The sequence below is a fragment of the Luteococcus sediminum genome (genome assembly GCF_054783495.1).
Genome location: NZ_BAAGQL010000001.1, coordinates 57672 through 113916 on the forward strand (window position 1 = coordinate 57672; position 56245 = coordinate 113916).

Annotated in this window: 54 protein-coding genes and 1 tRNA gene (2 of these 55 only partly in view); 29 read left to right on the plus strand and 26 right to left on the minus strand. The window is 66.6% G+C overall.

Annotated features, from left to right (window positions below; translation table 11 throughout):
* From ACYVKA_RS00235 to ACYVKA_RS00260, 6 genes are all read right to left on the minus strand, one after another.
* On the minus strand, positions 1 to 913 hold the 5' portion of the coding sequence (locus ACYVKA_RS00235) for an RNA-binding domain-containing protein (RefSeq protein ID WP_460702001.1). It extends 827 nt beyond the left edge of the window; only the first 913 of its 1740 coding nucleotides appear in the window; it begins with the start codon at positions 911 to 913; the stop codon falls past the left edge of the window.
* A gap of 8 nt (positions 914 to 921) precedes the next feature.
* Positions 922 to 2919, minus strand: coding sequence for a site-specific DNA-methyltransferase (locus tag ACYVKA_RS00240; protein ID WP_460702002.1), 1998 nt, complete (start codon positions 2917 to 2919; stop codon positions 922 to 924).
* 27 nt (positions 2920 to 2946) lie between these two features.
* Positions 2947 to 4824 (minus strand): site-specific DNA-methyltransferase, encoded by a 1878-nt coding sequence (locus tag ACYVKA_RS00245; protein ID WP_460702004.1) that lies wholly within the window; start codon positions 4822 to 4824, stop codon positions 2947 to 2949.
* Positions 4825 to 4842: 18 nt separating this feature from the next.
* Positions 4843 to 5508 (minus strand): DUF4391 domain-containing protein, encoded by a 666-nt coding sequence (locus ACYVKA_RS00250; RefSeq protein WP_460702006.1) that lies wholly within the window; start codon positions 5506 to 5508, stop codon positions 4843 to 4845.
* The gene (locus tag ACYVKA_RS00255; protein ID WP_460702008.1) at positions 5501 to 8773 is read right to left on the minus strand and encodes a helicase-related protein; all 3273 of its coding nucleotides are present in this window, start codon (positions 8771 to 8773) and stop codon (positions 5501 to 5503) included. The genes ACYVKA_RS00250 and ACYVKA_RS00255 overlap by 8 nt, the downstream gene beginning before the upstream one ends.
* 636 nt (positions 8774 to 9409) lie before the next feature.
* Complete coding sequence (locus ACYVKA_RS00260; protein ID WP_460702010.1) at positions 9410 to 10549, minus strand: SIR2 family protein; 1140 nt, start codon at positions 10547 to 10549, stop codon at positions 9410 to 9412.
* A 248-nt stretch (positions 10550 to 10797) separates the two neighbouring features.
* Here ACYVKA_RS00260 and ACYVKA_RS00265 point away from each other — a divergent pair, with 248 nt between their 5' ends.
* From ACYVKA_RS00265 to ACYVKA_RS00275, 3 genes are all read left to right on the plus strand, one after another.
* Positions 10798 to 11181, plus strand: a complete 384-nt coding sequence (locus tag ACYVKA_RS00265) for a helix-turn-helix domain-containing protein (RefSeq protein WP_460702011.1) — start codon at positions 10798 to 10800, stop codon at positions 11179 to 11181.
* A gap of 127 nt (positions 11182 to 11308) precedes the next feature.
* A complete protein-coding gene (locus tag ACYVKA_RS00270) occupies positions 11309 to 11968 on the plus strand; it encodes an excisionase family DNA-binding protein (protein ID WP_460702013.1) in 660 nt (219 codons plus the stop codon).
* On the plus strand, positions 11959 to 12690 hold the full coding sequence (locus tag ACYVKA_RS00275) for a hypothetical protein (protein ID WP_460702015.1): 732 nt from the start codon (positions 11959 to 11961) through the stop codon (positions 12688 to 12690). The genes ACYVKA_RS00270 and ACYVKA_RS00275 overlap by 10 nt, the downstream gene beginning before the upstream one ends.
* Before the next feature lie 636 nt (positions 12691 to 13326).
* On the opposite strand, the gene ACYVKA_RS00280 is transcribed toward ACYVKA_RS00275, so the two are convergent.
* The 7 genes from ACYVKA_RS00280 to ACYVKA_RS00310 form a co-directional block, all read right to left on the minus strand.
* Complete coding sequence (locus ACYVKA_RS00280; RefSeq protein ID WP_460702017.1) at positions 13327 to 13464, minus strand: hypothetical protein; 138 nt, start codon at positions 13462 to 13464, stop codon at positions 13327 to 13329.
* A 73-nt stretch (positions 13465 to 13537) separates the two neighbouring features.
* The gene (locus ACYVKA_RS00285; protein WP_460702019.1) at positions 13538 to 13969 is read right to left on the minus strand and encodes a hypothetical protein; all 432 of its coding nucleotides are present in this window, start codon (positions 13967 to 13969) and stop codon (positions 13538 to 13540) included.
* Positions 13962 to 14186 carry a hypothetical protein gene (locus ACYVKA_RS00290; RefSeq protein WP_460702021.1) on the minus strand — a complete coding sequence of 75 codons (225 nt, stop codon included), beginning with the start codon at positions 14184 to 14186 and terminating at the stop codon, positions 13962 to 13964. Before ACYVKA_RS00290 ends, ACYVKA_RS00285 begins: the two co-directional genes overlap by 8 nt.
* Positions 14187 to 14431: 245 nt before the next feature.
* Complete coding sequence (locus tag ACYVKA_RS00295; protein WP_460702023.1) at positions 14432 to 14674, minus strand: hypothetical protein; 243 nt, start codon at positions 14672 to 14674, stop codon at positions 14432 to 14434.
* Positions 14675 to 14682: 8 nt separating this feature from the next.
* Positions 14683 to 15336: a hypothetical protein gene (locus ACYVKA_RS00300; RefSeq protein ID WP_460702025.1), complete on the minus strand. Its 654-nt coding sequence runs from the start codon at positions 15334 to 15336 to the stop codon at positions 14683 to 14685.
* Between the two features lie 516 nt (positions 15337 to 15852).
* Positions 15853 to 16731 carry a nucleotidyl transferase AbiEii/AbiGii toxin family protein gene (locus ACYVKA_RS00305; protein WP_460702027.1) on the minus strand — a complete coding sequence of 293 codons (879 nt, stop codon included), beginning with the start codon at positions 16729 to 16731 and terminating at the stop codon, positions 15853 to 15855.
* Positions 16728 to 17354: a type IV toxin-antitoxin system AbiEi family antitoxin domain-containing protein gene (locus tag ACYVKA_RS00310; protein ID WP_343885430.1), complete on the minus strand. Its 627-nt coding sequence runs from the start codon at positions 17352 to 17354 to the stop codon at positions 16728 to 16730. The genes ACYVKA_RS00305 and ACYVKA_RS00310 overlap by 4 nt, the downstream gene beginning before the upstream one ends.
* Before the next feature lie 139 nt (positions 17355 to 17493).
* Between ACYVKA_RS00310 and ACYVKA_RS00315 the strand changes: the two genes are divergently transcribed.
* The 3 genes from ACYVKA_RS00315 to ACYVKA_RS00325 all read left to right on the plus strand — a co-directional run bounded on the left by ACYVKA_RS00315 (position 17494) and on the right by ACYVKA_RS00325 (position 19471).
* Entirely contained in the window at positions 17494 to 18720 is a 1227-nt protein-coding gene (locus ACYVKA_RS00315) for a hypothetical protein (RefSeq protein WP_460702029.1), read from the plus strand.
* A 113-nt stretch (positions 18721 to 18833) separates the two neighbouring features.
* Positions 18834 to 19151: a nucleotidyltransferase family protein gene (locus tag ACYVKA_RS00320; RefSeq protein ID WP_343873359.1), complete on the plus strand. Its 318-nt coding sequence runs from the start codon at positions 18834 to 18836 to the stop codon at positions 19149 to 19151.
* Positions 19148 to 19471, plus strand: a complete 324-nt coding sequence (locus ACYVKA_RS00325; protein WP_460702030.1) for a HepT-like ribonuclease domain-containing protein — start codon at positions 19148 to 19150, stop codon at positions 19469 to 19471. The genes ACYVKA_RS00320 and ACYVKA_RS00325 overlap by 4 nt, the downstream gene beginning before the upstream one ends.
* A gap of 378 nt (positions 19472 to 19849) precedes the next feature.
* Here ACYVKA_RS00325 and ACYVKA_RS00330 read toward each other — a convergent pair whose 3' ends face one another.
* Positions 19850 to 20713 carry a LysR family transcriptional regulator gene (locus ACYVKA_RS00330; protein WP_460702032.1) on the minus strand — a complete coding sequence of 288 codons (864 nt, stop codon included), beginning with the start codon at positions 20711 to 20713 and terminating at the stop codon, positions 19850 to 19852.
* 79 nt (positions 20714 to 20792) lie between these two features.
* On the opposite strand from ACYVKA_RS00330, the gene ACYVKA_RS00335 reads away from it, so the two are divergent.
* From ACYVKA_RS00335 to ACYVKA_RS00345, 3 genes are read left to right on the plus strand one after another with little or no spacing between them, the layout of a single operon-like run.
* A complete protein-coding gene (locus ACYVKA_RS00335; protein WP_460702034.1) occupies positions 20793 to 21119 on the plus strand; it encodes a hypothetical protein in 327 nt (108 codons plus the stop codon).
* The gene (locus ACYVKA_RS00340; protein ID WP_460702036.1) at positions 21098 to 21442 is read left to right on the plus strand and encodes an EamA family transporter; all 345 of its coding nucleotides are present in this window, start codon (positions 21098 to 21100) and stop codon (positions 21440 to 21442) included. Before ACYVKA_RS00335 ends, ACYVKA_RS00340 begins: the two co-directional genes overlap by 22 nt.
* On the plus strand, positions 21426 to 22772 hold the full coding sequence (locus ACYVKA_RS00345; RefSeq protein WP_460702038.1) for an MFS transporter: 1347 nt from the start codon (positions 21426 to 21428) through the stop codon (positions 22770 to 22772). The genes ACYVKA_RS00340 and ACYVKA_RS00345 overlap by 17 nt, the downstream gene beginning before the upstream one ends.
* A 45-nt stretch (positions 22773 to 22817) precedes the next feature.
* Here the strand turns inward: ACYVKA_RS00345 and ACYVKA_RS00350 are convergent, their stop codons facing one another.
* Positions 22818 to 23582, minus strand: a complete 765-nt coding sequence (locus ACYVKA_RS00350; protein ID WP_460702040.1) for a MerR family transcriptional regulator — start codon at positions 23580 to 23582, stop codon at positions 22818 to 22820.
* Positions 23583 to 23598: 16 nt separating this feature from the next.
* Complete coding sequence (locus ACYVKA_RS00355; protein WP_460702042.1) at positions 23599 to 24504, minus strand: DUF2268 domain-containing putative Zn-dependent protease; 906 nt, start codon at positions 24502 to 24504, stop codon at positions 23599 to 23601.
* Positions 24505 to 24646: 142 nt separating this feature from the next.
* On the opposite strand from ACYVKA_RS00355, the gene ACYVKA_RS00360 reads away from it, so the two are divergent.
* Positions 24647 to 25084: a GNAT family N-acetyltransferase gene (locus tag ACYVKA_RS00360; protein WP_460702044.1), complete on the plus strand. Its 438-nt coding sequence runs from the start codon at positions 24647 to 24649 to the stop codon at positions 25082 to 25084.
* Between the two features lie 229 nt (positions 25085 to 25313).
* Positions 25314 to 25742 (plus strand): GNAT family N-acetyltransferase, encoded by a 429-nt coding sequence (locus ACYVKA_RS00365; RefSeq protein WP_460702047.1) that lies wholly within the window; start codon positions 25314 to 25316, stop codon positions 25740 to 25742.
* On the opposite strand, the gene ACYVKA_RS00370 is transcribed toward ACYVKA_RS00365, so the two are convergent.
* Positions 25710 to 26054 carry a TraR/DksA family transcriptional regulator gene (locus ACYVKA_RS00370; RefSeq protein WP_460702049.1) on the minus strand — a complete coding sequence of 115 codons (345 nt, stop codon included), beginning with the start codon at positions 26052 to 26054 and terminating at the stop codon, positions 25710 to 25712. The genes ACYVKA_RS00365 and ACYVKA_RS00370 overlap by 33 nt on opposite strands.
* 688 nt (positions 26055 to 26742) lie before the next feature.
* Between ACYVKA_RS00370 and mgtE the strand changes: the two genes are divergently transcribed.
* Together mgtE and ACYVKA_RS00380 are read left to right on the plus strand one after the other, a co-directional pair.
* Entirely contained in the window at positions 26743 to 28092 is a 1350-nt protein-coding gene (gene mgtE, locus ACYVKA_RS00375) for a magnesium transporter (RefSeq protein ID WP_460702051.1), read from the plus strand.
* A gap of 9 nt (positions 28093 to 28101) precedes the next feature.
* Positions 28102 to 29019 (plus strand): DMT family transporter, encoded by a 918-nt coding sequence (locus ACYVKA_RS00380; RefSeq protein ID WP_460702053.1) that lies wholly within the window; start codon positions 28102 to 28104, stop codon positions 29017 to 29019.
* Between the two features lie 49 nt (positions 29020 to 29068).
* Here ACYVKA_RS00380 and zupT read toward each other — a convergent pair whose 3' ends face one another.
* A complete protein-coding gene (gene zupT / locus ACYVKA_RS00385; protein ID WP_460702055.1) occupies positions 29069 to 29866 on the minus strand; it encodes a zinc transporter ZupT in 798 nt (265 codons plus the stop codon).
* Between the two features lie 104 nt (positions 29867 to 29970).
* Here zupT and ACYVKA_RS00390 point away from each other — a divergent pair, with 104 nt between their 5' ends.
* From ACYVKA_RS00390 to ACYVKA_RS00445, 12 genes are all read left to right on the plus strand, one after another.
* Complete coding sequence (locus ACYVKA_RS00390; protein ID WP_394276389.1) at positions 29971 to 30840, plus strand: SDR family oxidoreductase; 870 nt, start codon at positions 29971 to 29973, stop codon at positions 30838 to 30840.
* Positions 30841 to 30883: 43 nt separating this feature from the next.
* On the plus strand, positions 30884 to 31891 hold the full coding sequence (locus ACYVKA_RS00395; RefSeq protein ID WP_460702057.1) for an acrylyl-CoA reductase family protein: 1008 nt from the start codon (positions 30884 to 30886) through the stop codon (positions 31889 to 31891).
* A gap of 89 nt (positions 31892 to 31980) precedes the next feature.
* A tRNA-Gly gene (locus ACYVKA_RS00400) sits at positions 31981 to 32054 on the plus strand.
* Between the two features lie 133 nt (positions 32055 to 32187).
* The gene (locus ACYVKA_RS00405; protein WP_460702059.1) at positions 32188 to 33621 is read left to right on the plus strand and encodes an MFS transporter; all 1434 of its coding nucleotides are present in this window, start codon (positions 32188 to 32190) and stop codon (positions 33619 to 33621) included.
* 43 nt (positions 33622 to 33664) lie between these two features.
* Positions 33665 to 35128, plus strand: a complete 1464-nt coding sequence (locus ACYVKA_RS00410) for an amidohydrolase (RefSeq protein WP_460702061.1) — start codon at positions 33665 to 33667, stop codon at positions 35126 to 35128.
* Between the two features lie 152 nt (positions 35129 to 35280).
* Complete coding sequence (tig, locus tag ACYVKA_RS00415; RefSeq protein ID WP_460702063.1) at positions 35281 to 36894, plus strand: trigger factor; 1614 nt, start codon at positions 35281 to 35283, stop codon at positions 36892 to 36894.
* Between the two features lie 127 nt (positions 36895 to 37021).
* The gene (locus ACYVKA_RS00420) at positions 37022 to 38311 is read left to right on the plus strand and encodes an AI-2E family transporter (RefSeq protein WP_460702065.1); all 1290 of its coding nucleotides are present in this window, start codon (positions 37022 to 37024) and stop codon (positions 38309 to 38311) included.
* A gap of 106 nt (positions 38312 to 38417) precedes the next feature.
* A complete protein-coding gene (locus tag ACYVKA_RS00425) occupies positions 38418 to 39014 on the plus strand; it encodes an ATP-dependent Clp protease proteolytic subunit (RefSeq protein WP_394276398.1) in 597 nt (198 codons plus the stop codon).
* An 8-nt stretch (positions 39015 to 39022) separates the two neighbouring features.
* Positions 39023 to 39700: an ATP-dependent Clp protease proteolytic subunit gene (locus tag ACYVKA_RS00430; protein WP_394276392.1), complete on the plus strand. Its 678-nt coding sequence runs from the start codon at positions 39023 to 39025 to the stop codon at positions 39698 to 39700.
* Between the two features lie 93 nt (positions 39701 to 39793).
* On the plus strand, positions 39794 to 41089 hold the full coding sequence (gene clpX / locus ACYVKA_RS00435; protein WP_394276393.1) for an ATP-dependent Clp protease ATP-binding subunit ClpX: 1296 nt from the start codon (positions 39794 to 39796) through the stop codon (positions 41087 to 41089).
* A gap of 100 nt (positions 41090 to 41189) precedes the next feature.
* Positions 41190 to 42110: an NAD(P)-dependent oxidoreductase gene (locus ACYVKA_RS00440; protein ID WP_460702067.1), complete on the plus strand. Its 921-nt coding sequence runs from the start codon at positions 41190 to 41192 to the stop codon at positions 42108 to 42110.
* Positions 42111 to 42181: 71 nt separating this feature from the next.
* On the plus strand, positions 42182 to 45364 hold the full coding sequence (locus ACYVKA_RS00445; RefSeq protein ID WP_460702069.1) for an efflux RND transporter permease subunit: 3183 nt from the start codon (positions 42182 to 42184) through the stop codon (positions 45362 to 45364).
* 118 nt (positions 45365 to 45482) lie between these two features.
* Here ACYVKA_RS00445 and ACYVKA_RS00450 read toward each other — a convergent pair whose 3' ends face one another.
* Both ACYVKA_RS00450 and ACYVKA_RS00455 read right to left on the minus strand, forming a co-directional pair.
* Positions 45483 to 45920: a GtrA family protein gene (locus ACYVKA_RS00450; protein ID WP_460702072.1), complete on the minus strand. Its 438-nt coding sequence runs from the start codon at positions 45918 to 45920 to the stop codon at positions 45483 to 45485.
* Positions 45921 to 46046: 126 nt separating this feature from the next.
* On the minus strand, positions 46047 to 46904 hold the full coding sequence (locus tag ACYVKA_RS00455; RefSeq protein ID WP_460702074.1) for a DUF2382 domain-containing protein: 858 nt from the start codon (positions 46902 to 46904) through the stop codon (positions 46047 to 46049).
* 331 nt (positions 46905 to 47235) lie between these two features.
* On the opposite strand from ACYVKA_RS00455, the gene ACYVKA_RS00460 reads away from it, so the two are divergent.
* A complete protein-coding gene (locus tag ACYVKA_RS00460; protein ID WP_460702076.1) occupies positions 47236 to 47805 on the plus strand; it encodes a hypothetical protein in 570 nt (189 codons plus the stop codon).
* 33 nt (positions 47806 to 47838) lie between these two features.
* On the opposite strand, the gene ACYVKA_RS00465 is transcribed toward ACYVKA_RS00460, so the two are convergent.
* Positions 47839 to 48147: a hypothetical protein gene (locus ACYVKA_RS00465; RefSeq protein WP_394275559.1), complete on the minus strand. Its 309-nt coding sequence runs from the start codon at positions 48145 to 48147 to the stop codon at positions 47839 to 47841.
* Positions 48147 to 48749: a sigma-70 family RNA polymerase sigma factor gene (locus ACYVKA_RS00470; protein WP_460702078.1), complete on the minus strand. Its 603-nt coding sequence runs from the start codon at positions 48747 to 48749 to the stop codon at positions 48147 to 48149. The genes ACYVKA_RS00465 and ACYVKA_RS00470 overlap by 1 nt, the downstream gene beginning before the upstream one ends.
* Positions 48750 to 48796: 47 nt before the next feature.
* Here ACYVKA_RS00470 and ACYVKA_RS00475 point away from each other — a divergent pair, with 47 nt between their 5' ends.
* Positions 48797 to 49096: a zf-HC2 domain-containing protein gene (locus tag ACYVKA_RS00475; RefSeq protein WP_394275557.1), complete on the plus strand. Its 300-nt coding sequence runs from the start codon at positions 48797 to 48799 to the stop codon at positions 49094 to 49096.
* A gap of 34 nt (positions 49097 to 49130) precedes the next feature.
* Here ACYVKA_RS00475 and ACYVKA_RS00480 read toward each other — a convergent pair whose 3' ends face one another.
* Both ACYVKA_RS00480 and valS read right to left on the minus strand, forming a co-directional pair.
* Positions 49131 to 49928 carry an HAD-IIB family hydrolase gene (locus tag ACYVKA_RS00480; protein ID WP_460702080.1) on the minus strand — a complete coding sequence of 266 codons (798 nt, stop codon included), beginning with the start codon at positions 49926 to 49928 and terminating at the stop codon, positions 49131 to 49133.
* Between the two features lie 31 nt (positions 49929 to 49959).
* Entirely contained in the window at positions 49960 to 52620 is a 2661-nt protein-coding gene (gene valS / locus ACYVKA_RS00485) for a valine--tRNA ligase (protein WP_460702082.1), read from the minus strand.
* Between the two features lie 170 nt (positions 52621 to 52790).
* Here valS and ACYVKA_RS00490 point away from each other — a divergent pair, with 170 nt between their 5' ends.
* Together ACYVKA_RS00490 and ACYVKA_RS00495 are read left to right on the plus strand one after the other, a co-directional pair.
* A complete protein-coding gene (locus ACYVKA_RS00490; protein WP_460702084.1) occupies positions 52791 to 53636 on the plus strand; it encodes a DUF929 family protein in 846 nt (281 codons plus the stop codon).
* Positions 53633 to 54100 (plus strand): vitamin K epoxide reductase family protein, encoded by a 468-nt coding sequence (locus ACYVKA_RS00495; RefSeq protein WP_460702085.1) that lies wholly within the window; start codon positions 53633 to 53635, stop codon positions 54098 to 54100. Before ACYVKA_RS00490 ends, ACYVKA_RS00495 begins: the two co-directional genes overlap by 4 nt.
* 830 nt (positions 54101 to 54930) lie before the next feature.
* Here ACYVKA_RS00495 and ACYVKA_RS00500 read toward each other — a convergent pair.
* The gene (locus tag ACYVKA_RS00500; RefSeq protein WP_460702316.1) at positions 54931 to 55461 is read right to left on the minus strand and encodes a DsbA family protein; all 531 of its coding nucleotides are present in this window, start codon (positions 55459 to 55461) and stop codon (positions 54931 to 54933) included.
* 396 nt (positions 55462 to 55857) lie between these two features.
* Positions 55858 to 56245, minus strand: partial view of a hypothetical protein gene (locus tag ACYVKA_RS00505; protein ID WP_460702087.1) — the end only. 461 nt of this gene lie beyond the right edge of the window; the window shows 388 of its 849 coding nt (coding positions 462-849); its start codon lies beyond the right edge, outside the window — the gene reads right to left on this strand; the stop codon is at positions 55858 to 55860.

Here is a 56245-nt window from a genome sequence, read left to right on the forward strand (position 1 = left end):
CGATGCAGTTGTAGAGCGCTTCGAGCAGGCTGCGTTCGTCGTACTTGCTGATCTCTCGATAGATCAACTCATCTGGCGGAAGGAGCCGGAGCTGCACGTTGCGGATGCGATTCGCGAGCGCCGTGGTGTTCAGCAGGAACGGCAGTCTGAAGTGCTCGTTCGCCCGCTGCTCGCCAACGAGCTTCCAGGTCATCTGGGCAGGGTGCGGAGTCAACAGGTGCGTTGAGGTGTCGGCACCGAGCAGAACGAGCGCGGCTCGCGTGATCTGACCACCGCGGGTCAACCTCGCCTTGGCCAAGAACGTCGCGTCATCCCATGAGTCGATGTCAGCGGCAGGGATACGAGAGGCGTAGCGCTCGGCGAACCCCTGACGTGCGCGTGCGATCGCCGCTGGATCGAGGTGAGCGAGCGTGGCGTCAGGAACCACGACCGCCGACCAGTCAGCGCCGATGGTCTGCCGCCGAATCTCGTCCAACTTGTCGAGCGAGAGCGGCACCAGGCTCTCACCGGCACGGGCGCGGTAGTCACCCTTCCACGAGATCGGGATGCCGCGAGGCGCAGCCGGCACCTCCAGAAGCACCACGCGCTTGCCCGAGTGCATGACCTCGTAGACCTCACGGACAGTCAGCCCTTGGTCGATCGACTGATGGATGTGGTGCTTCAACGTCTGGCGCTGCTGCACCTCGATGAGATGCGTCGTTCCGACAACCTGCCGAGCGTTCGAGACCCCGAAGACAAGCCACCCCGACGCGAGTCCACGCAGGTTCGCCTCGTTGCTCAGCGCCGAGACGTACTCACCTGTCTTGTCCGCAGAGAACTGCCGCGCAGCCTCCTTGAACTCGACAACCTCGTTCTCCCAACCGGCCGACAGCCGGTCGAGGAGCTCGGTGAGTTCGTCGTTCGTAAGGGTCATGTCGTTCCTCAGATAGCCCTTACCTCAGTCGCGGGCGACACCTCACGGAACACCTGCTCGGCGTTGATACGTGCAGCGTCGGTGGCGAAGCCTGAATCCAGGAAGACAGCCCGTAGAGGCTGCCGCCTCGCGACCTCACTGATGATGGTCGGATTGATGTCCCCGGAGAAGCAGGCGACGAGGGCTCCCTCGGCCACCGAAAGGATTTCACGGCCATCAACTTGTTCGACGACGACGGGTTCGCTCAGGTCCAAAGCCCAGTCGATCAGCACTTGGAACAGCAGGTCGTACGTGTCGCGGTCCAGCCGGACGCTGTTGATCGCCCCGGACAGCATGTCTTGCGAGAGGCTGTCGGGGACTGCCAGGGTGTCGATCAAGTTCGAGGTGTCCACTCGCAGCACGCGGAATCCGCTATCCGCCAGCAGGTCGCCCGCATACCTCTCGTGCGCGAGTCGCATTCGCTGCTTGGTGATCTCAGCAACGGTCGCCGGACGCCCGAGGCGCTTGAGATGCCGGATCGCGTTCGTGGTGATCTGCTTCGCAGCTCCCTTCGCCGTCTTCAGCGACTCGTTCAAGTCCTCAGCAACTTGGATCCCGATGAAACGACATGACATCGACTCAGTGCTGTTGAGTTCCAGAACGGCCTGCATGGCCGACCCGGAACCAGCGAACATGTCGAGCACGATTTCATCGCCAGACACGCCGACTGCGCGATAGATGTCCCGGAGCAGAAGCTCGTCCTTGGGGTTCGTGAAGACCTTCTCGCCGAACAGCGTGGCAAGTCGCTTCGAGGCCGCGCGACCGTCGACGTAGCGGATGCTCGTGAGGCTCTGGTACTCGGTGTTTGCGAGATAGGTCTTGTTGTTGGGGACTGTTGTCTCATCGGGGCCGAAGTGGACGCGCCCGTCAGCTATGCGCTCGCGCATAGCTGACTCGGGGTATCGCCAGCCGGTGGACGGCATCTTGACCGTTCTCCCCGTTACCGGATGGCTGACCTCATAGACGTACTGCCCGTCATTCGGCCCTGCGATGTTGTCTGGGAAGTAGACGCCTCGCGCGTCCATCCAAGTGTAGTGCTTGCTAGCCGAAACCGGGTCGCTCGCAGGGAACTGCTTGAACCACGCTTTTGCCTCGGCGTTGATAGCAGCCCAGTCGTCGCCGTGCTTCCTCCGGAACCCGTCGAAGGCTGCATATATCTTGTCGAGACCCTCCTTCTTCTCAACCCAGTCACCGGCGTTGGCCTGACGGTTCTTCACGAAGAAGACGATGTACTCGTGCTGGATTGAGACGTAGGCCTGATCGTTCTTGCTGCTGTTCTTCAGCACGATCTCTCCGACGTACGATGCGTCGCCTAGCACCTCCTCGCCCAAACGGACGAGACTGGCGTGCTCGTTCTCATCGATCGACACGACAAGCACGCCATCGTCGGTCAGTAGGTTCCTTGCCAACTTGAGGCGCGGATACATCATGCTCAGCCAGTCAGAGTGGAAGCGACCGTTCGCCTCAGAGTTCGCAACCAGGCGCTCCCCGCTCTTCAGGCTCTGACCTGAGCGGGCGAGGTACTCGGCGCTCGACTCGGCGAAGTCATCGTCGTAGACGAAGTCGTTCCCCGTGTTGTACGGCGGGTCGATGTAGATCAGCTTGACCTTGCCGAGGTAAGACTCCTGAAGCAGCTTGAGCGCCTCCAGGTTGTCGCCTTCGATGAAGAGGTTCTTCGTTGTGTCGAAGTCCACCGATTCCTCACGCACCGGACGCAGTGTCTTGGCGATCGGTGTGTTGGCGGCGAAGGCGGCCGCACGCTTGCCAGGCCAGTCGAGGCGGTACCGCTCCTGCGGCCCGTCAACGACGTGGTCGGAGAGTTCTTGTCGGAGAAGATCAAAGTCAACAGCGAGGGTCACGTTGCCCTCCGTGTCTCGCGACTCGGTGATGACCTGCGGGAACAAGTCGGCGATCCGCTCGATGTTGCGAGCGGTGAGGTCGGGTGTGTGCAGGGTGCGCTTCTCCATCACGCACCGCCGACCAACGAGCGACGGTCATATGGTCTTGACCTCAGTGTGCGGCGAGCGTTCACTGAACACCTGCCCGACGTTGATGCGCTCCGCGTCGTCCGCAAAGTCTTCGTCGAGGAACACGACACGGAGCGGCTGACGCTCCGCGATGGCTGCGGCAGCCCGAGAGAGAGAGAGAGAGAGAGAGGAATCGCGCGTCTCACGCGGACGTGTGCACAAGATCAATGCACCCTCCTCAACGCCGTACACCTCGAAGCCATCGATAGTCTCCTTCTTGATCGGCATCGTGAGTTCCAAGCCCCAGTCGAGAAGCACCTGGAACAGAAGGTCTTCGCCTGTGCGATCGGGCTTCACGCTGCTTCCGAAGTCCGAGAGGGTCAGCTGATCCGTATCATCGGGCGCCCTCAGCACGTCGGTCATGTTCGTCGTGTCGATGCGGAGCGAACGGAACCCGACATCGAGCGTGTCAGCGAGGATTCCAGCTTGCGATCTCGTGTGGGCACCTGCCCTGCGAATCCGCTCGCGAGAGACCTCAGCGATCGTGCGATACCCAGCAGTGGCCGCGTCCGTGTTCGCATCAGCGACTTCATCAAGCTGCACCAAGATGTATCGCCGAGTTCCGCCGTCCTCCGCGTTGAGCCGTGAGACCGCATCCCCCGTCGTTCCAGACCCAGCAAAGAAGTCGAGCACGATTGAGTCAGTGTCAGTACCCTGCCGGACCAGCTCCTTGATGAGCCGAGTCGGCTTGGGGAACGCAAAGACCCCACTGCCGAGAAGCTCGCGTCCCTCCTGCGTCCCGTCGGCGGTGTATGTCTCCTCGATCACCGACCTGAAGGCGATCAAGTCCGTCTGCATCTCCGCGCGGAACTTCTTTTCCCTTGGTCTCCCACCTTCGCGCGACGGAAAGAGAATGCGTCCTTCAGACACCATCTCCGCCATCCGTTCCGACGAGTACCGCCAACCAGTGTTGGGATTCGGCGCATACACCGTGTCAGTCGCAGGATCAACGAGGTCGTAATGAAGGTTCGGTCGTTGCTCACGCGTGGCGAGACCGAGAATGCTTCGACTCATCCAGGGTCCACGCGGGTCGTCGTCGGGGTTCCCGAACTTCGATTCGTCTCGTTCCACGCCGCGGAGGGAGCCCTCGGATGAACGGGCATATGCAAGGACGTACTCGTGATCGGTTGACACGTTCGTCGTGGCCCTCATGTCTGTGAACTTCCGAGCTCTCCAGACAAGCTGTGCGATGAAATTCCGTTCACCGAAGACCTCCCCGCATACCTTCCGCAGATTGTCGACCTCGTGATCATCAATCGAAATAAAGATCACCCCGTCCTCGGTCAGCAGGGTGCGCGCCAACTTCAGACGCGCATACATCATGCTTAGCCAGTCAGAGTGGAAGCGCCCGCTCGATTCGGGATTGGCCAGGAGACGTTCGCCGGCACCGGATGCCTGGCCCGAACGCTCCAAATACCCAGCGCTGGACTCGGCGAAGTCGTCGTTGTAGACGAAGTCGTTGCCGGTGTTGTAAGGCGGGTCGATGTAGATCAGCTTGACCTTGCCGAGGTACGACTCCTGAAGCAGCTTGAGGGCATCGAGGTTATCGCCCTCGATGAAGAGGTTTTTCGTGGAGTCGAAGTCCACCGACTCCTCACGAACGGGACGCAGGGTCTTCGCGATCGGCGCGTTCGCCGTGAAGGCGGCGGCGCGCTTGCCGGGCCAGTCGAGCCGGTAGCGCTCCTGTTGTCCCTCGACGATGTGTCCGCTGAGTTCCTGGCGCAGCAGGTCGAAGTCGACCGCTCGCACGGGGCTGTCGTCGGCGTCGAAGGTCTCGGTGACCACGTTGGGGAACAGCTCGGCGATCTTGTCGATGTTGGCCTGCGTGAGGTCGGGTGATGTCATGCGTAGTCTCTCCACGGGTTACCTCTGCTGTTCCAGTTCGTGTTGCTTCGTCTTGAGTGTGCGTCGGAGCTCGACCTTTCGGTTGAGCTGTGGCTCAGTGCGGAGCTTGCGCTCCAAGGACGCGACCTCGCGTTCGAGCTTGCGCACCGTGGCAAGTCTGTCGGCGACGTCTGGCATTTCCTCGCCCGGGCGGGCTGTGATCGGCGTCAGCGGCTGCAGGAGTGCCGCGTAGAGGGCGGGCAGCGTGATCGCCGTAGGCAGGGCCTGCCGTTTTGTGTCTCCTGGCTGCCAAGCGGTCGAGTAGTAGGCGCTGATCTTGGGAGCCCCGGTGCCGAGCTGCTTGTGGGCTGCTACTGTGCGCGCCTCGGGCTGGTCGGCTCGGTGACGCGTGATCTCGAAGATGATCGGGAACGGGATGGCCTTGTCGATGGCGCCCAGGACGGCTTCGCTCACGTCATCGGTCTTGGCGTCGATCGTGAAGACCTGCACCTCCGGCACGGTCGGCGTTCCGGGCAGGTTGATCGTGGCCTCGGCGAGTTTGTAGGCCCAGGTGATGCGTTGGACTTCGTTGATGAACTTCTCGCGCACTGCCGTGCTGACGGTGCCGTGCTCGTAGAACTTCTCTTTGGGTACTCGTCTGCCGAACTTCGCTGCCTCGGGCCAGCGGTAGAGGATGTCAGTCATTGGCACCGCCCTGGGAGGGGTCTACGACGGCAATGAACGCGGTCAACTCGAAGTCATCGAGTCCCGCGATGGTCTGGGTAAGGGCGGTGGTGCTGCCGCCGGTAAAGAGACTGTCGATGTCGCGCTCCTCAGTGACATCGATCATCGAGTGGATCGCGTCGGTGAGCAACGCCGAATACTTGCCCATCTGTGCACCCTCGCCGGTCGCAGCGTTGAACACGCCGATGACATCGCCGACCGGCTCCTCGTAGGGGCGGCAGCCCGCACGGAGCAGGTCGAGGAGGTGCTTAGCTTCGGTGTGGTTCGCGATCACCTCACCTTGGTCGTCGAGGTAGACGAGGTAGTGCGGGTGGAGCCGATTGCCTCTGTTGATGTGCTCGTCTGCGGTGAGGTTCCGGAGGGAGAAAATGACGCCGGGTCGTAGTCCCTTGCTGGGGTCGGCTGGGATCACGGCGTGGACCCCACGGGGTGCGGTATCGAGGTCGCCGTGTTCCTTGATGTAGCCGAGCAGGTCCATGCGGAAATCGTTGAGGCCGAGGTCGGTGATCGAGACCCCGGTGCGGACATCTTCGAGCTCGATGACCTCGTCTTGGAGCTTGCGGAGCTGTTCCTTGCGGAAGGCGGCGTCGGAGTGTTCAAGGGTGAGGACGTTATCGTCGGCGGTGCTCGCGAGGTCGGCGATGACCATGCGGTTCTCGACGCGCTCCTTGAGGTTGATGTACTCGTCGAGGGAGATGGCGGGCCAGAAGTTCACGAGTTGAATTTGGCCGTTGGTAGAACCGATGCGGTCGATGCGTCCGAAGCGCTGGATGATGCGCACCGGGTTCCAGTGGATGTCGTAGTTGATCAGGTAGTCGCAGTCCTGGAGGTTCTGGCCCTCGCTGATCACGTCGGTGCCGATGAGCACGTCCAGCCCGCGCGTCTCGCGCGGCATCGTGAGGTGGCGCTGCTTGGAGCGCGGCGAGAACAGCGACATGACCTGCTGAAAGTCGAAGCCTGTGCCGAGGGTCGTCTTCGCTCCGTGGCTCCCGCCGGTGATCACCGCAGTGTCCAATCCGACCGCAGCGAGGGTGGGCGTCAGTTCGCGGTAGAGGTAGTCGGCGGTGTCGGCGAAGGCGGAGAACACGAGCACCTTGCGGTTGCCGTCGTTGATCGGGTGCTGGGCCTTATCCTGGATGAGCTGCTTGAGCTTGCGGAGCTTGAGGTCGTGCTCGGGGGTGACCTTGCGCATCTCGTCGAGGAGCTCGCGCAGGGTCTCGCGGTCGTTCCATAGGTCGCGCTGCCAGGACTCGATGTCGAGGTCGTCAAGGTCGATCTTGATCTTCTCGCCGAAGGAGAGCGCCTCGATGTTGGCGTCGTCTTCGTCATCGACATCGAAGTCGAGGCCCGCGAGTTCGGGGCTCAGGTCCGCGAGGTTGCCCGCGTGGTTGCTAATGTGCCCGAGCGTGTTGGTGACGGAGCCTTCGATCTTCGCCAAGGTGAGGCGGAACGCATCGACCGAGCTCTCCAGACGCTTGAGCAGGTTGACGGTCATGAGCTTCTTCAAGCCCTGCTCGCGGCCTGCCTGCCCGAGGTTGGAACGAGCGCTGCCGGCGGTGACGTTGTAGAGGTCTTCGTACTTGGAGCGCCGACTCGGGAACACGTAAGCGAGGGGGGTGTAGACGGCCAGGGTCAACGCCTGGAGCTGCTCGAAGATGTCGTTGAAGCCGGGCACCTCCGGGAGGTCCGTGAGTGGCTCGCGGATGGACAACGGTGGGCGTCGCTCTGGGAATGCCCCGATCTCGGTGGTGTCGTAGAACGCCTGGATGTGCTTGCGGGAACGTGCGATCGTCACGGAGTCGAGCAGCTCGAAGAAGTCGAAGTCGAGCATCTGAAGGATGCGGTCGGTGGTGCGCTGCTCGGGGTCGAGCTTGGACCACTCGTTGAACACCCGTTGCGCGTCAGAGAAAACCTTCTCGACCGTCGTTGACAGGCTCAGGTGCTGGGCGAGGTTCTCTGACTCGCCCTCGTAGGCGAGCTGGAGCTGGTTCTTGAGGTCCTTGAAACGGTTGTTCACCGGGGTGGCCGAGAGCATCAGCACCTTGGTCTTCACGCCCTCGCGGATGACCTGGCGCATGAGGCGCTGGTAGCGCGACTCCTTCTCCTCGGCGTAGTCAGCGTTGCGGAAGTTGTGGGACTCGTCGATCACGACGAGGTCATAGTTGCCCCAGTTGATCCGGTCCAGCCGCAGGCCGAGCGACTCACCCTTGATGCGGGAGAGATCGGTGTGGGCAAGCACGTCGTAGTTGAACCGGTCGGAGGCGAAGATGTTGGTCGTCAGGTTGGCGTTGTAGTTCGTCCAGTTCTCAGCGAGCTTCTTCGGGCACAGCACCAGCACCGACTTGTTGCGCAGCTCGTAGTACTTGATGACCGCGAGCGCGGTGAACGTCTTACCGAGGCCGACGGAGTCGGCGAGGATGCAGCCGTTGTAAGTCTCCAACTTGTTGATAATGCCGGTGGCCGCATCGCGCTGGAAGTTGTAGAGGCTCTGCCAGACCTTCGTCTCCTGATACCCAGTGCGGTCGTTCGGCAGCACGTCCTCGTTGATGTCGACGAGGAACTCTGCGAACAGGTTGTAGAGGATCAGGAAGTAGATGCCTGCCGGGGAGTTCTCGGTGTACACGCTGGCGATGTGGTCGTGGACGGCCTGAGTGACATCGCTGACCTGGTCGGGGTTGTTCCAAATCTGGTCGAACAGCTGCATGTACTGCTCGGTCATCGGGGCCTCGTCGAGCCGGTTCACGAAGCTCGACACGGCGTTGCCGCGTTCGTAGCCGAGGTCGACGGTCGTGAACCCCTGGAGCTGGGTGTAGGCGGCCTTGTCATCGATGACCGCGAACTGCTGCATCGGGTTGCCCGTAGCGTTTGAGCGGAAGGTGACCTTGCGGCGAACCCAGTCAGCGCACTCCCGTGCGATCGCGCGCTGGGTGAGCTTGTTGCGCAGTCTGATCTCGAACTCAGAACCGGCGAGGCTCGACTCGGCGTGTCCGCCAGGAACGAAGAACTCTCGCCGCTCCTTGCGAAGTTTGTCGGTCACTTCCTCTGTTACGAACGACGGCGACGTGAAGAGGAACTCCACTTCGCTGACTTTCTCCAACTCGTCGCGGAGAGCCTCGAACGCGAAGATTGAGAACGTCGAGGCAGCGACGCGTACCTTCGAGCCGGGCGCGATCTCGGCCTTGAGGTCGTCCCCTAGGAGGTCAGAGACGTTGTTGATGATCCGCACGTGACTACCTAGTGGCCTGGAGGTAGGTGGAGATGCTGTCCGCAGACAGCCAAGGCTCAGGCACTCAGACCTCCAGGTGGACCGACCGGGGATGAAGGGATTGATCTGATCCTATGGGTGGCGGCCGGCGATCGTGCGTAGCCACGCCATAGAGGATCTTGCGCACACTGCCAACGTCGGCCATCCGAGCGTCAGCCCAGCCGTCGCTGCGGCGGGAATCGTTCTGCTGTAGGCATCCGCTCCGAGGTTCTTTGCGAGGGTCGACGTCCGGAGTGCAAGAGGTGTGTGCGGCTTCGATGGTTCGTGTTTCCCCGAGGGTTCGTGAGCACCGAGCGGCGACATCGGGCTTGCTTGGGTGTCGAGGGTTCGTCCGGGGCAGACAGGGGTGGCTGATCCGGACGCGCTGGACTCGGCAGCAATGGAGGTTCACGGCGGACGGGGGAGTGGTTGGGCGAAAGCTGGCAGGTCGTCGGCCGGGTGGTGACCGGCGTGGTGGCGACCTGAGGCGAGCGGGAGCACGACGCTCGTGGTGGTCGGTGGACGCCGCCCGAGCAGGTGAAGTCCACGGGCAGCCCGGTGGGGCGAGGAGTGGTTGACTCCGCACCACGAAGGAACCCGATGCGGCCGCGGTCACTCCTACAAGAGTGGTGTGATGCCCAGAGCCCTCGGAAGGGCAGCCGCAGCCCCTTGGCGAATGATCTCGATCTTGGGCTGTGAATCGAGCCAGCGAGAGGGAAAGCTCGGGCACCAAGCCGGGCGACCTTGGCAAGCCAGGTACTCGAGCATCATGAGGTGCCATGGACTGAAGGGCTCGGTGGTGTCCCAGACGTCGGAAGGAACAAACTCGTGTGATTCACGGGGCGAGGGCTCCGGGGGAAACCCGGGGTCTACGACGACAATCTCCAGTCCGTGTCGATTGCAGGACCACTCTTCAATGAGGTGGTTAATGTGCTCATCACGGAAGGAGTAGCCGCAGACGATGAGTCGGCTTGCGGACCGAAGCCACCGCCTGAATTCCAACCACATGGCTAGATACGGACCATCCGGTCGGAACTTCCCGCGTGGGCCAAAGATGACGCCCGGTTCGAATAGTCCCTCGTCGTCCCACTCTGGCATCTGGGGAAACCCTGGGGTTGAGCGATTCCCCGGGCCGTCGAGTTCACGGCCAGTCTCCAAGTACCGGTCGATCGAGCCGTGAAGCTTCAACAGTTGCGCATCTCCGTGGCTCCAGTGCCAGTCGGCTCCACCGCGCCAGTTGTCGAGCCCGAGGTCCAGTAGGACGGAGGCGCGCTGAGCGGCGATCTCTACTCCGCAGTCCATGTTGAGCGTGGCAATCCGCGGCTCGTTGCTGGAGAAGAGTACCTGCAGATAGTCGAAACGAGACGGGTGAGAGGGGGCGAGAAGATCCCGGAGTGCAAGCTCCATGTCCCTCATCAGCTTTTGCGCTACGTTTCCGTCGGTGTCGTCAGGCAGCATCTTCCACTCTTGCACCACCGGTGCGAGGATTGGACTGTCGCGTTCCGAGAGGACTTGCGCCAAAGCAAAGATGCGCTCGACATCGATCGCTTCAGTGTGTAGCCCCTGCACCCGGTCATGCTCACGCGCCGCTTCCACGAGTTGGTCGAACGAGTCGGCGCGCTGGACGTCCAATGGGCCTCCGCATGTCGGGTCAATGTGGTGGCGCAGCCAGCTGCTCATCTTGTCGGACAGTGAGTTGGCGGCAGGGAGTCCCGCGTCAACCGAAGCGCCGGCACCAAGCAGTACGACAGTGGTCACAGCCTGATGCCTGCCCGTGGCGGGCTGGCCTCGAGATAGCAGTCGCCTGGGCGCGACCAATCGGTCCAGGAGCGGTAGTCGCTTCATCGGGACCTCCGAGTGCTTGGTATGCAAGGGGTGGGGCGGCGCGGACTTGAACTGCACGTCTGAGTCTTGCAGGTTTCACCGCGCGCAGAGTTGCTAGGGGCAACCTCCACGTACCCAAGAGGACGGATGTGTGTTTTGAGCGTTCCAGATATGCTTCTGTCATGACTGGACTGCTGCCTGTAGAGGATGCGCGCCGACTGCACGCTGCTGTGGATGAGTTGCCCGTCAAGGCAGCTCGCGACCCCTTCCTGCGCCTTCTCGAGGTGTTGGAGACATCGCCGGGCGCGGCGATCTTGCCGGCCGACGAGCTGCTCAGTACGCGGGCGGTGGCGGACCATCTCGGTGTCAGCCGGATGACCGTGGTCCGACTCATTGACCGCGGCGCGATCGAGGCCGCTGGTGCGGGCGTGCATCGCAAGGTCAGGGCGTCCGAGGTTGAGCGTTACCTCCGCGAGCGTACGGCCAAGCGCCGCGCGGCTGTGGCCGCGCTTGCCGGCGACGTCGGCGCCGATATGCCCGACGATAAGGTCCTTCGCACGCGGTGACCGTGGCCACTTCGTCCTCGGCGCTGCGGGGTTGAAGGCCACTGCTGGTGGATTTCTGGGTGGTGCTCTTGGTGCCGGAGGTTGACACTAATGTGTCAGGGGTGACACTTTAGTGTGTATGTCGGGGTTGTCCATTGATGACGTCGCGCAGCGGCTGGGGGTTTCCCGCACCGTCGTCGCGCGGCTTGTCGCTGACCGCAGCCTGCCTGCCGAAAGGGTAGGCAGCTCTTGGGTTATCAACGCCGCCGATGTGGCGCAGGCAGCCGATGCCCGGCGCGGCCGGGCGCGACCCATGTCCCCTCGGATGGCGACGGCCTTCCTTGACGTGATGGCCGAGGCTGAAGGCGAATCTGGCATGGGGTATCTCCGCCGACTCAACGCCACCGAGCGGCACCGGCTGTGCAGTCGTCTCGACAGGCTGGTCGCAGCCAGCGAGCCGTCGAAACAGCTGCGGTCGTGGCTGTCCAAGCGGCATCCCATTCACCGATTCTCGATGCGGGGGAGCGTGGACGAGATTCTCCAGAAGCATCGGCGGACGGCGGCAGGGGCAGCACATCCCCGGCTGGGGCTCGTGATGGGGCCGGTCATCGACCTGCACGTGACCAAGCAGGGTGCCCGCGATCTGGTCGAGGACTTCTGGCTTGAGCAAGATCCGCGCGGACCTGTGCGAATCCACGTTGAGGAGGAACCGCGGGTCGATCTGGCTGCCGCGCTTGCGGATGTCGCTGACCTGGGTGGTCCCCGCGAGGACCACGCCGTTGCCGAGGTGATCCGATCGTGGCGGTGATCATTCCTGCAAGCGCAACGCCGGTCCAGCTCGAGGCTTGGCGGGTCGCCGGTGACCTATCTCGGCTCATGCCCACAGGGTGGGTGGTGGTGGGTGGCCAGATGGTCCAGTTCCATGGTTGGCGAACCGGGAACGACCCGGAACGAACCACCACAGACCTGGACGTGGCCCTGGCCATTCGGAGCGAACGCTTCGCCCTCCAAGAGGCCACCCGCCATCTGCAGGCAGCTGGGTTCTCACCCATGCAGCACGACTCAGGTATCGAGTACCGCTGGACCAGAGCATCGCAGATGGTCGAAGGCGCCAAGGTGCAGGTGGACATCCTGCTTCCGCGAAATCTTGGCGAGCGCTACCCGCGTTCGATCACTGGGGCGGACGGTTTCGAGTCGGCGGGGGTCCAGTGGGCGACCGAGGACGCCTGCGCCTATGACATCGACGTCGCGGGTGAACTCTTCACGATCCCCGTGCCAGATCTCGTCGGCGCCATCCTCGCCAAGAGCGCGGCCATCCTGCAGGAGCCGACCAGTCACGGCCGGCGCCACTCGCGAGATCTCGCCTTCCTCTGCCGAATCGCGACGCGGGGAGACCTCGCTCGACGCGTGTCGGGAGCCCAGCGGGACCGCATCGCTCGCGCACTCGAGGCCTGCGGCGATGACCCCACGCGCGACATGCAACTGGTGATGGGAAGGCTCGCGGGGCAGGCACCCGAGCTTCCGTTCTAGATCCGATCTTGGAGGGGCTTCCTTTGCCGGTCAAGCCAGCGCCGCTTGGGGTGCCGAAACGGTAGGCTCAGGCCTATCCACAGTCGAAAGACACGCGAGAGACACGGACGCCCGATCACCGCCTCCCAACAGGAGAAACGCCTAATGAATCGGGGGAACGCTCTGGTCATCGCCCTCTTCGAGTCCTGTCGCCCCGACGCTTGAAGGCCCTAGTCAGACCGGGAATCGGTCAGGCTAGGGACTCTTTCGTGTCCAATGCGTGCCCAAACGGGCAGCAGGTCTACCCCCGAGCTTCCCGGATCGCTGCGACGACCTGCGTGGGGTTGCCGACGGTGGAGATTGCCCTGAAAGTGTCGCCGTCCAGGCGCACCACCTCGCCGTCGGTGAAGCGGACCTCCCAAACGGACCGGTCTGGGGCCCAAGGGGAAGGGCTGGGAAGGTAGATGCCTGAGACTGCTCGCAGAGGCAGTGCCCGAGCCATGCGGATGCCTTCGCGTGTGACACCCCCTCCCACGGTGCCCCGTCCGGACGGCTCTTCTAGGGGACTCTCGAAGTCGGCCTCGAGCTCCACGAGCCACGCGCCGACAACCGCGACCCAGCGGACGGTGGCTGTGCGATGCCCGCCCTCTCGCTCGTTCACGCAGGACCACTGGGCGCGCGGTTCGGCCTCGCCGACGAGCTGATCGACGAGGCGGACGAGGTCTTCGGCAAAGTGATGCGGCCCGGGTCCGCGATCCGGTCCCGCAGCGCCGGCTTGAAGGGTTCGGCTGTCATGGTGTCTCCTCGGTCTAGCGCTGGACGATGAACACGCTATGCCGGCCCTCTGACAGTTTTCGGTGGTGCCCTCTCAGTCGGGACCCATTGGGCGCATGAGGACGGCGGAGACGATTCCGACCGTGACGTCCTTCACGGTGCCGCCGATTCCTCGAACCAGGGCGTCCTCGTCCCTCCGCACGAGCTGTTCCGCCTCCAGGGCTTCGGCGATTTCCCGAGCCATGTCTTCCGGACTCGGCCACTGGCCGGGAGCGCGGCGGCCAGCTGGGAGCGCGTTCTTGACAACGGCGTGGAGCATTTCGCCGCCCCATCCGTCCTGGATGCTCACCTCCAGGTACTCGCCGTCCAGGCGAAGGAGGGCGCGCTTGGCGACGTCTTCAGGCAGGTCTGCGACTTGCGCGACCCGCCGGAAGTCGGCGGTGCCCTCATGGTCCACGAGCTCAACGGCGGCGACGAGGATGGGCAGGTCTTCGGCTAGCCAGGTTGGGGGCAGGAGGTCAGTCATTGGGGGCGTCATTGGTGAGCACGCGGGCGCCTAGGCTGACGAGGTGCTCGTCCAGTTCAGCCAGGCTCGCCCCGCGAGGGCCATAGACGTCCAGGTGAGTCACTGCGAGCCGGCGGTCCACATGGGGACGGAGACCGCGAGCCTCCACGTACTCGGTTGCCGCGCGGACCGCGAAGTTGTCGGATGCGTCGAATGAGTAGCCGCGTCGTGAGTCCAAGACGACAGGATGGCAGACCGCACTGACAGTTGTCCGGAGACGGCGAGGCCCCGGCTCGCAGGAGGGAGACGGGGGCCTTGGGCTGGCCGGGGTTAGCGTGCCCGGCCAGATCACAGGCGGTCAGGGAGACGACCGCGAAGGCCTCCGGGCGGGTGACCGCGAAGCCGAAGCGGTCCTCGGCGCGGAGCTCGACCCGCTTCGTGTCGAACAGGACGCGGTAGCCGTCGGCCTGCGGGGTGGTCCCCTCACGGACCATGAACTTCGCCGAGTCCCAGTTGTCCAGAACGGTGGTGCCGGCGGGCATCGATGAGGTCGTCGACCTGGTCGTGGGGTGCGCCGGTGGCGCTGAGTTCGTCGGCGTCACAGAGCAACTGTTCAAAGATGGGGGACGGTCGGCGCTCAGTTGCGAGGCCGTCCGAGTAGTCGCGGTGGAACTTCGCCCAGCCGCTAAGTGTGGTCATGATGTCTGCAAGGCGGTCGTCGCGCAAAGACGGTCTCAGAGGGGAGGTGGCTTGGGGCGTTTCGCCATCACGTCGTTCATCAGTTGGCGTTCGTGCAGCCAGTTGCGGGCAGCCGGGCTGATGCAGGTCATGACGCGGCGAGCTCGGTCGAGGTCGTCGTGGAGATCACGCCGCAGTAGGGGCTCAGGGTGCGCGGCCCTGTTGCGCAGGAAGTGGAGCTGTTGGACGTCGTTCTCGATGGACCGTTGGAGACTGTTGGCGTCCAGGTCCGTGTTGGGGAAGGCGTGCTGGAGGGCCGGGATCCACAGAGTGGTCAGATAGCGTCGGCTGAGCAGGAAGCGCCAGAAGCCGAAGGAGAGCTCGGCGACGATGCGGCCGTGGGTTGGTTGGCGGCGTCCGGCGCCTGCTCGGTGAGTGGCCTTGGCCAGGTCTCGGCGACCTTGTGTGTCGAGGGGTGCCAGATCGAACCAACTATGGGAGCCTCGCCTGTGAGCCCAGCAGGTCAGGTGATGATCGAGGGCGTTGCGCAGAGGGATCTCGACCATGGCGGTCATGGCCAGGGCGGCCGTTGTCACGTCGATGTTCCAGTTGTAGAGGTGGAGGGCCGCGGTCAGGTCATCGTTTGACGCCGTGAGGTAGGTGGCGAGGCGCTCGTGGGTGAGCAGGGTCGCAAGGCTTTCGTTGCTCACGCTGTCCATGGTGCTCGATTCGCCGGGGTGGTAGAGTCGTAGGTGAAGACCCCGGAACGATCACTGGCTTGCCACATCGCCGGGGTTTCGTCTTTGTTCGAGGATATCGGTGGCCTCGGACCTCACGGTGCCTGTGGATGGCGGTCAAGGACATGTGATCCGGCCACGGGGCGGCCAGTGGGGTGTGTTGTCTGCGTTGGTCATGGCAGCGCCTCCTCGACGGCCCGGGGGAGGGTTTCCGCGCGCCGGTTTGCATTACGCAAGGCAGTTTCGGGGTCGGGACTGCCCCCAGTTTGGTTGACAGATTTCTAGGGGCTGGTGAGGCGGCCTGTGCGACCGTGTGGTGGACCAGCTCGAACTCTACCGGGGTGAGCTTGCCCAGACGCCGCCGGCGGCGCTGAGGTCGTCGGCCTCGAGGGGCAACTGTTCGATGATGAGGGGGCGGTCGGTGCTCAGTTCGTCTGGATGAGTGGTCATGCCCACCCAAGCCGTGGGGGTTCTTACTGTGCCGGCCGGTCAGTGCTCCGTCTGGAGCGGCGACTGCTCTGCAACGGTGACGGCGCGGTGCCACGCTGTGAGGGTGACGTTGTGGGCTTCTTGGGGAGTGACCTGTGGCTGGCACTGGTGGTTCAGGGAGGTGAACCATTCGTCAGGGGAAGGGGCGCCTGTGGGGAGGTTCCAGGGCTTGGGGTAGCCGCCGGTCGGGCCGATGCGTCGATAGGTGCGTGCTGCTTCGGCGGTGATGTGTCCGGCGGTGGCCAAGGCCCACAGGTCGTAGAGGTCGCGGGGTGCGTTGCGGGTGGTGTCACTCCACGCCATGGTCTTGGCCACCACGAATCCGGCCGGTGTGGGCGTGGTGAGCTCCAGGTCAGGCAGAGCGTGGTAGCGCTGGTGGACCAGGGTGGTGCAGCGGGGGAGTGGGATGTAGTTGCGTCCATCGATGAGCTGGATCCGCAGCTGGGTGTCGCCGATCTGGTAGATGCAGGCCTCGGTGTCTCGCTTCGCCGCAGTGAGGGATGGTTCAGCCGTGATGTGGCCGAAGCTCCGGGCCAGTCGGGTCCGGATCGCGTCGTCCAACGCCTTGGCCACCGTTGGGCGGGGTCCGATGGAGAGTAGGTCGATGTCTTCGCTGAGACGCAGGCCATCAAGGATGGTGCGACTGAGTGCAGTTCCGCCGTAGAAGACGAACTGGTCGCGCAGGGGTGCGATGGCTGCCAGGACATGTGAGATGACGAAGTCGTGTTCGATCGACTCGCGGGGCGCGCCGTAGTGCTGCATCTGTGCCCGCGCATCCGCGTCCGAGAGCTTGTAGCTCGCTGGGGTGACTGGTTGGCGTGTCACCCGGGCGCGGGGTGGCTGGCGGGCAGGGGGTGTGCTGTTGTCTGGGGTGGTCATGGCAGTGCCTCCTCGACGGCCCGGGCGAGGGTTCTTGCTCGTGGGTTCGCGATACCCAACGCAGTTTCGGGGTCGACGTGCGCGGCCAAGGCCTTGACGGCTGCGCTGGCTTCGTTGGACAGGCCTCCGAGCTGGGGTCGGGCGATCAGGTCGACAAAGGTCTGTTCGGGGGTGGTGACGAGGAAGGCGCCCAGGCGGCCGGTCTCGAGACGGGCGTCGAGTGCGTCGACGTCGGTGGTGGTGAACGTCACCTGTGTCTGGTCGGTGAGGACGACGGGTCGGTGCTGCTGCGGGACGGCGATGACTGTGGTGGCGATGGCGCGGGGGATGGCGTGGTGGAAGCGGGCGGCGCCGATGCCGTACAGGACGGGGATGCGGTCGCCATACTGGGCTGTGGCGTAGGCCATGGCCGCTTCCTCGGGGTTGGGTCGCCAGGGCATGTCAGGGTCGACGTCGTCTGGTTTGACGGTGTAGGTGCCTGGGGCGATGCGCACGACACGTCCTGCGCGTTGCAGGCGTAGGAGCTCCTTCTCCGGGTTGGCATACAGGTCGCGCAACATCACGGGGCGCACGGTGCGCAGTGGGGCAGCGGCCAGGGCGGCCGGGACACCTGTCGTCTTCAAATCACACCTCCTGTATGCAAAAGACTACCCTGTGGGGGTCTGGATGCATATTGATGGGTGAGCGAGGCTTCCTGACCCCGTGGTGCAGGGCCAATTGCCAGGGGTGTGCCATGAATGTCGCTGGTGGCAGGATGGATGCATGCGAAGCGACCTGGCCGACGAGGTCTTGCCCTTGATCCGCTCGAGTGGTGACCTGCATCGGTATCGGGCCGCCAATGAGCACGGCTACCAGATGCACGAGGCCGTTGACATCCTCGAGGAGGCGGTGGGCGTCGAGGATGCTTCGGTGGTCCATGACGTGTGTCAGCGGGCGTTGATGTCGGCGCTTCGGATCATCATGCGTGCCGATGATTCGGCCGGGATCATCGGGGACGTCTGTCAGCGTCTGATTGCGCTGCATCCGGTGACGGCCACGGCGGCGAAGGTGCCGGTGGCACGGCTGGTGGCATGGATGATGAAGTTCCAGTTCGACGAGGAGTGCGACTTCTTCACCTTGGATCCGGTGGCCTACGCCCCGGTGCTGGGGGAAGCGGGCATCGCGCGTTACCGCGCGGAACTGGCCCGACGACAGTCCGTCCTAGCTGGGTGTGTGCCTGCTTGTGACGGCTACTCGCATGAGCGTTTCGTGCTGGAGCACAATGCCCGCCGGCTCGCCGTGCTGGACCGTGATGTGGAGGCGATCATCGCCACTCATGCCAGGGACGGGTCAGTTTCGGCGTGGGCGCTGGAGACGGCTGAGGCATTCGTTGAGATCGCGGACGTGGAGCGGGCCATTGACTGGGCCCGGCGGGCGGCCTTGATGCCGCCCGAGCACCAGGCCCTTCGGGCAGGCAGATTGTGGCTGGACTTGCTGGCAGAACACCGCCCCGGCGAGGTGTTGCCGTCCAGCCTGGAGCTGTTTGAGCGATGGCCGAACCAGAGCACCGCGGCGCAGGTGCACGCAGCCGCGGGCGACAGATGGCCAAAACTGCAGCAGCAGGTGGTTGGACGCCTCATGGGGCGTCCGTGGGAGGCCGTGGCCTTCCTGTTACGCCAGCTGGCTGATGTGGATTCCGCGTGGCAGCTGGCCCACGAGCACGCGGACCTGGTGGGCGCTGGCCTGTGGGGCGAGCTGGCTGAGGCGAGGGGCGCCTCCCATCCCGACGAGGCTGTGCCTGTCCTGGTTCGGCTCGCCGACGAGGAACTCCGGGAGACCGGTGCGCAGCACTACCGTGTCGCGGCGAATCTCCTGGTTCGCGCCCGGCGGTTCGCCGTCGCCGCTGGCCAAGGCGATGATTTCGATGCCGTCGTTCGTGAGTTGCGCGAGGTCCATCGCCGTCGTCCGCGGCTGCAGCAAGAGTTCGACGCGGCCGGACTGGCAAGGTGAGCTGGCCGCAGTGAGCTCATCCGGAAGGCTCCACACCACTGCTTGGGCGGGGCGCTCCAAGTCGAGGTGCGGAAGGTCGCCGGCGCCTCGGGTCCACCGGCTACGATCAGTTCATGACGATGACTGTGGAGAGCCGGGATGCGCGCGTGCGTCTCGATGCGCATGCTCAGGGCATCGATGAGATCTTTCGCCGCTATGGTGCGGTGAACCCGCGCCTGTTCGGGTCGGTGGCTCGTGGTGAGGCGACCGCCAAGAGCGACATCGACGTGCTGGTCGATCTGGTTCCTGGTCAAGGCAATGACCTGCTGCGAATTGCGGGGCTGAGTGAGGAGCTGGGCGAATTGCTCGGCTGGCGGGTTGATGTCGTGGCGGCCTCGATTCTGCGTGATGGCGTTGCGGAGACGGCATTGGCAGATGCGGTGCCGTTGTGAGTCGGTCGGACGAGCAGCGGCTCAGCGACATTGTTGCGAGCATAGACAAGTGCCGTGAGTACGCGACGCACTTCGGTGACGAACAGCTCGGCGAAATGGCATATGAGGCGGTCCTGCGCAACTTGGCGGTGATTGGCGAGGCAGTTCGCGCTCTGAGCGACGAGACCAAGGACGCCATATCGCAGGTGCCTTGGCCAGCCATTGCGGGTCTGCGCAATGTCGTCATCCACGAGTACTTCCGCATTGACCGCGACTTGGTTGAAGACATCGTCCATACCCAGCTCGAAGGGCTGAGGGACGTCATCGACTCACGAGGCTGAGTCTGCGCACCACGTCTGAAAGAGATCCAGCCCACTCGCGACCGGGGTCGGGGCGGGCTGAACGGTTGGTTACAGGTTACCGCACACTCCCCGGGGCGGCTCCAAGGAATGGGGCAGCGCTCGCCGACCTGCGACGTGAGAGACTGGAACTCAAGTCCCGCGTATGTCCGACGGGGCGCGGCGATTCCCCAGAGGTCAAAGGGAAACGCCTAGTCAACTGGGGGAACGCGGGTGAAGTCCTTTGGTTTGAGTCCTGTCACCCCGACAGTTTTCGCGAGATCGATGACAAGGTGTTTTCCTTGGGTTGACCAAGGGGAACGCCTTGTTCCTTGTCTGTGTTCCCGCCTCCTCCAGGAGGCGCCTGCCTCTCGCGGCCGCTCAGCCCGCCACCAGGTCCAACAGTGCCTTGGCGGCCGGGGTGGGATTGAAGCCCTTCCATGCCACGTATTCGACTCGCTCGGGCCCGTCGAGGAGGGGGCGGGCCACCAGGCCGGCCCAGTCGGTGACGACACCTGGCGGCAACAGCGCGATGACCAGCCCGCGGGCCACGAGTTCGCCCAGCAGCGAGAGGTCTGCGCTCTCCATCGTCACCTTCCTCGTCAGGCCGGCCTCCTCGAAGACGCGGTCGGACTGGACGCGTCCCGTGCTCCCGTGGGGGAAGTCGACGAAGTCCTCGTCCACCAGGTCCGCGAGCGTGAGCTGGTGGCGCCCTGCGAGCGGGTGTGCGGTGGGGAGCACCACGTCCAGGCGGTGACGGCACAGCTCGCGGTGCGTTGTGTTGGGTGAGCTGGTGGCGGACAGCCCGAGGAAGGCTACATCCAGCCGGCCCCCGGTCAGGTCCTCCTGCATCCGGTCGCTTCCTGAGACCCGCAGGGTGATGATGACGTCGGGGTGCGCCCCGCGGAAGGTGGGCAGGAGGGCAGCTAGGTCGACGCTGGTGAGCGTCGAGACCGCCCCCACCCGCAGCGGCCCCCGCACGACCCCTTCGGCTGCGGCGGCCTGGGCGACGGCCTGCTCCGCGGCGTCGAGGCAGGCCTGGGCGTGGTGGAGGAAGGCCTCGCCTGCGCTGGTGAGCTCCACGCAGCGACTGGTGCGACGAAAGAGCTCGGTGCCCAGCTCCGTCTCAAGGGCCTTGACCTGGTGGCTGAGGGCGGACTGCACGACGAAGCAGGAGGCGGCCGCGCGGGTGAAGTTGCGTTCCCGTGCCACGGCCAGCACATAGCGCAGCTGCTGCAGCTCCATGGATCAATCGTCGTGCATGATCGCTGCGTTCGCAATCATGTGTTGGACGCATGATTGCTTGTGGCGTCAGGGTTGGAGCGTGACCTCCTACCGCAAGCTCGCCCTCCAGACGGCGTCGGCCCCCTTGGTGTGGGGCACCACATATGCGGTGACGACCCAGCTGCTGCCCGCCGGGCAACCGATGTGGGCCGCGCTGCTGCGATCGCTTTCCGGTGGAGTGCTGGCTGTGGCCGTGGCGCGCCAGCTTCCCTTCGGAGTGTGGTGGTGGCGCTCCCTGGTCCTGAGCGGGTTGAACATCGGGTTCTTCTTCCCCTTGCTGTTCATCTCCGCCGAGCATCTACCAGGTGGGTGGCTGCCACATTGGGATCCATCCAGCCACTTGCCGTGGCTGGCTTCGCAGTACTGATCCTCCTCCTTCCGACGCTCCTGCTGGAAGGTCTACCCCGCCGCGTCGGAGCGCCTGCCGTGTTGGGCTATCTCTGGTTGGCCCTCCCCGGCGGCGTGATCGCCTACACCGTATGGTTTCGGGGAATCCGAAGCCTGCCGGCCACTCCAGCATCGCTGCTGGGACTGCTCTCACCGTTGATGGCAGCCACGCTCGGCGTGCTCGTCGTGCATGATTCGCCGACACCGTGGCAGGTGCTGGGCTTCGCGTTGGCGGTGGGTTCCGTGGCAGCCGCCCACCTGGAGCCCCCGCGACCACGGAGGCGGCATGACCAGCCCCGATGAACGTGACCGTGCGGCAGCGGGAGCGTGGCGGATGTGGCGACTGGCCGTCGCGATGGTCGTCCTTGAGCTGATCGGCGGCATGCAGATCTATGTGTCAGCCACCATCACACCCATGCTGGCGGCCGAACTCGGCGGCCAGCACCTCTACGGACTGTCTGCGGCCGCAGCCCAGACCACCGTCTTCCTGTCGCTGCCGCTGGCGCCCGCGATGATGCGCCGTTGGAGCGGGGCACGGCTGTTGACCGTCTTCACCCTTGTCGGTGTCCTCGCCGCCGTCGCCGCGGCACTGGCGCCGACGATGTGGGCCTACATCGCAGCCCGCGTCATCTCGGGCCTCGCCTCGGGAGCCCTCGCTGGTGTGGGCATGGGCGTTCTCGCGCAGGAACTGACCGGCCGCGCCCGCCGCTTCACGCTCGCCGCCAACAACCTCGTGTGGGTCGCGTCCTCACTGGCAGGACCCGTCTACGCCGCGTGGATCGCCAATGTCTTCAGCTGGCGCATCGCCCTGGTCGCCTACCTGCCGTTGCTGGTCCTGGCCAGGGCAGTCATCGTCCGCGAGCTTCGCGCTGCCCAGCCCGCCAGGGAAGGTGAAGGGGAATCGATCCCCGTGGCGTGGGCAATCACACTGGCCAGCGGAATGCTGCTGCTCGGGCTCCGACCCGTCACCTCGCCCCTCGGCTTGCCCCTGGTCGTCGTCGGTCTCACGCTCGCCGGCGTGGCAGCGTTCAAACTCCTGCCGCGGCCGGTGCTCGACCCGAGGACCACGGGCGCCCCGGCGGCCACTCGCGCCTTGGCCTGGAGTGCAGCGCTGCTCTTCGGAGCCGAGGCGATCGTCACCATCGTCGCCCACGACGCATTGGCCTTCGATGCGCGCCGCATCGGGGTGCTGCTCACCAGCGGTGGGCTGGCGTGGTCACTCGTCGGACTCGTCACAGCCGCCTGGCCAGCGCCGCTGGCACGCTTCCGGTGGCAGGGCAGCATCGCTTTCCTTGCCATGGGAGCCGGCGCCGCCGCACTGGCCTGGGGCAGCACCGGGCACCTTGGCGCCTTCCATGCGGGCTGGATCGTGATGAACCTCGCCATGGGCGCCATCTTCCTGGACGCCATGAGCATCGTCTTCGACCCCGAAAGCCCCAATGCAGAACCGCCCGCGACGGCAGGTGCCACCGTCGCCTTCATCGAGTCACTGGCCGGCGCCACCACCGGCACCCTTGCAGCAGGGCTCGTCTCCGGCGGTGCCCACCTGGGAAGCATCGCCTTCCTGGCGCTGGCACTGGCATCGCTCCCCGCAGCTCACGCGAGTTGGAGGACGGCATCAGGGCCGGGGTGATCGTAGGGACCGACTCATGACCCAGGTGCGCCCGGCCGGTGCTGATCAGCCGCGCTGGGCGTGGTGGCGCAGTGCCTCGGCAGCGAAGCTCGCGGCATCAGCTCCCCCGAAGACGGGATGGAAGTCTGGGCTGCTGGCATACAGGTTGGCCATGCCGGTGAGCATGGCGCGGGTCCTGTCGGCGTCGCCGGTGTGCCCGGGCGTACCGGGGATCTGGGCGAACCAGGCGGCGTGGGTGGCTGCGTGCAGCTGGGCCTGAGTGCTGAGGGGGGAGACACCCGACTGGTGGAGCTCACCCCACCGGGCCAGGAGCCGCTCGGCGTCGGCCTGGAACTGACGCTGCTGGGCGATCGTCTTGGCATGCCACCACTGGTTGGACTGTTCGAAGACCTCGCGTCCCCACCGCTGGGCCACCTCGGCTTCGTAGCGGTCGTTGAAGCCCTCGAGCATCAAGTCCATGCGCGGTTGGCGTCCCTCTCGTCGCATCGCCAGGGTGTGCTCGACAGAAGCAATGCGCCGCACGAGCGCTTCCTGTTCACGTTCAAGGCGTGCCAGGTGTTCCTCCAATGCGGTGATCTCGGCCTGCGGGTTCGTGTCGGTTGCCAGCGCTTCGCCGATCGCAGCCAAGCCCAGTCCTGTCTCGCGCAGGAGAAGGATTCGTTGCAGGCGTGCCACCGCGGTAGGCCCGTAGTAGCGATAGCCGTTCGCGCCGATCCGGTCCGGGGCGAGCAGACCGATCTGGTGGTAGTGGCGAAGCGTCCTGCCGCTGATGCCGGCACGGTCGGCGAGTTCCTGGACGGTCCATTCCACGGCCACGGTCCTCCTGTCACTGCGCGGGTGCTGCCAGATCCAACTGTGGCAGGGCGACGGACAGGATCTCGGCTGCAGGTGTGGTCACTGATGTGGCTGCTGACCTCCCAGTGGCCTCGAGATAGGCCGTGACGATCCGGGCTCCCGCCGCGTAACCGGCGCCGGTGGGAAGCCCGACCGGTGCCGCGCCGAACAGGCGGGCACTCACGTCGCCCAGGACCCACGCCGCGAAGTCCTGCATTCCGGTCACGTCGAGGCCGTCGCAGACGCGCCGCAACACCGTGTCACTGGTGCGTGTCTGGTCGCTGACGAAGTGCGTGAACCCCTGTTCGCCAGCGAGTTCGACGGCGAAGAGGTCTGCCAGTCCCTCGGCTACCACGTGCTCGCCGACGGTGACCGTCCGCGGATTCCATACCACGCCGCCCGGTGAGTAGCGAACGTTGTGGTGCAGCTCGTGCAGGGCAATGCCTTCCAGGCGGTCCAGGACCTCGTCGGTCGGCCAGATCGTGAGGGCGATGAACCCGCTGATGCCACCGAATGCTGACAGGCTGCGGATCTCATCCATGAAGTGCTTGTTCGCTGGGTCCCCGAGCGCGAGCAACACGGTGAGGTCGGGAAAGGTCAGTGCCGGATTGGCCGAACCCAGAGCCTGCAGCCCCGCGTCGAGCGCTCGCTCCACGCGGCCCCAGGCGTCGGCCCGCTCCAGTGCCTCGATCGCACCCAGGACCTCGGCCGTGTCGACGGCGGGTCCGAAACCGAAATTCTGGGTGTGGACCGCGACCAGGTCCGGGCCGCCAGGGATGAAGAAGTACATCCCAGCCATCGGTTCCCACAATCTGCGAGCTGCCGCCTGCCATCCGGCGAGTGACTGGCCCACCATCGCCCGCATCCCGGCAGCGCTGTCAATCATCGTCACTGTCATGCCTGCGACGCTAGGCATTGACGTTGCGTCAAGGTCAACCCTGACCGTCAACCAACGCCTCGGCCAGGGAAGCGGAATGAACCGGCCGCCGGGGGCGAGTATTCGCGTGCGGTGCTCGGCGTTGCCGGCCTAGTCTCGGGGCATGCCTGTGGCAACCGTTTCCGTGTGGGATCCCGACACCGTGCTCGCGACCGACGACGTCGTCGAGCTCTACGACGCGGTGGGCTGGACCGCGTACACGAGGGATCCGGGGCAGCTGATGAGGGGCATCCGGGCTTCGCTGCGGGTCGTCCTGGCCCACGACGGCGGCGGGTTGGTCGGTCTGGCGAGGATCGTGGGGGACGGTGCCACGATCTGTTATCTGCAGGACGTGCTGGTCGATCCGAACGCGCGGCGTCAAGGCCTGGGGCGTCGGCTCGTCGAGGAGGCTTTCGCGCCCTATCACGATGTGCGCCAGCACGTCCTGATCACCGATGAGGAGCCCGGACAGAAGGCCTTCTACGAGTCCTTGGGCTTCACGCACCTGGGCAGTGCGACGCCCGGTTGTGCCTTCGTGCGCTTCAACGCCGGGACGGAGTGAGGGCGGGTGAGCCACATGGCGCGCGAGCTGGGCGATCTGGTGCTCCACTGCGGTGCGGTCACGCTGCGTCTAGCCACCGAAGAGGACGATGACCTGTTGGTCAGTCTCCTACCCGACGACTTCGACCATGACCCGACCTACCCGCGTGATGACTCCCACTCGTTGCTCGAACACCGTCAAGCCTGGCTGCGCCACTGGCTGGAGGGCTTCCGGCACCCGGTGAACCCGGATGACTGGTTCCTGCCCTTCGTCGTGGCGCGATGGCGTCCCGGTCGGTTTCCAGGTCCTGGAGGGCAGGGGTTTCGAGGAGCGTCGCGAGGTCGACTCCTCATCCTTCCTAGTCCCATGGGCACGACGACGAGGGCTGGGTGTCGCCATGCGCACCGCGGTCTTGTTCCTGGCCTTCGAGGTGCTGGGTGCAGAGCGTGCCGTGAGCGCGGCACGGCCCGACAATGTTGCCTCCCGCCGTGTGAGCGAACGTGTCGGCTACGTCCCCACCGGACGCAGGGTCCCGGTGGTGGCCGGCGCGCCCAGACCTCTCGACACCTATGAACTCACCAGTCAGCGGTGGTTCTCCCTGGGCCATCCACAGGTCCAGGTGAGTGGTTCGCTGCCGTCGGGCGTCTCAGCCGTCGGCGTGCTCCACGCATCGAACTGACCACGGACGAAATTCAAGGCGCGCCTCCCCGATGGGGGCCTGGCAGACGTCGCACTGGCCGTAGCTGCCCTTGTCGAGCTTGGTGAGTGAGCGTTCCACCTGGTCGAGGACCCCGGCGAGGGTCTGGGCGGTGGAGGCGTCGGCCATCTGCTGGATGGCCTGGGTGGTTCCCTCACCGATGCGCTTGCCGAAGCCGATCGTGGCGCCGCCCTCCGGTGGTCGGGTCAGGTCGGTGATCTGGGCTCGCAGTTCCTCACGCTTGGTTTGGAGCTCGGCTCGGATCTGGGCGGGGTCGAGGGACGGATCTGACATGCCCAGACCCTAGCCCAGGGGCCAAGCCGAACTCCTTGCTGTTGTCCCCCACGAGCGAGAACCAGGTCACTGCAATCGTTCGGATTCGTCGGCGATGGACCGGACGAAGGCCAGCAACTGCCTTTCGAGGGTGGCGGGCGGCATGAAGAGCGGTCTGCCCCGGGCCGGAGCAGACCACGTCCGTCGGCAGTTCCGGGCCTCCGATGTCAGCGCACCGCCTCGCGGGGGGAGCAGATCTGGAAAGTGGTGCCCGTCGGATCAGCGATGGTGGCGATGCGGCCGAGGGGGAATCCGGGCCGTCGAGCAGCCGACCGCCCAAGGCCTGGTCTCCCTCGGGGCGCATCGAGTCGAGTGGGAGTATCCCGAGCACGCCGATTCTGGGGTCCTGGCCGACCCAGTCGGCAGCCTCTTTCGTGTCATCGGCACCAGCCGCCGCTGAGTCCGTCCCAAGCTCCTCCTGTGCTCCGAAGCGGCAGTACTGGACCTGGTCACTCGTCCTGTGGGCATTTTCGGGTGGTCTTCCAACCGCAAACGCCTACAAGATGACACGGAGGCCGTGTCCAGGCTCGCTGCATCCCCACTCCAGACCTGAGCACATCCGCAGCACACCCACCGGTGAATCGCCGCGGCTAGACTGCCCCCGGTCGCGTCTGGGGGTTTCCGGGCGACCAACCAACTCGGAGGCAACATGACGGCGGACTCGTTGATCGACCTGGATGGCAGCATCCGCAGGGCGCTGGATCGGCAGGACCTGGAAGCCGTCGCCTCCCACCTGCGTGGCCTGTCCACCGGCGATGTCACCACCCTGATGAACCGCCTCGACCTCTCACAGCGCGCCATGCTCTTTCGCACCCTGCCGAAGCTCGAGGCCCTGGCGGTCTTCGACCGGCTCGACCCCTCCTTGCAGGCCGACCTCATCACGGGGCTGCAGGACGAGGACGTCGCCGCGGCCTTCGCCGCAATGGAGCCCGATGACAGGGCCGAGCTTCTGGACGAGCTGCCCGCCAATGTCACCACCCGCCTCCTGGAGGGCCTCTCACCCACCGAGCGGGAACTGACGAACATCGTCCTGGGCTATCCAGACGGGGTGATCGGGCGCCGGATGAGCCCTGAGTTCGTCACCCTGCGACCCACCATGAGCGCTGCCGAGGCGATGCAGGCCGTCCAGCGGCACCTCCACGACGCAGAAACCATCTATCTTCTGCCCGTACTGGGTGACGAGCGCCAGCTGGAAGGCATCGTTCGCCTGCGCACGCTGATGCAGGCCGAGCCGTCGGTGTCGATCTCCCAGATCACGAGCCCCACTGACTCGGCGACCGCCACGGAGCACGAGGAGGTGGCGGCTCGCCGCTGTGCCGACCAGAAACTGCTGGCCATGCCCGTCGTGGACCAGGAGAACCGCGTGGTCGGCCTGCTGACCGTCGACGACGCCCTGCAGATCCTGGAGGAGGCCGAGTCGGAGGACCAGGCGCGCATGTCCGGCTCGGAGCCGCTGCGCCGCCCCTACCTGGCCACGCCGATCACCGAGATCGTGAAGGCGCGTGTGGTCTGGCTGCTGGTGCTGGCCGTCGGCGCGACGCTGACGGTCCACGTCCTGGAGAACTTCGAGGACACCATCTCCAAGATGGTGGTGCTCTCGGTCTTCGTTCCCCTGCTGATCGGTACCGGCGGTAACACGGGCAACCAGGCAGCCACCACCGTGACCCGTGCCCTGGCCCTGTCCGACGTGCACCCCCGCGACGTGCTGAAGGTGCTGGCGCGTGAGGCCCGCGTCGGTGCCCTGCTCGGTCTGCTGCTGGGCACCCTCGGACTGGTGATCGCGTCGATCTTCTACGGGCTGGGCATCGGGGCGGTGATCGGGCTGACACTGTTGAGCATCTGCACCCTGGCCGCCACGGTGGGCGGTGCGATGCCCCTGCTGGGCAAGTCGCTGGGCATCGACCCGGCCGTCTTCGCCAATCCCTTCATCAGCACCTTGGTGGATGCCAGCGGCCTGATCATCTACTTTCTCATGGCCAAGGCTGTCCTGGGCATCTAGATTCCCCGGGTGATCGCCCTCCTGCTCGGCCTGAGTGCCGGCTCCGCCCTGACCGTCCAGTCCAGCGTCAATGCGCGGCTGCGGCGCTCGGTCGGCTCGCCCTTCGTCTCCTCGCTGGTCTCCTTCGTCATCGGCACGCTCTTCCTCATGGGGGTCGTGGCGGTCGTCGACCGGAGGATCAACCTCGGTGCTGCGATCGACGGGCCGTGGTGGATCTGGCTCGGCGGCGCGCTCGGCGTCTGCTTCCTCACCATGAACCTGCTGATGATGCCGCGCATCGGCGCCGTGGAGACCGGCGTCTTCCCACTGGTGGGGCAGGTGGTGATGGGACTGGTCATCGACTCCGCGGGCATCCTGGGAGCCCCGCACCATGCCTTCACGACTCTGAGGGCGCTCGGCGCGGTGCTGGTGCTGGCCGGCGCCTCGGCGGTGGCGATCGGCGGCGCCCGCAACCACGCCCACCAGCCCCATCACGGCCACGTGTGGTTCTGGCGAGTCGGGGGAGTGGTGGCCGGCATGATGTCGGCAGCCCAAACCTCCATCAACGGCCGGCTCGGCGTGCTCGTCGACTCGCCACGCGCTTCGGCACTCGTCTCCTTCTGCATCGGCACCCTCGCCCTGGTGCTGCTCAACCTGGCCCTGAGCTCCCGCCCGAAGCTGGAGGTCCCGGCCGGGGAGCGCGGCAATCCCTGGTGGATGTGGACCGGCGGCCTGCTGGGAGCCCTCTACGTGATGGTCAATGCGGCACTGGCTCCCACGATCGGCACCGGGATGACGATCGTGCTCAGCCTGCTCGGCATGACCTTGGCCTCCGTGGTGGTCGACCGCTTCGGACTCCTGCACAACCCGCCCCGCCCGGTGGGGCCGATCCGGCTGGTGGGACTGCTCGTGCTCGTCGCCGGGGTGGCGATGATTCGCTTGTTGTGAGCCGAAGCCCGAAATGCGGGTGTTCCATGCCCGACAGCCCGGCACACTTTCAGGCCATCAATTGCAGTGAGATGGCCATGACCGCCATCCCCGCCACCAGCCCGTAGACGGCCGCATGGTGCTCGCCGAACTTCTCGGCGGTCGGCAGCAGTTCGTCGAGGCTGACGAAGACCATCACCCCGGCCACGGTGCACAGGCTCAGCCCAATCATCTCGGGCGAGATCCAGGAGCGGAGGGTGAAGTAGAGCAGGGCGGCCCCCAGCGGTTCGGCCAGGCCCGATCCGAGGGCATAGGCGAAGGCGAGCCGGCGCGAGCCCGTCGCCGCGAGGATCGGCAGGGCGACGGCGATGCCCTCGGGGATGTTGTGGATGGTGATGGCCACGGCGATCGGGACCGCGGCGCGCAGGTCCTCCAGGCCGGTGACCAGGGTGGCGAAGCCCTCGGGCATGTTGTGCAGGGTGAGGATGGCGGCGGTGATCAGCCCGGTGCGCATCAGGGCCTGGGCGCGGAGCTCGTTGGCGCCGCTCGGTTCCTCGTCCGACGGCTCGTGCGGGTTCAGGGGTGCGGGGACCAGCCGGTCGATCGCCATCACCACCGCGATCCCGGCGAAGAAGGCGCCCAGTGCGAGCCACTGACCGCCGCGGCCCTCGAGGCTGCGGGAACCAGTGGGAAGCAGTTCCATGAAGGAGACGTAGAGCATCACCCCTGCCGACAGCCCCAGGCCCGAGGCGACCAGACGGTGCGAGGGGGAGCGGCGAGTGATGACGACCAGTCCGCCCAGGGCCGTCGCCAGTCCGGCCAGGATGGTCAGCAGGAAGGCTGCCTGGGTGGTGTCGAGAGCTCCCATGGCGGGATCCTAGTCAGGACTGCCTGGGTGGTGTGGACCGCAAAGCCTTACGCCGAGGAAGAACGAGGGCCACGCCCGGCGCTGTGCGGCCCTAGCGTGGCTGCATGGACATCGACACTTCCCGCATGGACTCCATCCCCGCCCAGCAGCAGCAGTGGCCCGGTCTCACGACCCTGCTCGATCCGCCCGCCGACCACGGCGAGACCAGCTACATCGGCCGCGGACGACTCGAGGGCAAGAAGGCCCTGATCACCGGCGCAGACTCCGGCATCGGACGGGCCACCGCCATCGCCTTCGCCCGCGAGGGCGCCGACGTGGCCATCGGCTACCTGGAGGCCGAGCAGTCCGACGCCGACCAGGTCAAGCAGCTCATCGAGGCCGAGGGGCGCACCGCCGTGCTGGTGCCCAAGGACCTTCGCACCAAGCAGGCCAACCAGGAACTGGTCGAGGCCGCCGTGCAGGGCCTCGGAGGGCTGGACATCGTCGTGGCCAATGCCGGCTACCACTGGGGACGCACCGAGGGCCTGGCCGAGATCGGCGAGGACGAGATGCGCCAGGCCGTCGAAACCAACCTGTACGGCACCGTCTGGCTCTGCCAGGCCGCGCTGCCGCACCTCGGCAGTGGATCGGCGATCGTCATCACCACCTCGGTGCAGGCCTACGACCCGTCCGAGAGCCTGATGGACTATGCCGCCACCAAGGCGGCCCTGAACAACCTCACCGTTTCGATGGCCGCCGACCTGGGCCCGAAGGGAATTCGGGTCAATGCCGTGGCTCCCGGGCCGATCTGGACGCCGCTGCAGCCGGCCACCAAGACCGAGGAGAGCGTCGAGGGCTGTGGCGCCGACACGCCCCTGGGCAGGGCCGGGCACCCGATCGAGGTGGCCACCGCCTATGTCTACCTGGCCAGCGACGAGGCCAGCTATGTCTCTGGTAGCGTGCTGGGCGTGACTGGCGGCAAGCCCGTCTTCTGAGCCAGCCGCCACGCCAGGCCCACTGCGCACACCAGGAGGAGACGTGGAGAAGTTCACCGGATGGATCGTCCGCAAGGACGGGGCGACGGCCACCGCCGCCCTGGAGTCGCTCGACATCGCCCTGCTCGACGAGGCCCCCGAGGGGGCCGACGAGCTCGACGTGCGGGTGCTCCACTCCAGCCTGAACTACAAGGACGCGCTGGTGCTGCACCGGCGCCCCGGTGTGGTGCGCCGCCACCCCCTGGTGGCAGGCATCGACCTGGTCGGCGAGGTGGTGGCCAGCCGCGACGACTCCTTCACGGCCGGCGACGTCGTGGTCCTCAACGGGGCGGGGCTCTCCGAGACCCTGCACGGCGGCCTGGCGACGCGCGCCCGGATCGGGGCCCGTGACGCCGTCACCGTGCCCGATGCCTTCACCCCCAGCCAGGCGGCCGCCATCGGCACTGCCGGCCTGACCGCAGCCCTGAGCATCCTGGCGCTCATCGATGCCGGCATCACGCCCGACGACGGCCCCGTCCTGGTCACCGGCACCGGCGGCGGGGTCGGCTCGGTCGCGGTCTCGATGCTCGCCGCCCTCGGCCACGAGGTCCACGCCGTGACCGGTCGGCCCGACGAGTTGGGCGAGCAGCTGCGCGCCCGCGGAGCGGTCGAAGTGGTCGCCCGTGCCGAACTCGACCAGCCCGGCCGGCCGCTGGCACGCCAGCGCTGGGCCGCCGCGGTGGATGCGGTCGGTGGCCACGTACTCGTCAACGCCCTGGCCGGGCTGTACGACGGGGGAGTGGCCACCTGCTGCGGCAATGCCGCCGGGCTCGACCTGCCGGCCAACATCGCCCCCTTCATCCTGCGCGGCGTCAGCCTGCTCGGCATCGACTCGGTGCGCATCGACCCCGAGCTGCGGGCCCGCGCCTGGCAGCTGCTGGCACAGCATCTCGACGGGGCCCAGCTCGATCAGATGACCCGCACCGTCGCGCTGGCCGAGGCCCAGGAGACGGCCCGGAAGCTGCTCGAGGGGCGCGGCACCGGCCGCACGGTGGTCGACTGCCAGGCATGAGCAGCTGCCCGCCCAGAAGTGTCGAGGGCCAGTGCTTTCGCGCACCGGCCGAGGATCGGCTAGTATTGCGGGGCCTGCCCAGCAGGCGCGCGGATGTAGCTCAATGGTAGAGCCCTAGTCTTCCAAACTAGCTACGCGGGTTCGATTCCCGTCATCCGCTCCACTGGACGCAGCTGGCCCGCCCCACCTTGGGGCGGGCCAGCTGCATTTGATCCGTGGGCAAGTCCCGTTTTTCCCTGTCGCGTCCAGTCCGCGGCCCTATGATGGGCGAAACATCCCAGGTCGGAAGGACGCCCATGGACTCCAACCGCACCGTCGCGGAAGCAGCCAAGGAGACCGAATCCCTCCCCATCAATGTGGGGGCCATCGTCGGCTTCCTAGTGCTGGTGGAGTTCTGCAGCGGCCTCGTGCAGGGCTTCTATCTCCCCCTGTTCAATCGGGTGGCCGAGCACCTGGCGGTCAGTGATGCCAACATCATCTGGTTCAACTCGGTCCAGACCCTGTCAGCCGCGATTTGTGTCCCGGTGCTGTCCAAGCTCGGTGACATCTTCGGCCATCGTCGCATGTTGCGCATCGCGCTGCTCTCGGTGCTGCTCGGCACACTGATCACGGCACTCGCCCCGAGTTTCGCCCTGGTGCTCGTCGGACGGGTGCTGGTCGGACCGCTAGCCGTGTGGCTGCCCCTGGAGATCGGCATCGTCCATGCCCGGCTGCCGGGGGAGCACGGCCGACGGGGCATCGGCCTGCTGGTCTCTGCCCTCACCCTGGGCGGCGTGATCGGATCCTTGGTCGGTGGCATGACCGGCGCCCTGCCGATCGAGACCGTCCTGCTGCTCCCGCCCCTGGCCGTGCTGGTCTCGACCATTGCGGCCTTCACGGTCATCCCACCTGGCTCGGCTCCCACTGGCGCCAGTATCGACTGGGGCGGCTTCGTCCTCCTGGCCGGCTGCATGGCGACGCTGCTGCTGGGGTTGAGGGGCGCGCAGGCCCATGGCTTCGGTCACACGAGCAGCCTTGCCTGGTTGCTGGCCGCCGCCGTCCTGCTCGCCGTCTTCATTCCGTGGGAGCTGCGCCAGCACGAACCGGCCGTGAACCTACCTCTGGTTGCCTCGCGGGAACTCTGGCCGATCTACGTCACCACCTTCCTGCTCGGCGCCTCCCTGTTCGGCACCCAGACGGTGGTGACCACCTTCGTGGGTGCCGAGCCGGCGCAGACCGGGTACGGCTTCGGCCTGCCTCCGTCACGGATCAGTTGGATCAGCGCCACCCTGTTGGGGAGCTGCGCCGTGGCCGCGGCGGTCTTCCCGGCGATCGCACGCCGGATCGGGATGCGGTCGACCATGGTCCTGGGCGTGGTGCTGGCGGCGCTCGCCAATGCCAGCCTTGCACTGGGAGCCTGGAGCCTACTGGTCCTGGTCTTCGCCGCCCAGCTGGTGTGCGGGCTGGGCAGTGGACTTCTGCTGGGTGCGATCCCCGCCATGATCGCCGAGTTCGCCCCCTCAAGCGAGACGGGCATCGCCACCGGTATCTACAACACGCTCAAGACCCTCGGCGGCTCGGTCGCGGGAGCCGTCTTCGCCGTGGTGCTCACTTCATTCACCCCAGCCGGGTCCCACATCGCCACGCTGGGCGGCTACCGGTCGATCTGGTGGATCTGCGCCGCCGGCTTCCTGGTCGGCCTGGTGCTCCTGGTCCTGGTGCGTCCACGCCGCGGGCCCGCCAACCACTGACCTGGACCTTCGGAAGACCCACCCACCCGAGGAGGATGTACGCATGACCTTCACTGATGACTGGATCGACCAGAACGTTGCCGCGATCACCGGGCTGAGCGACGCCGTCTGGGACCTGTCGGAGATGAGTTTCGAGGAGGACCGTTCCAGCCGGATGGTGGCCGACTTCCTCGCCGGACACGGATTCGAGGTGGAGTTCGGGGTGGGGGGAATCACCACCGCCTTCCATGCCTCGTGGTGCGCGGGGCAGGGCCCGTCGGTCGGTCTGCTCGGCGAGTACGACGCCCTGGCCGGGGTGAGCCAGGAGGCTGGCCTCGACCATCCGCAACCTCGCCCAGGAACGGACGCCGGGCACGGCTGCGGCCACAACCTGCTGGGCGCAGCCTCCGCGGCCGCGGCGGTGGCCACCACGCAACACCTGGAGGGCGAGGGACTGCCGGGCAGTGTCCACTTCTTCGGCTGCCCTGCCGAGGAGAACGGCTCGGCCAAGGCATTCATGGCCCGCGAGGGTGTCTTCGACGGTGTCGATGCCTTCCTCACCTGGCACACCTTCTCGATGACTGCACCGTGGACCAGCTCGTCCCTGGCCAACATCCAGGCGATCTTCCGCTTCCACGGCAAGGCAGCCCATGCCGCACAGTCGCCGCATCTGGGGCGAAGTGCCTTGGACGCGGTGGAGTTGATGAACGTCGGTGCCAACTACCTTCGCGAGCACATCGTGCCCGAGTCGAGGCTCCACTACGCAGTCACCAATTCCGGTGGCCGCTCACCCAATGTGGTGCCGGCCCTCGCCGAGGTGCTCTACCTGGTGCGCGCCCCCCGGATGGAGGTTGTCGAGGACATCTATGCGCGCCTGCAGGACGTGGCCCGCGGCGCGGCCCTGATGACCGGCACCACCGTCGACATCGTCTTCGACAAGGCATGTTCCAGCTATCTGCCCAACATGGTCCTCACCGAGGTGGTGGCAGAGGAGCTCCTCGCCGTGGGGCCACCGCGGTGGGACTACGAGGACCGCGACCTGGCGCAACGCATCAAGGCTGGCTTCGGTCCGGCGCAGCTGGCGGGCCATGCCGAGCAGGCCGAGTCCTTCATGGGGCCCGACGACGACGGTCTGGTGCAGCGCGACCTCGCGAATCCGCTGTCCGAGGTGGTCCTTCCCTTCCGCGGCGCGGGTACTGTCGCGGCCGGGTCCACCGACGTGGGTGACGTGTCCAGGGTGGCGCCCACGGCCCAGTTCGCGATGGCAGGCCTCCCCATCGGGGCGGCCCTGCACTCCTGGCAGGCCGTCTCTGTGGGACGAACCGGGATCGGCCACAAGTCCGAGGTGGTGGCCGCGAAGGTCCTGGCCCGCACCGCGACCCGGTTGATGACGGATGACCAGCTGCGGGCGCGGGCCACCGCCGAGCATGCACGAAGCATGAACGGGCAGGCCTACCGTTGCCCGGTCCCCCCCGAGGTGAGCCCCTATGGCGAGCAGGGGAGCCCGTCCCGCAACGGTGCCGCCTGACGGGCTGCCGCCCTCGACCGGGGCGCAGCGACTGCTGCACCCGGCCAGTCGTTGGCCGTGGCGCCCACGGGTCGCTAGCATGGATCGGGTCTGCGTGCGAGCGCCCATGCATTGCGCGCGTCCAACCAATCTGACGACGATCAGGAGAACCTGTGCCCAGCACTGTTGAGCAGCTCAGCCCGTCCCGGGTGAAGCTCACGATTGACATGCCCTTCGAGGAACTGAAGCCGAGCCTGGACAAGGCCTACAAGGAGATCGCCCAGCAGGTGCAGATCCCCGGCTTCCGCAAGGGCAAAGTTCCCGCGGCCATCATCGACCAGCGCTACGGGCGCGGCATGGTGCTGCAGGAGGCCATCAACGACGCACTTCCCAACGCCTACGGCCAGGCCGTCGTCGAGCACAAGCTGACCCCGCTGGGCCAGCCCGAGATCGACGTCACCAACCTCGAGGACGGCAAGAACGTCCAGTTCACCGCCGAGGTCGACGTGCGTCCCGAGTTCGACCTGCCCGACTTCTCGACCATTCAGGTCGAGGTCGACGACACCGAGGTCAAGGACTCCGACCTCGAGGAGCGCATCGACATGCTGCGCCAGCGCTTCGCCACGAACAACGACGTGGAGCGCGCCGCCAAGGATGGCGACGTCGTGACCGTCGACCTGGAGGGCTCGCAGAACGGCGAGGTCCTCGAGGACGCCACCGCCGAGGGGATCCAGTACAAGCTGGGCTCGGGCGGCATGCTCGAGGGCATGGACGAGGCCATCATCGGGCTCAAGGCCGGCGAGAGCAAGACCTTCACCTCGAAGCTGCTGGGCGGCGCCCATCGCGACGAGGACGCCGACATCAAGGTCACCGTCACCAAGGTGCAGGAGCAGGAGCTGCCCGAGATCGACGACGAGTTCGCCCAGATGGTCAGCCAGTTCGACACCGCCGAGGAGATGCGTGCCGACCTGATGGAGTCCATCGTGCGCATGGCCCGCCTCGAGCAGGCTTCCGATGCCCGCGACAAGGTCCTCGAGGCCGTCATCGCCAAGACCGACTTCGAGCTTCCGCAGTCCCTGGTCGAGGCCGAGGTGAACGCCCGCAAGCAGCAGGTCACCCAGCAGCTGGCCGCCGCCGGCCTGAGCGTCGAGCAGTACCTCAAGGACGCCGAGGACGAGACCGCCGAGACCGAGGACGAGTTCTGGGCCGAGATCGAGAAGCGTTCCATGGACGCCCTGCGTGCCCAGATCGTGCTCGACAAGATGGCCGACGACAACGAGTACGAGGTGGGTCAGGAAGAGCTGACCCAGATGATCTTCTCCAAGGCGCAGCAGAACGGCACCTCGCCCGAGCAGGAGATCCAGCACATGCAGGAGCACAACCACCTGCCCGAGTGGATGCAGGAGGTGCGTCGCTCCAAGGCCCTGGCCGAGATGGTGAGCGGTGCCTCCATCTCCGACGCCAGCGGCCGAACCATCGACCTGTCCAAGCTCGGCCCGGACGGTTCGCTGGCCGAGTCCGATGAGGACGAGGACGAGGCTGCCGAGAAGGCTCCGGCCAAGAAGACGGCTGCCAAGAAGGCCCCGGCCAAGAAGACGGCTGCCAAGAAGGCCCCGGCCGAGAAGACCGCCGCCGAGAAGACCGAGTCGGACGACAAGGACGAGGCTGCCGAGAAGGCTCCGGCCAAGAAGACGGCTGCCAAGAAGGCCCCGGCCAAGAAGACCGCCGCCAAGAAGGCCCCGGCCAAGAAGACCGCGGCTGCCGAGCCCAAGGCCGACGAGGCCTGAGTTCTGCCCGTAGTCGGGTCGGCCTGACCAGGCCACGGCCCGTGCAGTCCTAGACTGGGCGTCGCACCATCGGTGCGGCGCCCAGTCGGCATTCGTGCCCCGACAGGCACATTCCATCCCTCCAGTCATGCAGGAGTCAGCAGTGCTCGAGAACCTTCGCCGGCGGCTGTCCGTCGGACCCTTCCGGGCCAGGATGCAGTGGCCGGCCGAGAAGGCGGACGTCGGCATCCTGCACGGCCCCGAGACCCCCCAGCAGGCGGCGGCACGTGTCACCGACCGGCGCGCCGCGCAGCGCCGGATCGTGGTGCGGGAGGTCCCCGAGCCCCAGGCTCCCGGGGCCGTGGTCGAGTCCCTCGAGCCGGAGGGCCGTGGCGGCGCGATGCCGCGGTTGGTGTTGGTGCTGCTGTGCCTGGCGGCCGCCCTGGTCTCGCTGCGAGAACTGCGGGAGATTTCCAGCCTGGTGGCGCCGGTCTTCTTCGCCCTCAACCTGATGATCACGGCCTATCCGCTGCAGCGCGTGCTGGTGCGCTGGGGTGCGCCCAGCTGGCTGGGCGCGGTGGTGGCGGGGATCACCGTGCTGGTGGTGCTGGGCCTGATGGTGCTCGGCCTGAGCTATGGCGTCGCCGCGATGCTGGGTGAGCTGCCCCGGTACACCGCCCAGTTCACCGCCCTCTACAACCAGTCTCTGGACCTGCTCAAGGGCCTCGGCTTCGAGCAGACGGTGCTGGTGAATGCCCTCAAGGGGATCGACCCCAACAGTGTCGTCACGGTGGTCACCGGGGTCCTGAGCAATGTCTCGGGCGTGGCCTCGCTGGCCGTGGTGATCATCACCACCCTGATCTTCATGGTGATGGACTCCATCCAGATCGACGAGCGCCTCGACGCTGCCCGCCGCAGCCATCCCGCCTTCGTCGACGGGCTGCAGAGCTTCGCGCAGGGCATCCGCAAGTACTGGCTGGTCAGCACCGTCTTCGGCCTGGTGGTGGCGGCAGTCGACTACGTCATCCTGATCGGGCTGGGCGTCCCGCTGGCCCTGGTCTGGGCCATGTTCAGCTTCCTGACCAACTACATCCCCAACATCGGCTTTGTCATCGGCCTGGTGCCGCCTGCGCTGCTGGCGCTGGTCGACGGCGGCTGGCAGCCCGCGGTGATCGTGGTGGTGGCCTACTGCGTGGTGAACTTCGTCATCCAGTCCATCATCCAGCCACGCGTGGCCGGCGATGCCGTCGGCCTGACCCCGACGATGTCCTTTGCCTCACTGCTGCTGTGGGGCTGGGTCTTCGGTGGCCTGGGCGCCCTGATCGCCCTGCCGCTGAGCCTGCTGTGCAAGGCCCTGCTGGTCGACGTGGACCCGGCCTCGCGCTGGGCCAACACGCTGATCTCCTCCCGGGTCAGCGATGGGGAGCCTGTCGGCTGAGGGCGTAGCGCCGCTGGGGCGCCAAAGCCCGGTCCGGCGTTGTTTTGTCACCGCCACCGGGTAGGTTTCAGGGGTGAACGATTTTCAGACTGACCCCGGCCCCCGCATGGCGGGTGGCGTCGGCAGCGGCTTCGGGATGACCGACAACGTCTACCAGTCCCTGCTGGCCAATCGCATCGTCTTCCTCGGTGACGAGGTCAAGGACGAGAATGCCAATGCCATCTGCGCGCAGCTGCTGCTGCTCAATGCGGAGGATCCCCACAAGGACATCTACCTCTACATCAACTCCCCGGGTGGTTCGGTGACCGCCGGCATGGCGATCTTCGACACCATGCAGTGGATCAGCAATGACGTGGCCACCGTGGCCATGGGCCTGGCTGCCTCGATGGGCCAGTTCCTGCTGAGCGCCGGAACCCACGGCAAGCGCTATGCGCTGCCGCACAGCCGCATCATGATGCACCAGCCCTCGGGCGGCATCGGTGGCACGGCCTCCGACATCCGCATCCAGGCGGAGCAGTCGCTGCACATCAAGAAGCAGATGGCCGAGCTCATCGCACAGCACACCGGGCAGCCGCTGGCCCAGATCGAGGCCGACTCCGACCGTGACCGCTGGTTCACCGCGGCCCAGGCCCTGGAGTACGGCTTCATCGACCACGTCTACGAGCGCGCTTCGCAGATCTCCAGCGACGCCCCGAACCAGTGAGGACGGCAATGTTCAACAACATCCCGATGCCGGCCCAGATGCAGAACCCGGCCATGCCGGGTGGCATGGCCCCGACCGGTCCGTCGATGGACTACTACATCCCGCAGTGGGAGGAGCGCACCTCCTACGGGATGCGTCGCGTCGACCCCTACACCAAGCTCTTCGAGGAGCGCATCATTTTCCTCGGGACCCCGATCGGTGATGAGGTCGCCAATGCGGTGATGGCCCAGCTGCTGTGCCTGCAGCAGATGGACTCCGAGCGTCCGATCAGCATGTACATCAACTCGCCCGGCGGCTCCTTCACGGCGCTGACGGCGATCTACGACACCATGCGCTACATCAAGCCCGACGTGCAGACCGTCTGCCTCGGCCAGGCCGCCTCGGCCGCGGCCGTGCTGCTGGCCGCCGGTACCAAGGGCCGTCGCATGGCGCTTCCCAACTCGCGGATCCTGATCCACCAGCCCGCGACCGAGGGCACCTACGGCCAGAGCTCCGACCTGGAGATCCAGGCCAATGAGATCCTGCGCATCCGCAGCCTGATGGAGAACATGCTGGCCAATGACACCGGCCAGAGCGTGGAGCAGGTCAGCAAGGACATCGAGCGCGACAAGTTCCTGACCGCCGAGGAGGCAGTCGAGTACGGAATCGTCGACGACATCCTCACCTCGCTGAAGGATCTCGCCTGAAATCCTGCTGCACAAGGGGCCGTGGCGGCCAGTCGCTGGAAGCCACGGCCCCTTGGCGGGCTAGGGTCGGTGACGACGTGGAAAGGACGTGGCATGGCGCGCATCGGTGAATCAGGGGACCTGTTCACCTGTTCCTTTTGTGGCAAGAGCCAGAAGCAGGTGAAGAAGCTCATCGCGGGTTCCGGGGTGTACATCTGCGACGAGTGCATCGACCTGTGCAACGAGATCATCGAGGAAGAGTTCAGCCAGGGCTCCGACGTGGGACTGCTGGACGAGCTTCCCAAGCCCACCGAGATCCGCGACTTCCTCGACTCCTACGTGATCGGCCAGTCCACCGCGAAGAAGACCCTCGCCGTGGCCGTCTACAACCACTACAAGCGCGTCCAGGCCACCGCCAGTGCCGGCCCGAGCCGTCGCTCGCCCGAGGACGAGAGCGTCGACCTGGGCAAGTCCAACATCCTTCTGGTGGGTCCCACCGGGTGTGGTAAGACCTACCTGGCCCAGACGATGGCCCGTATGCTCAACGTGCCCTTCGCCATGGCGGATGCCACGGCGTTGACCGAGGCCGGCTATGTGGGTGAGGACGTCGAGAACATCCTGCTCAAGCTCATCCAGGCCGCCGACTACGACGTCAAGAAGGCCGAGACGGGCATCATCTACATCGACGAGATCGACAAGGTGGCGCGCAAGAGCGAGAACCCGTCGATCACCCGCGACGTGTCCGGTGAGGGGGTGCAGCAGGCGCTGCTGAAGATTCTGGAGGGCACGGTCGCCTCCGTCCCGCCGCAGGGTGGGCGCAAGCATCCGCAGCAGGAGTTCATCCAGATCGACACCACGAATGTGCTGTTCATCGTCGGGGGTGCCTTCGCTGGCCTGGAGGACATCATCAACGACCGGGTCGGCAAGCGCCCGCTGGGCTTCAACACCAGCCCTGACTCCCGTACCGAGGTGGGCGATCCCTTTGCGCAGGTCTCTCCCGAGGACCTGCACAAGTTCGGCCTCATCCCTGAGTTCATCGGTCGCCTGCCGTTGGTTGCCACCGTCTCGCCGCTCGACCAGGACTCGCTGGTGCGCATCCTCACCGAGCCGCGCAATGCGCTGGTCAAGCAGTACCGCAAGATGTTCGAGCTGGACGGCGTCACCCTGGAGTTCACCGACGACGCCGTCGAGGCGGTCGCCGGCAAGGCCCTGGAGCGCGGGACGGGCGCCCGTGGCCTGCGCTCGATCCTGGAGGAGACGCTGCTCGACGTCATGTTCGAGGTTCCCAGTCAGGACAGCGTCAGCAAGGTCGTGGTGACCGGCGCCTGCGTGCGCGGCGAGGCAGCACCCACCCTGGTGGCCAACAACAGTTCGCGTCGCGGCAAGCATCGGGCCGAACTGAGCGCCTGAGCACCGCGCGGGCGGGTCAGGCCGGGACTTCCGGCCTGCAGGGGATGCACGGCCCGGGCATGGTCTGGCTCTTGGCGCAGTGGCAAGCCACAATGGGGGCATGACCACCTCAGTGCTCGTGACCGTGCCCACCCAGGAGCTGCTGGAGCGACTGCGCCCCGAGCTCCCCGATGACGTCCGTCTGGAGGTCTGGCCCATGGAGGGGCCCTCGGGGCTGGGACGAATCGACCTGGCGGTCATGCCCTACATGGCCAAGCCCCAGGTGCTCGACATCCTGGCCGGCGAGGAGGTGAGCTCCGTGCAGGCCCAGTCGCTCGGCTATGACGACTTCGACAAGCACCTGCCCGAGGGCGTGGTGCTGGCCAATGCGGTGGGCGTGCACGAGGACGCCACCGCCGAGCTGACCCTGGGCCTGGTGCTGGCCGCCGAGCGCGGGCTGGACACCTACCTGCGCGAGCAGCACGAGGGGGAGTGGACCCAGCGCTTCCACCCCGGCCTGATCGGCCGCACCGTCCTGCTGGTGGGGGTCGGCGGTGTCGGCAAGGCCATCCACCGTCGTCTGGATGCCTTCGGCGCCACCGTCGTGCGGGCCGCCTCCCGCGAGCGCACCGATGAGCAGGGCACCGTCCACGGCCCCGAGTCCTTGCCCGAACTGGTCTCCCAGGCAGATGTCGTGATCCTGGGGATGCCTCTGACCGACAAGACGCGCGGCATGTTCGAGGCCGGCCTGATGGCCCGGATGAAGCAGGGGGCGCTGCTGGTCAACATTGGCCGCGGCCCGCTGGTCGACACCGATGCCCTGGTCGAGGCAACGCGTAGCGGCCACATCCGCGCGGCGCTCGACGTGATGGATCCCGAGCCGCTGCCGGCCGACCACCCGCTGCGCCAGATCGACGGCGTGCTGATCACCCCGCATGTCGGGGGCCGTTCCTCGAGCATGGACGACCGCATCGTCGAGCTGGTGGCCGGGCAGGTGCAACGCCTGGTCAAGGGCGAGGAGATCGACCACCGCGTGCTGTGACGGGGGTGGCCACTCCTGCGGGGTAGTCTCGGCACGCACAGTCCTTGATCCCCCCCTGCAGGAGCACCCCGATGCACACCTTGGCGAAGCTCAGCCTGGGCAACCGCGCCCTGATCGCCCTCATCACGATCTTCGCCGTCTTCTTCGGGGGCCTCACCGCTACCGGACTGAAGCAGGAGCTCATCCCGTCGCTGCAAATCCCCAGCGCCTTCGTGATGACGAGCTACCCGGGCGCGAGCCCGCAGGTGGTGGAGGAGAAGGTCACCGCGCCGATCGAGCAGGCGGTGCTGGGCCTTCAGGGGCTGGAGGGCTACACCTCCACCTCGTCGACGGGCACCTCGACCGTCACGGTGAACGTGGAGTACGGCTCCGACATGGACCAGGTGCAGCAGCAGCTGCAGGCCGCGGTCAGCCGCATCAAGTCGGTGCTGCCCGAGGAAGCCGACTCGCAGGTCTTCACCGGCTCCACCGAGGACATGCCGGTGCAGGTGATCTCGGTCAGCGACGAGGGCACTCCGGAAGCCTTGGCGCAGCGCCTGCAGGCCATCGGCATCCCGGAGCTGGAGAAGATCCCGGGCGTGCGCCAGGTGAGCATGTCGGGCGCCCGCGAGCAGCAGGTCCAGGTGGTGCCCGACGAGAAGAAGCTCGCCGCCGCGGGCCTGACCACCGCCCAGGTGCAGCAGGTGCTCACCCAGTCCGGCGGCCTGGTCTCGGGTGGGCAGCTGGCCTCGGGGCGTCAGGAGCTGGCCGTCACCGTCGGCAAGCGCTTCGGCTCGGTCGACGACGTCAAGGAACTGGCTCTGGTGGGCACCGCGCCCGCCGTTGCGCCCGGCGCCGCCCCGGCCACCCAGCCGAGCCCGGCGCCCCGGCCGGTGACGCTCGGCCAGGTCGCGACCGTCACCCAGGTGCACGCGCCCGCCACCTCGGTCTCGCGTACCAACGGCAAGCAGGGCCTGTCGCTGTCGATCACCAAGACCCCCGACCGCTCCACCGTCGAGGTCTCCCGGGCGATCAGTGACGCACTGCCCGGCATCGCTGCGGCGATGGGTGACCGGCCCACTTTCACCACCGTCTTCGACCAGGCACCCTTCATCACCCAGTCGATCCACGACATGCTGGTCGAGGGCGGCCTCGGGCTGCTGATGGCGGTCGTAGTGATCCTGGTCTTCCTCAAGAGCCTGCGCTCCACCCTGGTGACCGCGGTCTCGATCCCGGTCTCGGTGCTGCTGACGCTGATCGGCCTGCGCATGGCGGGCTTCAGCCTCAACATCCTCACCCTGGGGGCGCTGACCATTGCCATTGGACGGGTGGTGGACGACTCGATCGTGGTGGTGGAGAACGTCAAGCGCCACCTGTCCTATGGCGAGGGCAAGTACGAGGCGATCATGAATGGCGTGCGCGAGGTGGCCACCGCCATCACCGCCGCGACGATCACCACGGTCGCGGTCTTCATCCCGATCGGCCTGGTCAGCGGCCAGACCGGCGAGCTCTTCCGGCCCTTCGCCTTCACCATGACCATCGCGCTGCTCGCCTCCCTGTTGGTGGCACTGACGATCGTGCCGGTGCTGTGCTACTGGTTCCTCAAGCCCATCGACGGTCCCGCCGACGCTGTCGCGGTGGAGGCCGAGGCACACGAGGCCGAGCGCAAGGGCTGGCTGCAGCGCGCCTACCTGCCGGCCCTCGACTGGGCCCTGGCCCACCGCTGGCTCTCGGTGCTGCTCTCGTTGCTGCTCCTGGGCGCCTCGGTCGCGCTGGGCAGCACGCTCAAGACCGACTTCCTGGGCAGCTCCGGCATGAACACCCTGAACATCACCCAGAAGTACCCGCCGGCGCTGTCCCTGGCCGAACAGGACGCCCGCGCCGCCAAGGTGGAGAAGGCCGTGCTGGGCCTCGACGGGGTCGAGACCGTGCAGGCGACTCTGGGCGGTTCCGGCATCGAGGCCATGTTCGGTGGAGGCGGACAGGGCCAGGCCACCCTGTCGGTCACCACCGATGCGGACGCCGACCAGACCGAGCTGGCCGAGCGGGTGCGCGAGGCCGTCAAGCCCTTCGAGGATGACGGTCCGGTGACGGTCAGTGCCGGCCAGGGGATGGGCAGCGGTGACGTGGAGGTGGTGGTCACCGCCGCCGACCAGAAGGCCTTGCAGCAGGCCAATGACGCGCTGCTCAAAGCCTTGGTGACGGTGCCTGAGAGCAGCAATGTCAGCTCCAGTCTGGCCGCCGACCAGCCGCAGGTGCAGGTGGATGTCGACCAGACCAAGGCCGCGGCGGCGGGACTGAGCGAGCAGGCCATCGGCCAGCTGGTGCGCTCACGCCTGAGCCCCACCACGCTGGGCCAGGTGGAAACCGGCGACGGCCGCACCATCGACCTTGTGGTGACCAGCAAGGACAAGCCGGTGGGCCTGGACGAGCTGCGCGCCATGCCCGTGGGTGCGGGTCCGTCCGGTGCCGTGACGCTGGGGCAGGTCGCCACGGTCCGTCAGGACTCGGTGGCCACCGAGGTGGACCACACCGACGGGCAGCGCTCGGTCACCATCACCCTGACGCCGACCGGTGACAACCTGGGCGCCACCACGGCGCAGGTCGGCAAGAAGCTCGACGAGACCACCCTGCCGGCGGGGGCCAGCGCGGAGCTCGGCGGTGTCGCCACCGAGCAGGGCGAGGCCTTCGCCCAGCTCGGGCTGGCACTGCTGGCGGCTGTCGCCATCGTCTACGTCGTGATGGTGGCCACCTTCAAGAGCCTCGTGCAGCCGCTGATCCTGACCATCTCCATCCCCTTCGCGGCGGTCGGCGCGATCATCGCCTTGCTGCTCACCGACACGCCCCTGGGCGTCCCGTCGATGATCGGGTTGTTGATGCTGGTGGGTGTGGTGGTGACCAATGCGATCGTGCTGATCGACCTGGTCAACCACTACCGCCGTGAGGGAATGGACGTGCACACCGGACTGGTCGAGGGTGCCCGCCAGCGTCTGCGGCCGATCATGATGACGGCCGTGGCGACGATCTTCGCGCTGATTCCGATGTCCCTGGGACTGTCCGGTGGCGGCGTGTTCATCTCCAAGCCGCTGGCGATCGTCGTGATCGGTGGCCTGCTCAGCTCCACACTGCTCACCCTGCTTCTGGTGCCGGTGCTCTACTCGCTCGTCGAGGGCCGCTTGGAGAAGCGTCGCGGTGGCTTCCCGACGGCCTCCAATGCTCCGGAGCGTGCAGCGCTGGTCGAGGAGGAGCCGGCCCGTCCCCGTCGCTCTCGATGAGGCTGCCTGGCAGCCCTCAGCCGTCGTGGGCGTGGCGTGGCGTGCGTCGGAAGACTACCCAGCGCATCATGCAGTACATGAAGACGGCCTCGGCGGTGGCTGCCAGCAGGCGGGCCAGCTAGAAGTGCACGCCCACGTGGTGCAGCAGCGACGACAGTCCAACGACGAGGAGTGCGTAGTTCACCACGACGGTGACGACATAACGCGCCAGCTCACCACCGACGGGGGAGTTGGACTCGAAGTTGAGGGTCCGGTTGAGCGCATAGGCCAGGGCCAGGGCGACGATGTAGCCAGCGCTGACGGCGACCGGATAGGGCAGGCTCGCCACCCGGAAGCCGAACCACAGCAGTGCCATGTCGGTGGAGAAGGTCAACAGGTTGATCAGGCAGTAACCGACCAGGGTGACGGGCAGGTGGTGGCGGATGGCCTGTGGGAACAGGCTCCACAGGCCGTCGCGGAATCGGTCGAAGCGCCGTCTCCATGGTGACGGGGAATCCACCGAAGGCTCGCAGCCGGTGGCGGTCATGGTGCTCGTCGTCGCGGGCGGCGGGATCACGATCCCGATCCTACCGATCTGGCATCGATCGGTGCGGGGTCCAAGAGACGCGGGAAGGCCCCGAGCCGTCAGGCTCGGGGCCTTCCCCTGCTGTGATGACCTGGGTCATCGGCGTGACGGGCTTGTTCAGCCGATCTTGCCGTCGTTGTCACGATCCAGCTTGTCCTTCACCTTGTCGGCGACGGAGCGGTCATCGCGGACCTCGTTGACATCACGGTCAACCTCAATCTGCTCCTTGGCCACATTGGCGGTGACGGTCTCGTTCTCGACGACGGTCTCCTTGCCGACGCTCACCTTCTCGACACCGACAGTCTCCTTGGAGACGACGGGGCGCTCCTCGTGCAGCACGACCTCGGTCTCGCCCTCCTCGAGGCGGCCACCGCGGACGACCTCACCGTCGGCGATCGGGGTGCGCTCGACGCGCAGCTCCTCGCGCTCCACGGGCACCTGGACGCTCTGCTGCTCGTTCACGACGTGCTTGCGGATGTGCACGCGGCCGGTCTCGACCTCTTCCTTGCCAACGTTGAGGCGCTCCTCGTGGCGAATGATGTCGCCCTCGAGGTTGGCGTCGCGGTCGGTGTCGACACGGTCGGTGGCCACGCGGTCGGTGGCGACGCGGTCGGTGGCCACGGCGTCGCGACCCTCGTAGGCGCCCAGGTCCTGCTTGATGCTGTAGTAGCGGTACAGCTCGGCCTCTTCGGCCTCGGTGATGTGGCCCTCGGGATCAATGCTCGGGGCGCCCTTGATCTGGTCCTTGGTGTAGGGCACGTGGATCTCTCCGTTGGAGACGTTCTCGCCCTGCAGCGGAACGAAGGTCTCCTTCATGCCGAACAGACCGGTGCGGACGGTGACCCACTCGGGGCGACCGGTGGCGTCATCCAGGTAGACCTGGCCGACATCGCCGACCTTGTTGCCCTCGGAGTCGATGACGGTTCCGTAGTAGCGGTCGTAGTCGAAGTTGTTGTTCGCGGTGTTGTCAGTCATGGTTCGTTCCTGTTCCGGCCCTGTGGGCCTTTCGTGCGAGAAAGGCCTGCGGCCATTTCTTCGAATCACTTCGGACATCTATGAAGCTAGCCGGGCAGATTTCGCCGTGACAAGTGATTTCGCCCAGAGAGTGTTTCCGTGCGCCCACGGCGAAATCGCCTGCACAATCACCACCCCTTGGGGTGGTTCTCCGGGCATCGTCCCGTCCCGGCAGGCCTGGGTCAGGTGGCCGCACTGCGATGGGAAAGCATGGTGCGGAGCGGCCCGGGGGAGTGAGTAGACTTCCTCCGGCCCTCGTGGAGGGCTCGTTGCCGTGTGATGAGGGGATCAGATGCCAGTACGTGACAGTGGGGACTTCGTCGACCAGGTGAGCGCCGTCAAGGCGTGGGCCCAGGCGGCGCATGAAGTGTTGATGGAAGCAGCATCGGCACACAAGACTGTCGAGTACGGCCAGCTGGCACGACTGGTCCAGCAGCGATCAGGAATCCAGACCAAGCAGCCCACCTCCAAGTGGATCGGACCACTGCTGGGCATGGTCGCCCGCAAGTGCGCCGCGGAGGCCCTGCCCCTGCTGACCGCCGTGGCGGTGCGCCGTGACGGCAATGTCGGACCCGCCTATGACGAGATCCTTCGCTTCGCGAGGGTGGACGTGGACGCCGAGCACCGCGAGGAGCACGCCCTCGAGCAGCGACGTGCCTGCTTTGCCCGCTGGGGTGGGACCCGGACCGCCCCCACCGCCGCACCGGCCGCCACCAGCGGTCGCGCCACGGTCGTCGGGAAGGTGCCGCCGGCCAAGGCGACGCGTACCGTCAAGAAGAAGCCCGAGCCGTTGCAGGGAAATGTCTGCCCCACCTGCTTCATGCAGATGTCGCTGACCGGCGAGTGCGCCAACTGCGACTGAGGCCCTGACCGGCGGGTTGGCTGCCGGCAGGGTTCAGCCTGCCGGCAGCCAGCGGCCACCCTGTCGGCGAAGCACCCAGCGGCGCCCGGTGACCGCCACCTGTTCCACCGCCTCGGTGGCAGCCTCGGCGGCCATCACGGCCAGCTCGGTCTCCTCGGCGTCGGAGCTGTCGGGCACGGTGAAGCGCACCCTGATCCGTGGCGTCTGGGCCACGACGTCGATCTGGCGGTCGTCGACGTGGAAGTTCTCGCTGATGGCGCTCACGGCGCCGTCCATGACGGCCTCGGGCCGGTTCCCCGGACGAAGGCCCAGCACCTCGAGCTCCACCCGGAAGGACGGCATCAGCCGGCCCTTTCCACGTCCCGCAGCACCAGCGCGCCGTCACTGCCCGCGGGGGCAAGGGCCGCCACGAGGTCGGCGCGGGCGCGGGAGACGCGCGAACGGATGGTTCCGATCCGAACCCCGCACACGTCGGCGGCCTGCTGGTAGTCGTAGCCGAGCACCTGGGTGAGGACGAAGGCCTCGCGGCGTCCCGGCTCCAGCCCCGCCAGCACCTGGTCGAGCTCCACCTTCAGGCTGGAATCCCCAACACTGCGGCCGTGCTCGGTGATCCACGACGGCTCCCGCGGGGTCTGCGGACGGGCCACCTCACGCCGCACCTGGTCGGCCACCACCCGCCGCGCGATCGTCAGCAGCCAGGTGCGCGCGCTGGAGCGTCCCTCGAAGCCGGGCAGCGCATCCATGGCACGCACGTAGGTGTCCTGGGCCAGGTCCTCGACCGAGGCGTCCCCGGCCAGGTGGCGCAGGAAGCGGGTCACGTCCGGCTGGGTCAGCCGGACGAATTCGCCCAGTGCGGGCCTGTCCCCGGCCGCGGCATCCAGGGCCAGACCGGTGACGCGGGTATCGAGGGCCTCGTCGCGCGCCGGTCTGACTGCCTTCACCATGGCCCGGATGCTACCGGGCATCGGCTCGGGTGCGTTAGTCTGCGCGCATGGAGACCTGCCGCGAGCCACAGCGATGGCGCGAGTCGCTGTCTGCCATGCTCGACGGAGAGGATCCCGCCATCGCAAGGGTGGAGGTGGACTCCCACCTGCTGGCCTGCACGAGCTGCTCGGCCTGGTACGAGACGGCACGCGCGCATCGTCAGGTCTTGGCGGGCGAGCCCGTGCGCGACATCTCTGCGCTGCTGATCGGCGTCGCCGAGGCGCACATCTGTCCCTGCCACACCGGCGGCGAGTGCCTTTGCACCGACTGCATCTGCGAGGACTGCACCTGCCAGCAGGCGGGTTGAGCGACGACTCCCTGTGGGTACGGGCCCGGGGGACTCAGAGACCAAGCAGCTCCTCCATGACCACCATCACGCCCGACTCAGCCCCGCTGGGTGCACGCCGGTCCGCGGCCTCGACCGCCACCTTCTGGGCCTCGGCCATGGCATAGCTGGTGCCGGCGGCCCGCAGCATCTCCACGTCATTGCCGGAGTCGCCGAAGGCCACCATGTCCTCGAAACGGCGGTCCCATCGCCTCATCAGGTAACCGAGCCCGTCGGCCTTGTGGCGGCGCGGGTCGATCAGGTCGATGCCCCGGTGCCCGGTGGTGACCGGCACGACGGCGCCGTCGAGAGCCTGGCTGAGCTCGGCGGCCAGCCGCTCGGCCTGGCCATCATGGGTGACCAGCGCAAACTTGCTCACCGGCCCGTCGATCTCCCGCAGGCTCTCCACACGCGCCAGGTTCACATAGGCGGTGTCCATGATGTCGTGCATCAGCTGCGGCGCCGCCAGCTGGATCCAGCCGCCCTCGGGTCCGCTGGCGACGGTGAACATCTCGGGGTGCTGGTCGAGCAGCTCCACCGCCCGGCGCACCACGTCGTCATCCAGCACGGCGGCGTGCACCGGCTCGTTGTCACGGTCGATGACCATCGAGCCGTTGTCGCCCACGAAGGCAAGCCGGTCGGGCTCGTCGAACATGGTGCGCATGCTCAGGTGCTGGCGGCCGCTGGCGATCACCACCCGGATGTCGCGCTGTTCACAGGCCTCGAGCATCCGCGCGAAGCGGGCACGGTCGTAGTCGCGTTCCGGGGTGAACAGGGTGCCGTCCAGGTCGATCGCGATGCTGGTGATGGTCACTGGACGGCTCCCTGGTGTTCTCGTGTCCGGATCAGTTCTTCGGCTGCTTGGTGGCGGGTTCGCCGAGCTCGACGGCCACCGTGGTGGGTCCGTCCTGCTTCACCCACAGCACCTCGCCGGTGATGCGTCCGACGGCCCGCAGGTCACCCTCGGCGGCCTGCAGGGCCTCCACCACGGCGGCGGTGCCGCTGAACTGGGCACGCTCGATCTCGGTCTTCATGCTCACCTTGGCCGCACTCTTCGCCCCGCGCAGGGCGATCAGCACGGTGGCAAGCTCATCGAGCAGCGCCGCGTCGCCGCCGGTGGGCAGCTCCTCGGCCGTCGGCCAGGTGGCGTGATGCACCGAACCGGAGGCGAACCAGCTCCAGGCCTCCTCGGTGACGAAGGGCAGGAAGGGCGCGAACAGGCGCAACATCACGTCGAGTGCCAGGCGTAGAGCGGCCTGTGCGCTGGCGGCGGCCTCGTCGCCCTGGGCGCCGTAGGCGCGCTCCTTGACCGTCTCCAGGTAGTCGTCACAGAAGGCCCAGAAGAAGGTCTCGGTCGCCTCCAGCGCCCCGGTGTAGTCGAACTTCTCGAAGCTCTGGGTGGCCTGTCCAACCACACCGGACAGGCTGGCCAACATCGCCAGGTCGAGGGGATGGGTGACTTCGCCCTTGCCGTCACCGCTCATGCCGAGGACGAACTTGGAGGCGTTGAGCACCTTCATCGCCAGGCGACGGCCCACCTTCATCTGGGTCTCGTCGAAGGGGGAGTCCATGCCGGGGCGTGCCATCGCGGCGCGCCAGCGGACGGCGTCGGCGCCGAACTTGTCCAGGATCTCGGTCGGGACCACCACATTGCCCTTGGACTTGCTCATCTTCTTGCGGTCGGGGTCGACGACGAAGCCCGAGATGGTGGCGCGCTTCCACGGCACCGTGCCGAACTCGTGGTGGGCGCGCACCACGCGGCTGAACAACCAGGTGCGGATGATGTCGTGGGCCTGCGGGGCGATGTCCATCGGGAAGGTGAGGTGGAACAGCTCCTCGTCACGCTCCCAGCCGGTCACCAGCTCGGGGCTCAGCGAGCTCGTCGCCCAGGTGTCCATCACGTCGGGGTCGGCGACGAATCCATGGGGCTGGTTGCGCTGCTCGTCCGAGTAGCCCTCGGGCACGTCGCTGGAGGGGTCGACGGGCAGGCTCGCGGCGTCGGCGACGATCGGGTTCTCGTAGTCGGGCTCGCCGTCGGCGTCGGTGGGGTACCAAACGGGGAAGGGCACGCCGAAGAAGCGCTGGCGGCTGATCAGCCAGTCGCCGTTGAGGCCCGCGACCCAGTTGGTGTAACGGTGCTTCATGTGTTCCGGGACGAAGGCGATCTCGTCGGCGCGTGCCAGCAGGTCGGCCTTGAGCTGCTCGTCGCGGCCGCCGTTGGCGATGTACCACTGGCGGGTGGAGACGATCTCCAGCGGCTTGTCGCCCTTCTCGTAGAAGTTCGCCATGCGCTGGGTGGGCTTGGGCTCGCCGTCCATGTCGCCGGTCTCGGCGAGCTTCTCCACAATGTTCTTGCGCGCGGTGAAGGTGGTCTTGGTGGCCATCTGCTCGGCGTAGAAGTCGCCGTTGACCAGCCACTCGGGGGTCTCGGCCTGCAGGCGGCCGTCGCGGGTGATGATGGTGCGGGTGGGTAGCTGCAGCTCGCGCCACCAGATGATGTCGGTCTGGTCGCCGAAGGTGCAGCACATCGCGATGCCCGCGCCCTTGTCCTTCTCGGCGGCGGAGTGGGCCAGCACCGGGATCTCGACGCCGAAGACCGGCGAGGTGACGGTGGTGCCGAACAGGTGCTGGTATCGCTCGTCGTCGGGGTGCGCGATGAGGGCGCACACCGAGGGCAGCAGCTCGGGACGGGTGGTCTCGATCCACACCTTGTTGTCGGCGAAGAGCTCGGCATCGCCCTGGGTGCCCTCGGGCAGGGCGAAGCCGATGCGGTGGTAGGCGCCGGGGTAGTCGCGGGCCTCCAGCTCTGCCTGTGCGACGGCGGTCTGGAAGGTGACGTCCCACATGGTGGGGGCCTCGCTCATGTAGGCCTCGCCGCGCTCGTGGTTCCTGAGGAAGGCCAGCTGGGCGATGCGCTGCGTCTCGGGAGAGATCGTCGAGTACAGGGTGTCCCAGTCCACCGACAGCCCCACGCTGCGCCACAGGTCCTCGAAGACCTTCTCGTCCACCTGGGTCAGCTCGTGGCACAGCTCGACGAAGTTGCGTCGGCTGATCGGCACCTGCTTCTTCGGGTCCGGCTTGGCCGGCGGCGTGAAGTCGGGGTCGTAGGCCACTGACGGGTCGCAGCGCACGCCGTAGTAGTTCTGCACGCGGCGCTCGGTGGGCAGGCCGTTGTCGTCCCAGCCCAGCGGGTAGAAGACGTGCTTGCCGGTCATGCGCTGGTAGCGGGCGATGAGGTCGGTGTGGGTGTAGCTGAACACGTGCCCCACGTGCAGCGATCCGGAAACGGTCGGCGGGGGGGTGTCGATGCTGAAGACCTGGGCGCGGCCCCCTGACCTGCTTGCAGGGTCGGTCAGGTCGATCTTCGGCCGGGTGAAGGCGTAGGTCTTGTCCTCGGCCCACTTCTTGGCCCACTTGGCCTCGAGGCCCTCCAGCACCGGCTTGTCCGGTACCTGGCCCGTGACTGGCGTGGTGGCGGACGTGGTGCTGGTGGTCTCGTTGGTCATGGTCGCGATTCTAGTGACAGTAGACAGGTGCGGCGAAAACTTGTCGGGGTCGCTTGTCGTGGGGCCAGACGCACTGGGCGCCCAGACTGCCGGGCACTTGCACTACGGGGATCGACGCGGGCCCGCTGCTAGGGTGGCCGGAAAGTCCATTCCCCCTTCAAGGAGTATCCATGGCAAACACATCGCGGCGCCAGCAGCTGCGCGAGCAGCAGGCGCTCGAGGCGAAGAAGGCGCGGCAGCGTCGGTTGTTGACGATCATTGCCAGCGTCCTGTGCTTGGTCGTCGTGCTGGTGGCCGTCTTCTGGGGGATTGGCAAGAACAAGCGTGCACAGGACGCGAAGGTCCAGAGCAATGACGGGGTGCTGACCGCCGCGCTGCAGAAGATTCCGGCCAAGGACTTCGACACCGTGGGTGTTGGTACCGCCTCGCACGGCCCCGAGGCGATCCCCGGCGGCAAGCCCCAGATGGTGGATGGCAAGCCGCGCATCTTCTACATTGGCGGTGAGTTCTGCCCCTATTGCGCCATGGACCGCCTCTCGCTCGTGGCGGCGCTGTCGCGTTTCGGCAGCTTCAACGGCCTCGCCGACACGCTGTCGAGCCCCAACGAGGGTGCCGTCTCGAACATTCCCACCGTCACCTTCAAGGACGTCAAGTTCACCAGTGACTCGCTGGTCTTCGACGGTGTGGAGACCGCCGACCGCATGGGCAACAAGCTGCAGGACATCCCCGCCGCCGACGAGGAGATCTTCAACAAGCTCGCCCCCAATGGTGGAATTCCCTTCATCCACTTCGGTTCGGCCTACACCAACTCGGCCCCCTTTGACGGACGCTTCCTCGCCGGCAAGTCCGCCGAAGAGGTTGCCTCCGCGCTGAGCGACCCGAACAGCGAGACCGCGAGGGCCGTGATCGGCGGAGCCAACGTGATGACCGCCCAGATCTGCAAGGAGACGGGTGGCCAACCTGCGGACGTGTGCCAGGCCGAGGGTGTCGTCGCGGCCGCAAAGGCATTCAAGTGAGCCACTCCGTCGTGACCGTGGAGGGGCAGCCCGCGCCGCGGTGGGCGCGCCTCGCCACCGCCGTGTTGGTCGTGGTCGGCACGTTGATCGCCACCTACATGACCTATGAGCACTTCACCGGCAACGAGTCCCTGATGTGCAGCGCCACTGGCGTCATCGACTGTGCGTCGGTCACGACGAGCACCTATTCCATGTTCCTCGGGGTGCCCGTCGCACTGGCCGGGCTGCTCTGGTTCGTGGCCACGGTGGCCGTGGCGTGGTGGGGCCACACTCGCGCGGCCGCGCCGCTTCGTCGCAAGGTCCTGCTTGCCTGGTATGGCGTCGGGTTGCTCTTCGTGCTCTACCTGGTGTGGGTCGAGCTGGTTCCGCTGGGCAAGATCTGTTCCTGGTGCACCGTGGTCCACATCATCACCCTGGCGCTCTTCCTGGTCGCGCTGGCCGACTACGTCCTGGAGAGCGACTGACCCAGCAGGAAGCCGCCAGTCCCATCGACTAGGCCTGCTTCTCGATCACGAGGGGCAGGTCGAGTCCTTTGTCATCCATCCCTAGGAGGAGCGTGGCCGCCCACTGGCATGAGTCCAGTGGCGCCGCGTTGCTCGATGCCAACGAGCTCATGCGCCGTCCGGCCAGCAAGTCCCCCAGAGCATGGTTGCCATCATCCAGTCGCTCGGCATCATCGCAGCCCAGGCCTCCGTTGAGTTGCGTGAATCAGGTGATGGCAGCCATCCAGGCGATGTGGCCTGACGTACATCCAAACAGTTTCACGATCTATAAGCGGATCAGCGGACTATCGATTACAGTGGTGAGTGATCCACCCATTTCCCCCGAAAGGACAAGTAATGAAGAGGGTTTTGACTTCTGCCATCGGTATGACCGTCATGGCAGCGGCTGTGGCAATGGGAGCGTCTCCCGCCCACGCGGCTGGCGTTTCCTTGGTGTCATGCTCGTCTCCAACGAAGCAAGTCAGCTTCTATTCGGCATCAGCGGGTAGGTACTACTGCTACTCGGGGCGAGGCTCGATTAGCGTCAAGATCTCCAACGTGACCCGTGTGACGTCGGCTGTGTCCGGACACTTCTGGGGAAACAAGGGCGGTTCGTCGGTGAGAACGGCATTCGGCCCGGGCTCGAACTTCAGCCCTGTCTACGGAAACGTCACTTCGATCACCATCTACTGAGAGCCCGCGAAGCTCACGCGGTGAGCCGGATCTCATCGACTCGGCCTGCTCCTCGATCACGAGGGGCAGGCCGAGTCCTTTGTTCGTGAGATCCTGGACCACGTTCGCTCGCGCCTCGCTTAGGCGGCGTCCTCGACGACCTTCAACAGCTCCGCCTTGGTCGGCGCCTGCTGGCCCATCAACCGCTGAAGGTCGATCTCGCCGTCGGCCTTGCCGTCGGCGCCTGACACCCAGTACTGGGGCGTGGTGCCGTCACGGTCCTCGAGCCTCGCCTGGTCCAGGACGGTCGCCACGGCGGTGTGCGTGCGCCGCTGGTCGTAACAGGTCTGGAAGGCGCCCAAGTCCTTGATCTTGGCCTCGCGGGCGAAGCCGGTGCGCAGCTGCTCGTCGGTGAAGCCCGCCTTCTCGTCCTTGGGCTGGTGGGCGAAGACGGCCTCGCGGTAGGCGGCATAGCTGCCGCTGACATCTGCACAGGCCGCCGCCACATTGGCCCGGTGCGATGCGTCACCGCCAGCCATCTGGTCGATGAGTTCGAGCGAGCGCACCTCGACGCCGAACTTCTTCTCGGCGGCCAGTAGCTCGACCAGTGGTCCGAGCTCGTCATGGGCCACCTTGCACCAGGGGCAGCGGTAGTCCTCGTAGATGACCAGGGGGGCCTGTCCTTGGGAGTGGCGTGCAGCACGATGCCGCGTCCCTCAGCGCTGGCGTGCGGCACGGCCACCTGGCTGGCGGGGGTGACCGGTGCCTCCTTCTCGCGGTTGGTCCACCAGGCCACGGCCAGCACCATCACCAGCGCGAGCAGGGCACCGGTCAGCACGCCCAGGCGCCGGCGCCTACGTGCCTCGGCCCGGGCCAGGCGACGCTGGTTCTCCGCGGCGGCCTTCCTGCTGGCGGGGCTGGGTCGGGCCATGACGTCTCCTTGGGGGGGTGGCGGTCGAGGGGGGCAGCGCGATACCTCCGTTCAGCTTGCCACGAGCGCCGGCATCCGCCAGGAACATGACGCGGTGGGCAGGGCACCCGGCCCTGCCCACCGCGCCCGCGAGGGGTCAGGGCTCCTGCACGACCCCTTCGAGCACGTCACCCGTGGTCAGCTCGATGCCGCCGGCCATGGCGACCAGACGCACCCGGTGGCCCGGTCTCGCCGTCGTGGACAACGGCATGGTGACATGGGCCCCGATGCTGCCGGGGGCCATCTCCACCACGCGCCAGGCCCCGGCCTGGTCCAGTGGCAGGTCCTCGCCCTCCCCGACCGACCACCACTGGCGACCCTCGGGCGAGAGCTCCGAGGTGAGCAAGGGCGGCTCGGTGCCCTCAGCCATGAAGTACAGGTACAGCGGTGTCGTACGCGGCGGGTTCTCCACGCTGACCTTCCACGAGAGCGTGCCGCCCGGCGTCGCAGTGGCCGTCGCCGGCGCGATGGAGACCCTGGGCTGC

Coding starts and splice junctions, on each gene's coding strand:
- ACYVKA_RS00240 (WP_460702002.1), bottom strand. CDS start 2,919: ATGGAGAAGCGCACCCTGCACACACCCGACCTCACCGCTCGCAACATC.
- ACYVKA_RS00245 (WP_460702004.1), bottom strand. CDS start 4,824: ATGACATCACCCGACCTCACGCAGGCCAACATCGACAAGATCGCCGAG.
- ACYVKA_RS00250 (WP_460702006.1), bottom strand. CDS start 5,508: ATGACTGACATCCTCTACCGCTGGCCCGAGGCAGCGAAGTTCGGCAGA.
- ACYVKA_RS00265 (WP_460702011.1), top strand. CDS start 10,798: ATGACTGGACTGCTGCCTGTAGAGGATGCGCGCCGACTGCACGCTGCT.
- ACYVKA_RS00280 (WP_460702017.1), bottom strand. CDS start 13,464: ATGACAGCCGAACCCTTCAAGCCGGCGCTGCGGGACCGGATCGCGGAC.
- ACYVKA_RS00285 (WP_460702019.1), bottom strand. CDS start 13,969: ATGACTGACCTCCTGCCCCCAACCTGGCTAGCCGAAGACCTGCCCATC.
- ACYVKA_RS00305 (WP_460702027.1), bottom strand. CDS start 16,731: ATGACCACCCCAGACAACAGCACACCCCCTGCCCGCCAGCCACCCCGC.
- ACYVKA_RS00315 (WP_460702029.1), top strand. CDS start 17,494: ATGCGAAGCGACCTGGCCGACGAGGTCTTGCCCTTGATCCGCTCGAGT.
- ACYVKA_RS00320 (WP_343873359.1), top strand. CDS start 18,834: ATGACGATGACTGTGGAGAGCCGGGATGCGCGCGTGCGTCTCGATGCG.
- ACYVKA_RS00330 (WP_460702032.1), bottom strand. CDS start 20,713: ATGGAGCTGCAGCAGCTGCGCTATGTGCTGGCCGTGGCACGGGAACGC.
- ACYVKA_RS00345 (WP_460702038.1), top strand. CDS start 21,426: ATGACCAGCCCCGATGAACGTGACCGTGCGGCAGCGGGAGCGTGGCGG.
- ACYVKA_RS00355 (WP_460702042.1), bottom strand. CDS start 24,504: ATGACAGTGACGATGATTGACAGCGCTGCCGGGATGCGGGCGATGGTG.
- ACYVKA_RS00360 (WP_460702044.1), top strand. CDS start 24,647: ATGCCTGTGGCAACCGTTTCCGTGTGGGATCCCGACACCGTGCTCGCG.
- ACYVKA_RS00365 (WP_460702047.1), top strand. CDS start 25,314: ATGACTGGTTCCTGCCCTTCGTCGTGGCGCGATGGCGTCCCGGTCGGT.
- ACYVKA_RS00370 (WP_460702049.1), bottom strand. CDS start 26,054: ATGTCAGATCCGTCCCTCGACCCCGCCCAGATCCGAGCCGAGCTCCAA.
- mgtE (WP_460702051.1), top strand. CDS start 26,743: ATGACGGCGGACTCGTTGATCGACCTGGATGGCAGCATCCGCAGGGCG.
- zupT (WP_460702055.1), bottom strand. CDS start 29,866: ATGGGAGCTCTCGACACCACCCAGGCAGCCTTCCTGCTGACCATCCTG.
- ACYVKA_RS00390 (WP_394276389.1), top strand. CDS start 29,971: ATGGACATCGACACTTCCCGCATGGACTCCATCCCCGCCCAGCAGCAG.
- ACYVKA_RS00405 (WP_460702059.1), top strand. CDS start 32,188: ATGGACTCCAACCGCACCGTCGCGGAAGCAGCCAAGGAGACCGAATCC.
- ACYVKA_RS00410 (WP_460702061.1), top strand. CDS start 33,665: ATGACCTTCACTGATGACTGGATCGACCAGAACGTTGCCGCGATCACC.
- ACYVKA_RS00420 (WP_460702065.1), top strand. CDS start 37,022: ATGCAGGAGTCAGCAGTGCTCGAGAACCTTCGCCGGCGGCTGTCCGTC.
- ACYVKA_RS00425 (WP_394276398.1), top strand. CDS start 38,418: ATGGCGGGTGGCGTCGGCAGCGGCTTCGGGATGACCGACAACGTCTAC.
- ACYVKA_RS00430 (WP_394276392.1), top strand. CDS start 39,023: ATGTTCAACAACATCCCGATGCCGGCCCAGATGCAGAACCCGGCCATG.
- clpX (WP_394276393.1), top strand. CDS start 39,794: ATGGCGCGCATCGGTGAATCAGGGGACCTGTTCACCTGTTCCTTTTGT.
- ACYVKA_RS00440 (WP_460702067.1), top strand. CDS start 41,190: ATGACCACCTCAGTGCTCGTGACCGTGCCCACCCAGGAGCTGCTGGAG.
- ACYVKA_RS00445 (WP_460702069.1), top strand. CDS start 42,182: ATGCACACCTTGGCGAAGCTCAGCCTGGGCAACCGCGCCCTGATCGCC.
- ACYVKA_RS00455 (WP_460702074.1), bottom strand. CDS start 46,904: ATGACTGACAACACCGCGAACAACAACTTCGACTACGACCGCTACTAC.
- ACYVKA_RS00460 (WP_460702076.1), top strand. CDS start 47,236: ATGCCAGTACGTGACAGTGGGGACTTCGTCGACCAGGTGAGCGCCGTC.
- ACYVKA_RS00465 (WP_394275559.1), bottom strand. CDS start 48,147: ATGCCGTCCTTCCGGGTGGAGCTCGAGGTGCTGGGCCTTCGTCCGGGG.
- ACYVKA_RS00470 (WP_460702078.1), bottom strand. CDS start 48,749: ATGGTGAAGGCAGTCAGACCGGCGCGCGACGAGGCCCTCGATACCCGC.
- ACYVKA_RS00475 (WP_394275557.1), top strand. CDS start 48,797: ATGGAGACCTGCCGCGAGCCACAGCGATGGCGCGAGTCGCTGTCTGCC.
- valS (WP_460702082.1), bottom strand. CDS start 52,620: ATGACCAACGAGACCACCAGCACCACGTCCGCCACCACGCCAGTCACG.
- ACYVKA_RS00490 (WP_460702084.1), top strand. CDS start 52,791: ATGGCAAACACATCGCGGCGCCAGCAGCTGCGCGAGCAGCAGGCGCTC.